Origin of the sequence: Blastochloris viridis (assembly GCF_001402875.1) — a bacterium.
Classification (GTDB): domain Bacteria; phylum Pseudomonadota; class Alphaproteobacteria; order Rhizobiales; family Xanthobacteraceae; genus Blastochloris; species Blastochloris viridis.
In genome coordinates this window covers 748739-806409 of sequence record NZ_CP012946.1, presented here as the reverse complement: position 1 = coordinate 806409, position 57671 = coordinate 748739, and the positions used below count along the sequence as shown (strand labels likewise).

General features: G+C 68.3%; 49 protein-coding genes (2 of these 49 running past the window's edge). 23 read left to right on the top strand and 26 right to left on the bottom strand.

From position 1 onward, the window contains the following. Window positions 1–567 carry the 5' end (the start) of a DUF3422 family protein gene (locus BVIR_RS03580; protein ID WP_055036467.1) on the bottom strand. Its footprint begins 735 nt before the window's first position, so only the first 567 of its 1302 coding nucleotides appear in the window; the start codon lies at window positions 565–567; its stop codon lies beyond the left edge, outside the window. A 314-nt stretch (window positions 568–881) separates the two neighbouring features. Here BVIR_RS03580 and BVIR_RS03575 point away from each other — a divergent pair, with 314 nt between their 5' ends. The 4 genes from BVIR_RS03575 to BVIR_RS03560 all read left to right on the top strand — a co-directional run bounded on the left by BVIR_RS03575 (window position 882) and on the right by BVIR_RS03560 (window position 4480). Next, a complete protein-coding gene (locus tag BVIR_RS03575) occupies window positions 882–1286 on the top strand; it encodes a PEGA domain-containing protein (protein WP_145911876.1) in 405 nt (134 codons plus the stop codon). 233 nt (window positions 1287–1519) lie between these two features. After that, on the top strand, window positions 1520–2302 hold the full coding sequence (locus BVIR_RS03570) for a (Fe-S)-binding protein (RefSeq protein ID WP_055036465.1): 783 nt from the start codon (window positions 1520–1522) through the stop codon (window positions 2300–2302). A gap of 4 nt (window positions 2303–2306) precedes the next feature. Beyond that, on the top strand, window positions 2307–3749 hold the full coding sequence (locus BVIR_RS03565; RefSeq protein ID WP_055036464.1) for a LutB/LldF family L-lactate oxidation iron-sulfur protein: 1443 nt from the start codon (window positions 2307–2309) through the stop codon (window positions 3747–3749). Then, window positions 3746–4480 carry a LutC/YkgG family protein gene (locus BVIR_RS03560; RefSeq protein ID WP_082416637.1) on the top strand — a complete coding sequence of 245 codons (735 nt, stop codon included), beginning with the start codon at window positions 3746–3748 and terminating at the stop codon, window positions 4478–4480. Before BVIR_RS03565 ends, BVIR_RS03560 begins: the two co-directional genes overlap by 4 nt. 484 nt (window positions 4481–4964) lie before the next feature. On the opposite strand, the gene BVIR_RS16630 is transcribed toward BVIR_RS03560, so the two are convergent. Together BVIR_RS16630 and BVIR_RS03555 are read right to left on the bottom strand one after the other, a co-directional pair. After that, complete coding sequence (locus BVIR_RS16630; protein ID WP_145911877.1) at window positions 4965–5768, bottom strand: hypothetical protein; 804 nt, start codon at window positions 5766–5768, stop codon at window positions 4965–4967. A gap of 218 nt (window positions 5769–5986) precedes the next feature. After that, a complete protein-coding gene (locus tag BVIR_RS03555; protein ID WP_055038652.1) occupies window positions 5987–6292 on the bottom strand; it encodes a hypothetical protein in 306 nt (101 codons plus the stop codon). 355 nt (window positions 6293–6647) lie between these two features. Here BVIR_RS03555 and BVIR_RS03550 point away from each other — a divergent pair, with 355 nt between their 5' ends. The 3 genes from BVIR_RS03550 to cowN all read left to right on the top strand — a co-directional run bounded on the left by BVIR_RS03550 (window position 6648) and on the right by cowN (window position 8608). Next, window positions 6648–7214 carry a DUF2087 domain-containing protein gene (locus tag BVIR_RS03550; protein ID WP_055036463.1) on the top strand — a complete coding sequence of 189 codons (567 nt, stop codon included), beginning with the start codon at window positions 6648–6650 and terminating at the stop codon, window positions 7212–7214. Window positions 7215–7271: 57 nt separating this feature from the next. Continuing rightward, entirely contained in the window at window positions 7272–8180 is a 909-nt protein-coding gene (locus tag BVIR_RS03545; RefSeq protein WP_055036462.1) for a DMT family transporter, read from the top strand. Window positions 8181–8332: 152 nt separating this feature from the next. Beyond that, window positions 8333–8608: a N(2)-fixation sustaining protein CowN gene (gene cowN / locus BVIR_RS03540; protein WP_417852050.1), complete on the top strand. Its 276-nt coding sequence runs from the start codon at window positions 8333–8335 to the stop codon at window positions 8606–8608. Between the two features lie 137 nt (window positions 8609–8745). On the opposite strand, the gene BVIR_RS03535 is transcribed toward cowN, so the two are convergent. Further along, window positions 8746–9156 carry a hypothetical protein gene (locus BVIR_RS03535; protein ID WP_055038651.1) on the bottom strand — a complete coding sequence of 137 codons (411 nt, stop codon included), beginning with the start codon at window positions 9154–9156 and terminating at the stop codon, window positions 8746–8748. A 177-nt stretch (window positions 9157–9333) separates the two neighbouring features. Between BVIR_RS03535 and BVIR_RS03530 the strand changes: the two genes are divergently transcribed. Next, entirely contained in the window at window positions 9334–10875 is a 1542-nt protein-coding gene (locus BVIR_RS03530; RefSeq protein ID WP_055036460.1) for a bifunctional aminoglycoside phosphotransferase/ATP-binding protein, read from the top strand. Window positions 10876–11131: 256 nt separating this feature from the next. Here BVIR_RS03530 and BVIR_RS03525 read toward each other — a convergent pair whose 3' ends face one another. The 3 genes from BVIR_RS03525 to BVIR_RS16620 form a co-directional block, all read right to left on the bottom strand. After that, window positions 11132–11515: a c-type cytochrome gene (locus BVIR_RS03525; RefSeq protein WP_055036459.1), complete on the bottom strand. Its 384-nt coding sequence runs from the start codon at window positions 11513–11515 to the stop codon at window positions 11132–11134. Between the two features lie 258 nt (window positions 11516–11773). Next, complete coding sequence (locus BVIR_RS16625; RefSeq protein WP_145911878.1) at window positions 11774–12895, bottom strand: hypothetical protein; 1122 nt, start codon at window positions 12893–12895, stop codon at window positions 11774–11776. Between the two features lie 66 nt (window positions 12896–12961). Beyond that, complete coding sequence (locus tag BVIR_RS16620) at window positions 12962–13333, bottom strand: hypothetical protein (protein ID WP_145911879.1); 372 nt, start codon at window positions 13331–13333, stop codon at window positions 12962–12964. Here BVIR_RS16620 and aceB point away from each other — a divergent pair. After that, complete coding sequence (gene aceB / locus BVIR_RS16615) at window positions 13305–14891, top strand: malate synthase A (RefSeq protein WP_055038650.1); 1587 nt, start codon at window positions 13305–13307, stop codon at window positions 14889–14891. The two genes, BVIR_RS16620 and aceB, sit on opposite strands and share 29 nt — an antisense overlap. Window positions 14892–15005: 114 nt before the next feature. Here aceB and BVIR_RS03515 read toward each other — a convergent pair whose 3' ends face one another. From BVIR_RS03515 to BVIR_RS03465, 11 genes are all read right to left on the bottom strand, one after another. Then, window positions 15006–16439 carry a homospermidine synthase gene (locus tag BVIR_RS03515; protein WP_055036458.1) on the bottom strand — a complete coding sequence of 478 codons (1434 nt, stop codon included), beginning with the start codon at window positions 16437–16439 and terminating at the stop codon, window positions 15006–15008. 89 nt (window positions 16440–16528) lie between these two features. Next, the gene (locus tag BVIR_RS03510; protein WP_236823687.1) at window positions 16529–17092 is read right to left on the bottom strand and encodes a GNAT family N-acetyltransferase; all 564 of its coding nucleotides are present in this window, start codon (window positions 17090–17092) and stop codon (window positions 16529–16531) included. 180 nt (window positions 17093–17272) lie between these two features. Beyond that, on the bottom strand, window positions 17273–18403 hold the full coding sequence (locus BVIR_RS03505; protein WP_055036456.1) for a type III PLP-dependent enzyme: 1131 nt from the start codon (window positions 18401–18403) through the stop codon (window positions 17273–17275). Window positions 18404–19319: 916 nt separating this feature from the next. After that, window positions 19320–20381 carry a ferrochelatase gene (hemH, locus tag BVIR_RS03500; RefSeq protein WP_055036455.1) on the bottom strand — a complete coding sequence of 354 codons (1062 nt, stop codon included), beginning with the start codon at window positions 20379–20381 and terminating at the stop codon, window positions 19320–19322. Between the two features lie 147 nt (window positions 20382–20528). Next, window positions 20529–21770 carry a phenylacetate--CoA ligase family protein gene (locus BVIR_RS03495; protein WP_055036454.1) on the bottom strand — a complete coding sequence of 414 codons (1242 nt, stop codon included), beginning with the start codon at window positions 21768–21770 and terminating at the stop codon, window positions 20529–20531. Window positions 21771–22011: 241 nt separating this feature from the next. After that, on the bottom strand, window positions 22012–22854 hold the full coding sequence (locus BVIR_RS03490) for an ABC transporter ATP-binding protein (RefSeq protein ID WP_055036453.1): 843 nt from the start codon (window positions 22852–22854) through the stop codon (window positions 22012–22014). A 330-nt stretch (window positions 22855–23184) separates the two neighbouring features. Continuing rightward, window positions 23185–24516, bottom strand: a complete 1332-nt coding sequence (locus tag BVIR_RS03485; RefSeq protein WP_055036452.1) for an ABC transporter substrate-binding protein — start codon at window positions 24514–24516, stop codon at window positions 23185–23187. A gap of 55 nt (window positions 24517–24571) precedes the next feature. Then, window positions 24572–25648, bottom strand: coding sequence for a branched-chain amino acid ABC transporter permease (locus tag BVIR_RS03480; RefSeq protein WP_055038649.1), 1077 nt, complete (start codon window positions 25646–25648; stop codon window positions 24572–24574). Window positions 25649–25756: 108 nt separating this feature from the next. After that, window positions 25757–26671, bottom strand: coding sequence for a branched-chain amino acid ABC transporter permease (locus BVIR_RS03475; RefSeq protein ID WP_210165876.1), 915 nt, complete (start codon window positions 26669–26671; stop codon window positions 25757–25759). 393 nt (window positions 26672–27064) lie between these two features. Beyond that, window positions 27065–27865: an ABC transporter ATP-binding protein gene (locus tag BVIR_RS03470; protein ID WP_055036451.1), complete on the bottom strand. Its 801-nt coding sequence runs from the start codon at window positions 27863–27865 to the stop codon at window positions 27065–27067. Then, a complete protein-coding gene (locus BVIR_RS03465; protein WP_055036450.1) occupies window positions 27862–29853 on the bottom strand; it encodes an AMP-binding protein in 1992 nt (663 codons plus the stop codon). The genes BVIR_RS03470 and BVIR_RS03465 overlap by 4 nt, the downstream gene beginning before the upstream one ends. A 287-nt stretch (window positions 29854–30140) precedes the next feature. Between BVIR_RS03465 and BVIR_RS03460 the strand changes: the two genes are divergently transcribed. Beyond that, the gene (locus tag BVIR_RS03460) at window positions 30141–30671 is read left to right on the top strand and encodes an isochorismatase family protein (protein WP_055036449.1); all 531 of its coding nucleotides are present in this window, start codon (window positions 30141–30143) and stop codon (window positions 30669–30671) included. 238 nt (window positions 30672–30909) lie between these two features. Here the strand turns inward: BVIR_RS03460 and BVIR_RS03455 are convergent, their stop codons facing one another. Further along, the gene (locus BVIR_RS03455; RefSeq protein WP_055036448.1) at window positions 30910–34404 is read right to left on the bottom strand and encodes an indolepyruvate ferredoxin oxidoreductase family protein; all 3495 of its coding nucleotides are present in this window, start codon (window positions 34402–34404) and stop codon (window positions 30910–30912) included. Window positions 34405–34681: 277 nt separating this feature from the next. Beyond that, window positions 34682–35626 carry a uracil-DNA glycosylase gene (locus BVIR_RS03450; protein WP_055036447.1) on the bottom strand — a complete coding sequence of 315 codons (945 nt, stop codon included), beginning with the start codon at window positions 35624–35626 and terminating at the stop codon, window positions 34682–34684. Between the two features lie 113 nt (window positions 35627–35739). On the opposite strand from BVIR_RS03450, the gene BVIR_RS03445 reads away from it, so the two are divergent. Then, window positions 35740–37407 (top strand): electron transfer flavoprotein-ubiquinone oxidoreductase, encoded by a 1668-nt coding sequence (locus BVIR_RS03445; RefSeq protein WP_236823686.1) that lies wholly within the window; start codon window positions 35740–35742, stop codon window positions 37405–37407. 302 nt (window positions 37408–37709) lie between these two features. Here the strand turns inward: BVIR_RS03445 and BVIR_RS03440 are convergent, their stop codons facing one another. Both BVIR_RS03440 and BVIR_RS03435 read right to left on the bottom strand, forming a co-directional pair. Beyond that, window positions 37710–38330, bottom strand: coding sequence for a hypothetical protein (locus tag BVIR_RS03440; protein WP_145911880.1), 621 nt, complete (start codon window positions 38328–38330; stop codon window positions 37710–37712). A gap of 194 nt (window positions 38331–38524) precedes the next feature. Further along, window positions 38525–40417, bottom strand: a complete 1893-nt coding sequence (locus BVIR_RS03435) for a polysaccharide biosynthesis protein (RefSeq protein WP_417852040.1) — start codon at window positions 40415–40417, stop codon at window positions 38525–38527. Between the two features lie 307 nt (window positions 40418–40724). Between BVIR_RS03435 and pyrC the strand changes: the two genes are divergently transcribed. The 5 genes from pyrC to modC all read left to right on the top strand — a co-directional run bounded on the left by pyrC (window position 40725) and on the right by modC (window position 45735). Further along, window positions 40725–41795 carry a dihydroorotase gene (pyrC, locus tag BVIR_RS03430; RefSeq protein ID WP_055036444.1) on the top strand — a complete coding sequence of 357 codons (1071 nt, stop codon included), beginning with the start codon at window positions 40725–40727 and terminating at the stop codon, window positions 41793–41795. 60 nt (window positions 41796–41855) lie between these two features. After that, the gene (locus BVIR_RS03425) at window positions 41856–42548 is read left to right on the top strand and encodes an orotate phosphoribosyltransferase (protein ID WP_055036443.1); all 693 of its coding nucleotides are present in this window, start codon (window positions 41856–41858) and stop codon (window positions 42546–42548) included. 423 nt (window positions 42549–42971) lie between these two features. Beyond that, a complete protein-coding gene (modA, locus tag BVIR_RS03420) occupies window positions 42972–43772 on the top strand; it encodes a molybdate ABC transporter substrate-binding protein (RefSeq protein ID WP_055036442.1) in 801 nt (266 codons plus the stop codon). A 144-nt stretch (window positions 43773–43916) separates the two neighbouring features. Continuing rightward, on the top strand, window positions 43917–44615 hold the full coding sequence (gene modB, locus BVIR_RS03415) for a molybdate ABC transporter permease subunit (protein WP_055036441.1): 699 nt from the start codon (window positions 43917–43919) through the stop codon (window positions 44613–44615). A 4-nt stretch (window positions 44616–44619) separates the two neighbouring features. Then, window positions 44620–45735, top strand: coding sequence for a molybdenum ABC transporter ATP-binding protein (gene modC, locus BVIR_RS03410; RefSeq protein WP_055036440.1), 1116 nt, complete (start codon window positions 44620–44622; stop codon window positions 45733–45735). A gap of 133 nt (window positions 45736–45868) precedes the next feature. Here the strand turns inward: modC and BVIR_RS03405 are convergent, their stop codons facing one another. Continuing rightward, window positions 45869–46267, bottom strand: coding sequence for a winged helix-turn-helix domain-containing protein (locus BVIR_RS03405; RefSeq protein WP_082416632.1), 399 nt, complete (start codon window positions 46265–46267; stop codon window positions 45869–45871). Window positions 46268–46447: 180 nt separating this feature from the next. On the opposite strand from BVIR_RS03405, the gene BVIR_RS03400 reads away from it, so the two are divergent. The 3 genes from BVIR_RS03400 (at window position 46448) to BVIR_RS03390 (ending at window position 51720) form a co-directional block, all read left to right on the top strand. Further along, window positions 46448–47566 carry a glycosyltransferase family 4 protein gene (locus BVIR_RS03400; RefSeq protein WP_060832931.1) on the top strand — a complete coding sequence of 373 codons (1119 nt, stop codon included), beginning with the start codon at window positions 46448–46450 and terminating at the stop codon, window positions 47564–47566. Next, window positions 47556–49745, top strand: a complete 2190-nt coding sequence (locus BVIR_RS03395) for an amylo-alpha-1,6-glucosidase (protein WP_055038645.1) — start codon at window positions 47556–47558, stop codon at window positions 49743–49745. The genes BVIR_RS03400 and BVIR_RS03395 overlap by 11 nt, the downstream gene beginning before the upstream one ends. Window positions 49746–49836: 91 nt before the next feature. Next, window positions 49837–51720: an ABC-F family ATP-binding cassette domain-containing protein gene (locus BVIR_RS03390; protein WP_055036438.1), complete on the top strand. Its 1884-nt coding sequence runs from the start codon at window positions 49837–49839 to the stop codon at window positions 51718–51720. 204 nt (window positions 51721–51924) lie between these two features. Here the strand turns inward: BVIR_RS03390 and BVIR_RS03385 are convergent, their stop codons facing one another. After that, window positions 51925–52383: a hypothetical protein gene (locus BVIR_RS03385; RefSeq protein ID WP_169788574.1), complete on the bottom strand. Its 459-nt coding sequence runs from the start codon at window positions 52381–52383 to the stop codon at window positions 51925–51927. A 334-nt stretch (window positions 52384–52717) separates the two neighbouring features. Between BVIR_RS03385 and BVIR_RS03380 the strand changes: the two genes are divergently transcribed. Continuing rightward, window positions 52718–53011 carry a GlsB/YeaQ/YmgE family stress response membrane protein gene (locus BVIR_RS03380; protein WP_055036436.1) on the top strand — a complete coding sequence of 98 codons (294 nt, stop codon included), beginning with the start codon at window positions 52718–52720 and terminating at the stop codon, window positions 53009–53011. A 163-nt stretch (window positions 53012–53174) separates the two neighbouring features. Continuing rightward, a complete protein-coding gene (locus tag BVIR_RS03375) occupies window positions 53175–53369 on the top strand; it encodes a hypothetical protein (protein ID WP_055036435.1) in 195 nt (64 codons plus the stop codon). 10 nt (window positions 53370–53379) lie between these two features. On the opposite strand, the gene BVIR_RS03370 is transcribed toward BVIR_RS03375, so the two are convergent. Both BVIR_RS03370 and BVIR_RS03365 read right to left on the bottom strand, forming a co-directional pair. Further along, a complete protein-coding gene (locus BVIR_RS03370) occupies window positions 53380–53838 on the bottom strand; it encodes a DNA polymerase III subunit chi (protein ID WP_055036434.1) in 459 nt (152 codons plus the stop codon). Window positions 53839–53864: 26 nt separating this feature from the next. Beyond that, window positions 53865–55373: a leucyl aminopeptidase gene (locus BVIR_RS03365; RefSeq protein WP_055036433.1), complete on the bottom strand. Its 1509-nt coding sequence runs from the start codon at window positions 55371–55373 to the stop codon at window positions 53865–53867. A 158-nt stretch (window positions 55374–55531) separates the two neighbouring features. Here BVIR_RS03365 and lptF point away from each other — a divergent pair, with 158 nt between their 5' ends. Both lptF and lptG read left to right on the top strand, forming a co-directional pair. Next, window positions 55532–56704 (top strand): LPS export ABC transporter permease LptF, encoded by a 1173-nt coding sequence (lptF, locus tag BVIR_RS03360; protein WP_055036432.1) that lies wholly within the window; start codon window positions 55532–55534, stop codon window positions 56702–56704. A gap of 10 nt (window positions 56705–56714) precedes the next feature. Further along, window positions 56715–57671, top strand: partial view of an LPS export ABC transporter permease LptG gene (gene lptG, locus BVIR_RS03355; RefSeq protein WP_055036431.1) — the 5' portion only. 138 nt of this gene lie beyond the right edge of the window; the window shows 957 of its 1095 coding nt (coding positions 1–957); it begins with the start codon at window positions 56715–56717; its stop codon lies off the right edge, out of view.

Here is a 57671-nt window from a genome sequence, read left to right as displayed (position 1 = left end):
GTCGAGCACCAGGATGCGGATGTAGCCGGCCGGGTCGATCTGGAAATCGGTCACCGCCTCGCCTGCGCCGCCATAGACCAGCGAGCGGGCGAGGCTGGCGCGGTCGAACAGCCGTTCCGGCGCGATGCCGGCGTCGGCGATCAGATGCAGGTCGACCGCCACCAGCAGCGGCCCCGGCTGCGGCACCAGCCGCATCGGGTCGGCGATGTCGGACGCCGGCGGGTGGAACGGCACCGGCACCCCGGCCAGCCCTTCCGACGGCAGGTCCCAGGTGTAGGTGGTGAATTCGGAGTGCTGCTCCCAGCGCAGCAGCGTCGCCCCGAGCGAGACGCGGTGGTACTTCGCCTCCGGCTTGGGGGCGTCGAGGCCGCGGCTCGACAGATAGCGCGCCAGCGCGACGCGGTCGGCCTGGGCGTGCTCGAGGTCGGTGAGGAACGTGAAGTGCAGGATGCGCCGCGGCGTCTCGATCAGGGTGAACGGCCGTGCATGCACCTCGTTGAGAACGGCAGTTCTGAGCGGATGCGCCGCCAGCGACCGTTCTTCGCCGATCGAAACCGCTCCTGTCACCTGTCTCTCCCTTGATCGCCCGACCCGGCCGGAGGCGGGACCGCCACCGGCATGCGCCTGCACAGATCGGGGCGCGCCGGCGCCTCGGCAAGCCTGGACAGCGCCGTCGCGCTGTCCTCATAGCGGATTCGCCCGCCCGCTTGCGCACTGCCGGCGCCGATTTTGTCCCGACCCGGCGAAGCCCCTGCGGATTCCTCGCCCTCTGGTTGAAGATGAACCGCCATTAACCATAACGATCGGTTAACACGGCAGCCGATTGACTCGTTTGGCGTTCGGGCCTCCCATGCCTTACAGGCGTGCAGCCGGGGGAAAGCATGCGGATTCATTTGATCGCCATGATGACGGTTGGCGTCGCGCTCGGGGGCTGCGCCGGCCTGGGCGGGGATCTCGACGCCGGCAACATTTTCGGCCCGTCGACGGCCGAGATTCAGGTGGCCTCCGAGCCCGAGGGCGCCCAGGCGCGGACCTCCACCGGCGAGAGCTGCCCGTCGACGCCCTGCACCATCAAGGTGCCGGCGAGCGCCGAGCAGTACGTCGTCACCGTCAGCAAGCCGGGCTTCATCGACCAGACCGCCGACGTGCACTGGACCGTCATGGGCGAGGGCAGCGAGGCGCAGCGCCAGCTTTATCCCAACCCGGTCGAAATCGTGCTGGAGCCGGCCCCGCCGCCGCCGCCCAGCAAGAAAAAGCCCAGTAAGAAGCACACCGCCGCGCTGTGAGCGCCGGCACCTCCCTCGCGAAGGCCGCGCCGCGGCTTTGAGAAACCTTCGCTCACCTCAGGATTTTTCGCCGGCCTGCGGCCGGCATCATGGCGTGATCTGCCGGAGCGCCGGCAGGCCCTGGCGGTCATGGCCGGGTCGCGCGCGCGGTCTTGCACGTGCGGGGGCGTTCGGCCACAGTCCGGCCCCGCCGCGGGCGGCGCGCCGTCGCCAGCCGGCCCGGAGACATCGACATGAGCTCGGAGACCCCGACGCCGCCGCGCGTCGGCCTGTTCGTCACCTGCCTGGTCGACCTGATGCGGCCGAAGGTGGGGTTTGCCGCCGCCAAGCTGCTGGAAGACGCCGGCTGCACCGTCGAGGTGCCGCCGCAGACCTGCTGCGGCCAGCCCGCGTTCAATTCCGGCGACCGCGCCACCGCGCGCGGCCTTGCCAAGCAGGCGATCGAGACCTTCGAGCCCTACGATTACGTGGTGGTGCCGTCCGGCTCCTGCGCCGGCATGATGAAGACCCATTACGTCGAGTTGTTCGACCACCAGCACGACCATGCCTGGCTGCCGCGGGCCAAGGCGTTCAGCGACAAGGTGTTCGAGCTGACCTCGTTCCTGGTCGACGTGCTGAAGGTCGAGCGCATCCGCGCGATATATGACGGCACCGTCACCTATCACGACGGCTGCTCGGGCCTGCGCGAGCTCGGCGTCAAGCAGCAGCCGCGCCGGCTGCTCGGCCACGTCATCGGCCTGACGGTGGCGGAGATGGCCGACGCCGAGGCCTGCTGCGGCTTCGGCGGCACGTTCTGCGTCAAGTACCCCGAGATTTCCGGCGCCATCGTCGAGCGCAAGGTTGCCGCCATCGCCGCCACCGGCGCGCCGCAGGTGCTGTCAGGCGACCTCGGCTGCCTGTTGAACATCGCCGGCCGCATCACGCGCGACGGCAAGCCGATCCAGGCCCGCCATGTCGCCGAGATGCTGGCCGGCATGGGCCACGAGCCCGGCATCGGCGAACCGGACCGGAGCTGAGGCCGTGGCGGTCCGCATCACCTCGCCCGCGTTCAAGGCCAACGCCAAGCGCGCCCTCGCCGACAAGCCGCTTCAGGCCTCGATGCGCAACTTCGAGGCCAATTTCATCGGCCGCCGCAAGGCCGCCGCCGAGCGCCTGCCGGAGTTCGATGCGCTGCGCGAGGCCGCGCGCGACATCAAGACCCACACCCTGACCTATCTCGACCTCTATCTCCGGGCGTTCGAGGACAAGGTGGTGAAGGCCGGCGGCCACGTCCACTGGGCGGCCACCGCCGAGGACGCCCGCACCATCGTGCTCGACATCTGCCAGAAGCTCGGCGCCAAGACCGCGACCAAGGGCAAGAGCATGATCTCCGAGGAGATCGGGCTCAACGAGCACCTGGAGGCCAACGGCATCGCCCCGGTCGAGACCGACCTCGGCGAATACATCATCCAGCTGCGCGGCGAGATGCCCTCGCACATCATCGCGCCGGCGGTTCACCTGACGAGATCCCAGGTCGAGGCCGATTTTCGCCGCGCCCACAGCCACCTGCCGGGCGACCGCAACCTCGACGAGGCGGCGACCATGCTGGCGGAGGCGCGCGGCATCCTGCGCGAGCGCTTCCTCGCCGCCGACGTCGGCATCACCGGCGCCAATTTCCTGATCGCCGAGACCGGCACCTCCGTCATCGTCACCAACGAGGGTAACGGCGACCTGACCCAGACGCTGCCCAAGGCCCATATCGTGCTGGCGTCGATCGAGAAGGTGGTGCCGACGCTGGAGGACGCCACCACGCTGCTCCGCGTGCTGGCGCGCTCGGCCACCGGCCAGGAACAGGCGGTCTACACCACGTTCTCGACCGGGCCGCGCCGCGCCTCCGACCCCGACGGGCCGGAGGAATACCACGTGGTGCTGCTCGACAACGGCCGCACCGCGCTGCTCGGCACGCCGCTGCAACCGGTGCTGCGCTGCATCCGCTGCGGCGCCTGCTACAACCACTGCCCGGTCTACCAGCGCATCGGCGGCCACGCCTATGGCTGGGTCTATGGCGGGCCGGTGGGCTCGGTGCTGACGCCGACCCTGATCGGCATCGATCAGGCCGGCCACCTGCCCAACGCCTCGACCTTCTGCGGCCGCTGCGAGGAGGTCTGCCCGGTGCACATCCCGCTGCCAGCGATGATGCGATACTGGCGCGAGCAGCAGTTCAACCAGAACCTCACCCCCAAGGTGGAGCGCCACGGCCTGTCGGTTTTCGCCTTCCTCGCCCAGCGCGGCTGGCTCTACCGCCCGCTCGGCCGGCTGGCGGCGGCGACCATGCGGTTCCTCGCGTTCGGCCGCGGCCGGCTCGGCTGGCTGCCGTTCGCGGGGGGCTGGACCTCGCAGCGCGATTTGCCGGCGCCGGCCGGCTCGACCTTCCAGGCGGCCTGGAAGAAGCACGTCAAGGCCCGGCGGAGGGCAGCAAGATGAGCGACAGCGATCCCGACGCACCGATTCCCGGCGAGGCCCCCGACATCCGGCCGGCCCGGCCCACCGCCCGCGACGCCATCCTCGGCGCCATGCACCGCGCCCTCGGCATCAACGGCAACGAGCCGTGGCGCACCAACGCCGTCGCCGGGCGGTTGTCCGTCCACCCGCGCGGGCCGGTGCCGGCGCGCGGCCAGCTCGACCGCAAGGGCCGGATCGCGCTGTTCCGCGACCAGGCGGTCGCCGCCGGCGCCAGCTTCGGCGAGCTCGCCCACAAGAGCGAGGTTCCCGCCGCCATCGCCGCCGTGCTGCGCAACCACAATCTGCCGCCGCGGCTGCGGCTGGGCACCGACCCGCGGCTCGCCGCGCTGCCCTGGCGCACCGTGCCGGGGCTCGACATCACGGTCGGCCCGTCGGACGGCAGCGATCTGGTCGGGGTGTCGTTCGCGCTCGCCGCGGTCGCCGAGTCCGGCACGGTGGTGCTGATGTCGGGGCCGCAGAACCCGACCACGCTGAATTTCCTGCCCGACACCCACATCGTGGTGGTGGCGGCCGAGGACGTGGTCGGCGACTACGAGACGGTGTGGGACGCGCTGCGCGCCCGGTTCGGGCCGGCGGTGATGCCGCGCGCGGTGAACTGGATCACCGGCCCGTCGCGCTCGGCCGACATCGAGCAGCGGCTGGTGTTCGGCGCCCACGGCCCGCGCCGGCTGCACATCCTGGTGGCGGGCTGAGATATAAATAGACCAACAGCACCAACAAATAAGATACCAACTCTATTTAGGAGGAAGCGGGTCTAAAGAGAAAGCAGCCCTCGTGATATCGATCAAGGTTATGATGCTGGTTATTATTATTAATATAGCAAATCCATTTAAAAATGACTGCGAGATCGGGCCCGAATCAATCAATGGCTTTGCAATAACTAGAATAATCGAAAAGCATAGCATCAACAGTAAGACGGACGCAGATTGCCTCAATCCGAATTTTGTTCTTTTAAACACAGGTATTTTTGCGATCTCTTCATACTTATTAAGTTCAATATATAAATTTGAGGCAGACGCAAGCGTTATTGTTACAATTATTCCCATAAAGCTTATAAATTCGTGATTAACAAACCCTTTTAGAAATGCGTTGTTGTCACCCAAAATCCAAGGCGCCTCCACCGAAAGGAGAATCCACAACCCAACTGAAACAATTAACGTACATACAGCGATTGTTTTATTCACGGCCAAGGATCTCTCGGATACGGTTATAGGCACGCTCAAGTAGAGATCCCGAACCAACTTCTATTGAAGGTGGAATTACAATCGATTTTGGCTTCTTCTTTGAGCTGAATTTTTTATTTCTTCTGGATCTTGCTGAAATGCTTCCGCTTCCGCTTTGCACGTATTCAACAGCCTCGACGATCTTCGGGCTATCTAATTTCAACCCGCCGCAGCTCTTAAATGTTTGCTGTATTGAATCGGATCCAATAGATTCATGGAAGCTTCTTAATTCATCTTTTAAGTCTGTTTCCGTGCTCCACATTCCATTTGGAGCAACAAACTCGAAAGTTAACGATGTTACATCGCCTTGATTTTCTGAGGCCCACTGCCAAAATTCTTTAGCATCGAATATCGGTTGGATTTCTATATGATAAATTGACTGGGAGTGCACAAAGTTAATCGCTTTTATGAGCGAGTTTGCGAGAGCTGTTGGACTTCCGACACGGTTTTGAATCGCTAACTTCTGACCGTCGGGGTGCGATGTTGGGTCCAATACTAAAGCAGCTGCGCGGTGCGTTTCATATGTAGAGTCAGCGAAGCCATCCTCTGGAGGAAGATTCTCTTCGACAATCACTCTTCGGCCTATCCTCCCGAGAACAGCGTCCTTCTTGCGGCCTCCAGAGTCAGGCACATAGTGATAAGCAATTGAATGATGTGAGAATATCCTTTCCTCGTTAAATACTTTGCGCAAATAGTCTTCTCGTGAAAGCTCTCTGTCTTCAAATAACGGTAACTGCGGGCGCGAGAGAAGGGACATACGAAATAATTCGAACCTCTCAACCATGGTCGCCCTCTAAAATAATCAAAATACTTAAGCGATTCATCGCAACCATAACGCTCTAGACCAAACCGGTCTATCTTGGGGTTTACCCGTGCCTCCTACACCGACGTACCTATCTGCAACTTTGTCCAATTGCGTTGAGATCAAGATAAGGCCTCCCGACGGGTCGACCCGCCGGGGAGCCCGTCAGTTGGTCAATTCTGCTGGCCCCGACCCATGCCGCGGCCGCCGCCGGTATTGTCGAGTGCGTTGCGGCAGTCGGCCGTCAACTTGGCACGGTTGTCTTCAAGGCAGGCGCGGGCCTCCCCGGCGCCGTGCGGAGCCTTGGCGCAGTATTTGGCGAGGTCGGCGGCGCAGGTCTGCCCGACCGGGCCGGTGCCCTGCCCGCCACCCTGGCCCATACCCTGGGCGCCGGCCGGCGCGGCCATCGCCAGCGCCGCGCCGAGCACGGCGGCCGGAGCGACGATGCGGAAAGCGATCTTCGACAGCGTGTTGGACATGGTGGTCTCCATCGATGCGGCGCGGTTGATCCGGTGCGGCGCCAGCCGGACGCGTTGCGGCCCGGCTCGCCGGCAATGGCGGTATCCGGCGACCGCAATTTGGAGAATGGCACGTCGGACCTGACGGCGCGATGAACGCCGCCGTCAGCCCGGCGTCAGGTCGGCGGGAGGCGCCACCCTTGCCGCCGGCGCCGGCGCGGCCTATATCCAGCTCCGGTCGGCAGATACCGAGGCGTCGCCGCCCCGCAAGGGGAGCTGAACCTGCCATTTGTTGGATCGACACCGCACCCCGTGCCCGTGTCGCAAGTCGGCGACCACGACGCTCCGATCCCGGACGGCACGAAGGGGATCTGCGATGTCCAGACCGATCTTTCCGTTCCATGCGGAGGATATCTCCGCGCTCGCCCGCGCGCTCAAGAGCCAGCTCGACGGCCGCGACCAGCCGCCCGGCCACGTCGAGCTGCTCAACATGCTGGCGCGCGCCGCCGGCTGGAAGAATTTCCAGCACTTCCGCGCCCGGTTCGATGGCCACCTCGATGCCCCCCTCGATGCCACCATCGCGGCGCCTCCTGCGCCGCCGCCGGTCGACCGCAGACGCATCGAACGGCTGGCGAAGCTGTTCGATGACGACGGGCGACTGACGCGCTGGCCGAAGAAGTTCAACCAGCAGCAGACCTGCCTGTGGGTGCTGTGGTCGCGCATCCCGGCCCGGCGGCGCTTCGCCGAGCGCGAGGTGAATGTGATGCTGCTCGGCCATCACGCCTTCGGCGACTACGCCCTCATACGGCGCGAGATGATCGACGCCGGCATGATGACCCGCACGCCCGACGGCGGGGTCTACCGCCGCATCGAGCAGGCGCCGCCGCCCGATGCCGTGGCGCTGATCCGCGCCCTCGCCGCCCGCTCCCTGCGGGCAGCGTGAGCTGGACGCGGCGGTCCGGGTCGTGACACGCTACCGCGAGAAAAAGCGGGGCAGCCGATGGTGGTGGGGCTGGCGGCCGGGCTCGGCGCCGGGGTGCTGTGGGGGCTGACCTTCGTCGCCCCCGCCATGGTGGCACCGTGGACGCCGACCCAGCTCACGCTGCTGCGCTTTGGCGTGTTCGGCCTGTCGGCCTGCGTGGTGCTCGCTGCCAGCCCGCGGGCGTCGTGGTGGCCGGTGCTGAGACGGCACTGGGCGCGGCTGCTGGTGCTCGGCCTCACCGGCTACACCCTCTATTACCTGCTGCTGGCCGAGGCGGTCCGGCTGGCCGGCCCGGCGCTGCCGACCTTGGTGATCGGCACCCTGCCGGTGGTGATGGCGGTGGCCGGGGGCCTGCGCCGGCCGGGCTTCCGCGTCGGCCGGTTCGTGCTGCCGGCGGCGCTGATCCTGGCCGCGCTCGCCCTTCGCCTGCAGTCCGCCGAGCCCGGCGCGGGCGGCGGGGCGCTGGCCGGGCTCGGTCTTGCCTTGCTGGCGCTGGCAAGCTGGACCTTTTACGGTCTGGCCAATGCCGAGTTCCTCGCCGCGCGTCCCGCCATCGGCGCCTCGGCGTGGACGGCGCTGACCGGGGTCGCCACTCTGGCGACGCTGCCGCCTTTGGCCCTGCTGCGGCCGGCGGACGAGGTGTTCGGCTGGCCGGCAGGCGCTGATCTGGCCGTCCTCATGGGGTGGAGCGCCGCCCTCGCGTGGCTCGCATCCTGGCTCGCCACCTGGCTGTGGAACGTGGCGAGCGGGCGCGTGCCCGGCGAGATGCTGGGCTATCTCATCGTGTCAGAGACGGTGTTCGGTCTCCTCTACGCCATGGCGGCGGCGTGGCATCTGCCCACCGGAGTCGAGCTTCTCGGCATCGCCCTTCTCATCGGGGGCGTCGTGCTCGGGCTGGCGGCCGCGCCGAAGCCGGCGAACGGATAACGGCGGCTCCCCCGTTGGAAGCGGACGCCATCGCGCGCAATGCCGGGGCACCCCCCCACCCTTGGCCCGAGCCTTGCATGCTGGCGGGAGACGCGCCGGCCTTGCGCCGCCAAGCCACGGCCAGGCCGGCGCCCTTTGGAAAGGACATGACTTTGGACCAGCAGACTGACCGTTATGTTTCATTCAAGAACATCGACTGCGACGGCAAGACCCGCGCGGTGATGGCGCGGATCGAGCAGCATGTCGCCGCAGGCGACAACCCGTTCTGGGACTATTTTCGCCAGCAGCGCGAACTCGCCCACGGCCGCGGGCTCGACGATTTGCGCGTGCTGCACAATTATCTGCCAACGCTGCGCGAGCTGCTCGACGACCTCGACGATCAAGAGACGCTCGACATGCTCGAGGAGCTTGAGCGCATCTGCATGTGAGCGCCGCCGGGTCCCGCGCCGGCCCTCGCCGCCGGCCTTGCGCTTTCCGGGCCGCGTACGCCAGACGCTCGATCGGACGCTGCCGCGACCGGTGCCAAAAATATGGGAAGGACGGCTGGCCGCTGTAACCGTTCCGTTCAGACCACCGCCTCGACCGAGACCACGATGAAGGTGTGGAGGTCGCCGTCTTCGTCGCGGATCGAGACGTATTCGCCGGGCACGAAGGCATGGGCGCCGAGGCGGTAGCCGGCCTCGTCGTCGTCGGGGTCGTTGTCGGCGTCGCGGATATCGTAGTGGAACGCCCACACCCCGCCGGCCTTGCCGCCCGGCCGATGAATCACGTGGCCGATCTCGTCGGGGTCACCGGCCCAGAACCGGCGCACCCGGCATTGCTCGCGGTTCTTCTTCCACAGCGCCGCATCGATGAAGCCGCGTTCGTCGAGCGGCGCCACGAACTCGTAGCCGTGCCGCGCTGACCCCTCCGGAAAGTCCTTGGACCGGGCGAGATTGAGGCGAATGCGTTTGAGGTCCTGCGGCGGCTTGGTCATCGTCGTCATCCTCGCAAAGAGGCCTTCGCGGTCGGGATTGGGCTGACGTTTCGACCGCGCGTGCATATTTGTGGAGCAGATTGCATGGGCACCGCAAGAGGGCGTCTGCACGGCTGTGCGATCAGCCGCTGTCGCCCATCGGCAGGCCGGCGCCGCCGGCAGGAGGAGGACCCGCACATGGACCGGACCGACCTCGACCCACAGGTCGCCGCGCTGCTGAGCGACCCGGCGACCTACGGCACCGGCGTGACGGTGACGCGCCTCGACACCCACGCCTCGGTGGTGTTCCTGGCCGGCGATCGCGCGCTCAAGGTCAAGCGCCCGGTGCGCTACTCCTATCTCGACTACAGCACTCTGGCCCGGCGCGAGGCCGCCTGTCGGGCCGAGCTTGCCGTCAACGCACCGTTCTCCGCCGCGATCTATCGCAGGGTGGTGCCGATCGTCCGCACCAGCGACGGCACGCTGAGGCTGGGCGGCAGCGGCGAGGTGGTCGAATGGGCGGTCGAGATGCACCGCTTCGACGAGAGCAAGACGCTCGACCGGCTCGCCGACGCCGGCGAATTGCCCGACGGCCTGGTCCACCAACTGGCCGAGGTGGTGGCGGCCGGCCATGCCCGGATGCCGGAGGTCGACGCCGGCGCCTGGTACGACGCGCTGGCGAGCTACGCCGACGACGACCGCGCCACGTTCAAGGCGCACCCCGAGCTGTTTGCGGCGCTTGATGCCGCCCGCCTCGCCGACGCCACCGACGCCGCGCTGGCGCGCGCGCAAGCCCTCATTCTCGACCGCGGCCGCCGCGGGCTGGTGCGCCATTGCCACGGCGATCTTCACCTCGGCAATGTCGCGCTGGTCGATGGCCGGCCGCTGCCGTTCGACGCCATCGAGTTCGACCCGCTGATCGCCAGCGGCGACGTCTTGTACGAACTCGCCTACCTGCTGATGGACCTGATCGCCCGCGGCCGCCGCCGCAGCGCCACCGAGCTTCTCAACCAGTATCTGTTCGCCACCGGCCGCGACGACGACCTCGACGCGCTCAAAGCGCTGCCGCTGTTCGTGTCGATGCGGGCGCAGATCCGCGCCAAGGTCAACGCGGCGCGGCGCGCGCTGGTGCAGGGCGACGCTGCGGCAGCGGCCGGCGCCGACGCGGTGCGCTATTTCCGCCTCGCCTGCGTCGCGATTGCGCCGCCGCCGCCGCGGCTGGTGGTGGTGGCCGGGCTGTCGGGCACCGGCAAGTCGAGCGTCGCCCGCGCCATCGCCGGCCGTCTGGCGCCGCTGCCCGGCGCGCTGGTCGAGCGCTCCGACGTCGAGCGCAAGCGGCTGTGCGGGGTGGCGCTGACCGACCGGCTGCCGGCCGCCGCCTATACCCCGGCGCTCACGGCGGAGGTCTATCGCCGCCTCGCCGCGCGGGCGGGCCGGGCGCTGCGCGCCGGTCACTCGGTGGTGGTGGACGCGGTGTTCGCGCGGGCGGAGGAGCGCGCCGACGTCGCAGCCCTGGCCGCGGCCTGCGGCGTCACCGCCAGCTGCGTCTGGCTGGAGGCGCCGCTGGAGGTGCGGCTGGCGCGGGTCGCCGGCCGGCGTTTGGACGCCTCCGACGCCGACACCGCGGTGGTGGCAATGCAGGAAAATCTGGCGACCGGGCCGATCGATTGGCCGAAAATTGGCGCCGACGGGCCGCTGGAGGCGGTGGTGGCGCGCGCCGCCGCCGCGATCGGCGTCTGATTGCGACGGCGGCGGCAGCCGGCCGTTGGTATGGCATCCACAATCGCGACCGAGCGGGAGCCACCAACAAAAAATCCGGCCCATGTGGCCGGATGTCCGCAATTCGTATTTCCAGGCCGGCGCCAAGATTCCCGGATCGAATTGGAGCGCCGATAGGCGGGGCCCGGAGTCGCGCTGCGATCTTCCGGAGCCCGCAGGCTTTGCCGCCAGACGCCGCCCGCGCACGGGGCGACGCGGGCAGCACTGCACTCGATGATTACTTCTTCGAGCCGTCGGCGTTGAACTGCTTGATGTAGGCGATCAGGTCGGAGACCTTCTGCTCGTCCTTGACGCCGGCGAAGATCATCTTCGTGCCGGGGATCTTGGCCTTCGGATCGCGGATGTACTCGCGGAACACCTCTTCGGTCCAGGTGATTCCGGAGTTCTTGTTGGCGTCCGAATACGCGAAGCCCTCGATCGTGCCGGAGTGGCGACCGAACAGACCGTTCAGCACCGGGCCAACCTTGTTCTTGGCGCCAGGGCCGATCGAGTGGCAGACGAGACACTGCTTGAACACCTGCTCGCCCGACGCCGCATCCTGCGCCGCAGCCGGCGCGACGCTTGCCGCGAGAACGAACAGTCCGAACACCAATTTCCGCATGGCATTACCCCCGAAAGCGTTGCCGGCCTCGCGCCGGCGCGAGGGAGTAATGCACCGACACGCCGCCAATCGCAATATCGTTCCAAACTAGGAATGCGCGACTTCAAGCCATCGGCGCACAAAATTCCAGCGTTCCGCGTTAACCCCGTTCCACGGTCGCCGCCAGCGCCGCAGCGCCGCCCGCCGCGGATGCTGACGCTAAGCTATTGGTCTGGAATATTTCTTTCGCGATGCGATGCCATGTCGTAGCGAGATGCGCTAACCTTCGCCCGCTACGATGGGCCGTGCGTGCGTGTTAGACCAAACGCCAACAAACGAATGTCCCGAATCGGCACGCAAATAAAACAACACGGCGGGGCTCCGAGGAGAAAACGAGATGGCGACGACGTCAGGGAAATCCAGCGGGACAGCTTCGCGCCGCAGCGCCGGCAAACCGGCGCGCCCTGGACAGACCACTGACGGCGACACCAAGGCGTCGAAAGCCAAGGCGACCAAAGCCGCCACGCGCGCCAGCGCCGCCAAATCCGCTGTGGCAAAGCCCCGCACCAATGCGGCTCCGGTCAAGCAGGCTGCCAAAGCTGCGACCAAGACGACGGCCGGCAAGTCCGCGGCGCGGTCGACGAAGACGGCCGCCAGACCCGCGGCGAAGACCGCGACGAAAAGCCCGACCAGGACCGCCGCCAAGTCCGCGGCGAAAGCCCCGGCGAAAGCGAAAGCCGCGACCGGCAAGGGCGCCGGCGCGACGAAGCGGATCGCAGCGAAACCCGGCAAGGCACCCGCAGCGAAGACGACCGCCCGCAAAGCGAGCGCGGCCAAGCCGAGCGCGCGCACAACGACCACAGCGAAGGCTGCCACCGGCAAGGCCGGCGCCGGCAAAGCTGCGACGGCCAAGACTGCAAAGGCCAAGACTGCAAAGGCCAAGGCCGCGGCGGCCAAGCGCGGCAACACCGCGACGGCCAAAGCCAAGACGACCAAGACCGCCAACACGACCAGGGCCGCAACCAAGGCGACCGCCCGCAAAACCGCGGCGGGCAAAACGGCAACCAAGGCCGCGACGCGCAAAACCGCCGCGACCAAACCTGCCACGACCAAGACTGCTGCGGCCAAGACTGCTGCGGCCAAGGCGAAGCAGGCGGCAGCCAAAAAGCCCGCCCGCGCCGCGAGCCCTGCCCGAGGCCGGGCCGCGACCGCGAAAACCGCGACCCGGACGACGACGACCGCCAAACCGGCCAAGACGGCGAAAGCCGCAACGCCGACCAAGACCAAAACCAAGCCCGCGACCAAAACCAAGGCCGCCACCCAAACCAAGCCCAAGACCAAGGCCGCAACCAAGCCTGCCGCCAAAACCAAGGCCACCACCAAGGCCAAGGCGACCACCAAGACCCCCACCAAGGCCACCGCCGCCAAGGCAGCGCCCGCCCGCGGTCGCAGTGCTTCAACTGCCGTTCAGCGTCCCGCGGCAGCGTCGAAACGGGCAGCCGCCAAGCCGACGGCGGCGAAGACAACGCCGACGAAGACCACCGCAGCAAAGACCACTGCGACGAAGCCCGCAGCGACCAAGCGTGGCGCGGCCAAACCGGCGACGCCGGCGCTGCCCGCCAGCCGGCCGGCCTCGCGCGCCAGCCGCGCCGCGACCGCCACCCGGCGCACCGCCCAGGCCGAGCGCCGCTCCGCGCCGCCGCCGACGGTGCGTCGCGGGGCCGGCCCGGCCGAGGCCAAGCGCCCAGCCACCGCTCCGTCCACACGGCCGGCCAAGCCGCGCACCACGCCGGCGCCGCGCAAGGCGGCGATGCCGGACGGCGTCAAGGTGCTGGGCAAGCTCGCGCCACGGTTCGAGGAGATCCTCACCGCCGAAGCGCTCGGCTTCATCGCCGCGCTGCACCGCCGTTTCGACGGCCGGCGGCGCGATCTCCTGAAGGCGCGCGCCGAGCGGCAGGCCCGGTTCGACGCCGGCGAGCTGCCCGATTTCCTGCCCGAGACCCGGCACATCCGCCAGCATCCCTGGAAGGTCGCGGCGATCCCGCCCGACCTCCACGACCGCCGGGTTGAGATCACCGGCCCGACCGACCGCAAGATGATCATCAACGCCCTCAATTCCGGGGCGAAGGTGTTCATGGCCGATTTCGAGGACGCCAACTCGCCAACCTGGGCCAACATGGTCGAGGGCCAGATCAACCTGAAGGACCGCTGGCACTCGGCGGTGTTCGACCACACCGACCCGGACACCGGCAAGCGCTACGAACTCGGCGACGACCCGGCGGTGCTGATGGTGCGGCCGCGCGGGCTGCATCTGGTCGAGCGCCACCTTGAGGTCGACGGCGCGCCGGTCGCCGGCAGCCTGTTCGACTTCGGCCTCTACGCCTTCCACAACGCCAAGGCGGCGCTGGCCGACGGCTCGGGGCCCTATCTCTATCTGCCCAAGCTCGAAAGCCACCTTGAGGCGCGGCTGTGGAACGAGGTGTTCCTGCACACCGAGTCGACGCTCGGCATCCACCGCGGCACCATCAAGGCCACCGTGCTGATCGAGACGCTGCCGGCGGCGTTCGAGATGCACGAGATCCTGCACGAGCTGAAAGACCACGTCGCCGGGCTCAATTGCGGACGGTGGGACTACATCTTCTCGTTCATCAAGACGCTGGCGCAGACGCCCGACTTCATCCTGCCCGACCGCGGCCAGGTGGTGATGGGCAAGGCGTTCCTGAAAGCCTACGCCCAGCTCCTGATCCAGACCTGCCACATGCGCGGCGCGTTCGCGATCGGCGGCATGGCGGCGCAGATCCCGATCAAGGATGACCCAGAGCGCAACGAAGCCGCCTTCGCCAAGGTGCGCGCCGACAAGGAGCGCGAGGCCGGCGACGGCCACGACGGCACCTGGGTCGCGCACCCCGATCTGGTGCCGGTGGCGATGGCGGTGTTCGACCGGCTGATGCCGGGCAAGAACCAGCTCGACGAGTTGCGCGAGGACGTCGATTTCGGCCAGGCCGAGCTGTTGGAGGTGCCGCAGGGCACCCGCACCGAAGCCGGCTTCCGGGAGAATATCCGGGTCGGCGTGCGCTACATCGAGGCGTGGCTGAGCGGCAAGGGCGCGGTGCCGCTCTACAATCTGATGGAGGATGCCGCCACCGCCGAGATCGCCCGCGCCCAGATCTGGCAGTGGGTCAAGTACGGCGCCAAGCTCGACGACGGCACCCAGATCACGCCCGCGCTGTTCGAGACCGTGCTGCACGAGGAGATGGCACGGCTGCGCCAGGAGATCGGCGCGGAGGCGTTCGACTACGGCCGCTTCGCCGAGGCAACCCAGCTGTTCCACAAGCTGTCGCTGGCGGCGGAGTTCGAGGCGTTCCTCACCATCCCGGCCTATGCCCTGATCGACTGAGGGCACTCAAACGATGTCGTCCCGGACGGCGCGACGCGCCGAGCCGGGACGACAGCAGACTCGCCAAACGGTCCCGGGTCGCCGCTACGCGGCGCCCGGGGCGACAGGTCGCGCTCAGTCCCGCACCAGCACATTGCGGAACTGCCACGGGTCGGAGGCGTCGATGTCCTCCGGGAACAGGCCCGGACGGCCGGCAAGCGGCGTCCAGTCGGTGTAGACGCCGACCACCGGGCCGAGATAGGGCGTCTGCACCTCCAGGCAGCGGCGATAGTCGAGATCGTCGGCCTCGACGATGCCGGCCTTTGGGTTTTCCAGCGCCCACACCATGCCCGCCAGCACGGCGGAGGACACCTGAAGTCCGGTGGCGTTCTGGTCGGGCGCGATCCGCCGCGTCTCCTCGATCGAGAGCTGCGAGCCGTACCAATAGGCGTTCTTGCCGTGGCCGTAGAGCAGCACGCCGAGTTCGTCGATGCCGTCGACGATTTCGGTCTCGTCCAGGATCAGCCAGTCCGACTGGCGCTTGCCCGAGCCGAACATCTCGTGCAGCGACAGCACCGCGTCGTTGCACGGGTGGTAGGCGTAGTGGCAGGTCGGCCGGTAGACCGCCTGGCCCGCGGCGTCGCGCACGGTGAGGAAGTCGGCGATCGAGATCGATTCGTTGTGGGTGACCAGGAAGCCGTACTGCGCCGTCGCGGTCGGCGTCCACGACCGCACGCGAGTGTTGGCGCCGGGCTGGAGCAGATAGATCCCCGCGCCGCAGCCGCTGTCGTGGCCGCGGGCGTTGTCCGGCATCCAGCGCTCAAAGGTGCCCCAGCCGAGCTCGGCCGGCTGCAGGCCCTCCGACACGAAGCCCTCGACCGACCAAGTGTTGACGAACACGTCGAACGGCTTGGGGAAGTTGGCGCGCTGGGTGTCGCGCTCGGCGATGTGGATGCCCTTGACGCCGAGATCCATCGCAAGCCGCGCCCATTCCTCGCGGGTGGTGGGCTCCTCGCGCGTCACGCCGAGGTCGGCGGCGAGGTTGACCAGCGCCTGCTTGACGAACCACGACACCATGCCGGGGTTGGCGCCGCAGCACGACACCGCAGTGGTGCCGCCCGGCTTGTTGCGGCGCGCCGCCAGCACGGTCTCGCGCAGCGCGTAGTTCGAGCGCGCCTCCGGTTTCAGGTCGGGGTCGAAATAGAAGCCGAGCCACGGCTCGACCACGGTGTCGATGTAGAGCGCGCCGTTCTCGCGGGCGAGTTCCATGATGTCGAGCGAGGAGGTGTCGACCGAGAGGTTGACGCAAAAGCCCTGCCCCGGCCCGGCGGTGAGCAGCGGCACCAGGAGGTCGCGATAGTTGTCGCGCGTCACCGCCTGCTGGATGAAGCGCACGCCGCGCGCCTCGGCCAACTTGCGGGCCTCGTCGCTGGGATCGATCACCACCAGCTTTGACCGGTCGAACGCGAAGTGACGTTCGATCAGGGGCAGCGTGCCCCGGCCAATCGAGCCGAAGCCGATCATCACGATCGGACCATCGATGCGGTGATAAACCGGCCAGTCGGTCATGGTGTTGTTCTCCTAGTGACATCGCAGACGATTGCGCCCCGCGCCGGATGCGCGGGACGATGGAACGAAATGGGGTGGACAGGCCGGCTCTATGAGGCACGGCGTGCCGGCGCCGTCAACGCGAGGCGGCGGCGGGCACGCGTGAGCGGTGCCATCGCACCGCTGGCGAGCAGGCAGCCGCGCCCGCCCGCCAGCGCGCCGGGGCGCAGTTCGCAGGCGAGGAAGCGGGCGCGGTCGACCGGCCCCGGCAGGTCGAGCGCCGCCGTCAGCGCGGGCGAGAAGCCGAAGCGGGCGTAATAGGGCGCATCCCCCACCAGGATCACCGCGCCATGGCCACGCGCGGCCGCGCGCGCCAGCGCCTGCCGCATCAGCGCGGCGCCAACGCCGCGGCCCTGCCACCACGGATCGACCGCCAGCGGCCCCAGCATCAGCGCCGGAACGCCGCCGGCCTCGACCTGCCACAGCCGCACCGAGCCGATGACGCGGCCGAGCGCGTCGCGCGCCACCAGCGCCAAGCCCTCGGCCGGCAGCCGGCCGGCACGCAGGCGCTCGCAGGTCTTCTTGAACCGCTCCGGCCCCATGGCGCGGTCGAGCAGCTTTTCGCGCGCCGCCGCGTCGGCGGGGTGTTCGATGTCGATGACGAAGTCGGCCACGGCCGGTCCTCCCACTCAAAGGAGACTGGCCCTCGCACCCGCATTGCGGGCCGTCCGGGAATGAATGAAAAGGCGCACTCCTTCGTCATGCCCGGCCTTGTGCCGGGCATCCACGTCTTCAACGCGTAAAGGCGTGGGTGGCCGGGACAAGCCCGGCCATGACGAGCGGCGGTTACGGCCTCAGATCACGTAGGACGCCAGCGGTGCGAAGCCGTTGAAGCCCACCGTCGAGTACATCGTGGTGTACGCGCCGGTTGCCTCGATCAGCACCTCGTCGCCGATGGCGAGCGACACCGGCAGCTCGTACGGGGTCTTCTCGTACAGCACGTCGACCGAGTCGCAGGTCGGCCCGGCGATCACGCACGGCGTCTTGGCGTCGCGGTCGTGCGCCGTCTTGATCGGGTAGCGGATCGCCTCGTCCATGGTCTCGGCCAGGCCGTGGAACTTGCCGATGTCGAGATAGACCCAGCGGGTCGGATCGTCGTCCGACTTCTGCGAGATCAGCACCACTTCGGCCTTGATCACGCCGGCGTTGCCGACCATGCCGCGGCCCGGCTCGATGATGGTCTCGGGCAAATGGTTGCCGAAGTGCTTGGACAGCGCCCGGAAGATGGCGTTGCCGTACGACTGCACCCGCGGCACCCGCTTGAGATACTTGGTCGGGAAGCCGCCGCCCATGTTCACCATCGACAGCGAAATGCCGCGCTCGGCCATCTCGCGGAAGATCGCGGCAGCGGTGCCCAGCGCGTGGTCCCACGCCTCGACATTGTTCTGCTGCGAGCCGACATGGAACGACACGCCATAGGCGTTGAGGCCGAGCCGGTGCGCCAGTTCGAGCACGCGCGGCGCCATCTCCGGCGCGCAGCCGAACTTCTTCGACAGCGGCCATTCGGCGCCGGCGCCGTCGCACAGGATGCGGCAGAACACCTTCGAGCCCGGCGCGGCGCGCGCAATCTTCTCGACCTCGGCCTCGCAATCGACCGCGAACAGCCGAACGCCGAGCTGATAGGCGCGCGCGATGTCGCGCTCCTTCTTGATGGTGTTGCCGTAGGAGATACGGTCGGCCGCGGCGCCGGCGGCAAGCACGCACTCGACCTCGCCCACCGAGGCGGTGTCGAACGAGGAGCCGAGTTCGGCCAGCAGCTTCAGCACTTCCGGCGCCGGATTGGCCTTGACCGCGTAATAGACGCGGGTGTCCGGCAGCGCGCGGGCGAAGGTGACATAGTTGTCGCGCACGACGTCGAGATCGAGCACGAGGCACGGCCCCTCGGGGCGTCGGGTGGCGAGGAAATCGCGGATGCGATCGGTCATGGGGTCGGTCCTCCCAAGGCCAGATGAGCCCAAGGCAACGCCAGAGGCGCAGGCCGGCGCGATGGAGACGCCGAAGCCTGCGACGTCAAGCGTCGCCCGCAAAGCTGGCCTGGAGCCAGCGTTCACCGTGAGCCGTATCCGGAGTTGAAGCGACGCTGCGAGGGACGCGGGACACGCATCCTTCGGTCGGGTTCAACGCCTTTGCGAGAGTGGGAAGACCCCATCCACGCGCCCGGCAAGAGTAGTGCCTCTTCAGTAACCCCGGCCTATGGACGGCCGGCAGAGACCAAAAAAGCCCGCTACGTCGTTGCTTCAAGCCGCGTCCCCCTGCGGAGAGCAGGAGATTGCTGGTTCGCCTCCAGCTGCCGGTCGATTGACGGGGAGGTCGAGATACCCTGGCACCGGAGAGGTGCCTCTCGTCCTTTGATCCCCGGGCGGCTGTCCGGCCTCTTGTCCGGATGCCCACCGACCGGCACGCGGCCACAGGCACGTGCGAAATTGGGCAAGTGCGAGATAGGATGAATCGCCCCCCTATTCAAGGGTCAATTTCCCGATGCCGCCAAAGACTGCAATTATGACGTTCAAGCCACGGATTCGGCGGTTCGGGAGAGGTCGTGGTCGCGCCGAGGGGCCGACCGCCCGCGATCCAGGACGGCTTGCCGTCATTCCCGTCGTCCCGGGCAAGCGGCGTCAGTCGCGCGACCCGGGACCGTCGCCCGGAAGGGATGCCTTTCTTGCCGACGATCCCGGCTCCTCGCGTCGCTCGGTCCGGGATGACAATGCCCAGGCTGTCGTCCCGGGCAAGCGGCGTCAGCCGCGCGACCCGGGACCGTTTTCCGGAAGGGGTGCCTTGTCTTGCCGACGATCCCGTCTCCTCGCGTCGCTCGGTCCGGGATGACAGCGGCGGGGCGCCGTCTCAGAGCCAGCCCTGCAGCTCGCGTTCGACCAAGTGGCGGATCACCCTGATGCCGCCCTCGCTGTCGTTGAGGCTCGGCAGGTAGGCAAACTGCTCGCCGCCGTTGTGGAGGAAGATCTCGCGATTCTCGACGTCGAGTTCCTCCAGCGTCTCCAGGCAATCGATGGCGAAGCTCGGCGCCACCACCGCGAGCCGCTTCACGCCGCGCTTGGCCAGCGCCTTCACCGTCTCGTCGGTGTAGGGCTGCAGCCATTCCTCGTTGCCGAACCGCGACTGGAAGCTGAACATCACCCGCTCGGTCTCCAGCCCCAGCGCCTCGCGGATCAGCCGCTTGGTCTTGGCGCAGTGGCAATGATAGGGGTCGCCCTTCATCAGATAGCTTTTCGGCACACCGTGGAACGAGATCAGGATGATCTCCGGCTCGAAGCTGAGCTTGGCGAGCGAGGCTTTCATGCCCTCCACCACAGCGTCGATATAGACCGCGTCGTCGTAATAGGGCGGCACCACCCGGATCGATGGCTGCCAGCGCATCTTCATCAAGGCCTCGAACGCCTTGTCGCAGGCCGAGGCGGTGGTCGCCGCCGAATACTGCGGATAGAGCGGCACCAAGAGGATGCGGTCGCAGCCGGCGTCCTTGAGCGCCGCGACTCGCTCCGGGATCGAGGGATGGCCGTAGCGCATCGCCCAGTCGACCATCACGCGGTGATCGAGCCCGCCGAGGTCGACGCCAAGCTTCTCGGCCTGGGAGCGGCTGATGGTCTTGAGCGGGCTTTCGTCGCGGGCGGTGTTCCAGATCGAGGCGTAGGCCTTGCCTTTGTCCAGCGGCCGCCGCGGCAGGATCATGGTGTTGAGCACAAACCACCAGTAGACCCGATTGACCTCGATCACCCGGCGGTCGGTGAGAAATTCCTTCAGGTACCGGCGCATGGCCCAGTAGCCGGTGCCTTCCGGGGTGCCGACATTGAGAAGGAGAACACCGATCCTGCCGAACTTCACGGAGGGATGGTCGACCGGCAGCCGGGCGGGGGCGGTCACGTCATGCCGGCTCGGTTGCATATTCATCGTCCGTATCCTTTCCCGCCCCGAAATAGGATCGACCAGGCGCGACGTCGAGCAGGGAGGCACCGCATGCCATCGAAATTGTGACAGCAATTGCGGCGAAAGCCAAAATCTGGATCGATTCGGCGCGGGCGCGATAGCGTGTTGCCGTCACACCACGGCGCGGGTGTCGACGATCACCTTGCCGTCATTGGCAAGTGTGCCCGGCGGAACCAGTTCCACCGTACCTCTCAGCTTGGACACCGCGGCAAGGGTTGCGCCCACCGCCTCCGCCAGCGCCGACTCACCGCTGGCCGCGGCTTCCGCCTTGAGCGTCATGATGTCCTGCTCGCCGGCGCGGCCGACCACCAGCTGCAGCCGGCCGAGCTCGGGGTGGCGCCGCGCCACCTCGGCGATCTGGGCCGGGGTGACGAACATGCCTTTGACCTTGGCCGACTGCTCGGCCCGGCCCATCCAGCCCTTGATGCGCATGTTGGTGCGCCCGCACGGCGAGGCGCCGGGCAGCACCGCCGACAAGTCGCCGAGCGAGAACCGCACGAGATGGCGCTGGGGATCGAGCGCGGTGATCAGCACCTCGCCGACCTCGCCATCCACCACCGGCTCGCCGGTGCCCGGCCGCACGATCTCCACCACCACGTCCTCGCTCACCACCATGCCGGCCCGCGCCGGCGTGTCATAGGCGACGCAGCCGACGTCGGCCGAAGCATAGAGCTGGAAGGCGGCAATGCCGCGCCCGGCGATCTCGGCCTGGAGCGAGGGCGGGAACGCAGCGCCCGACACCACCGCCTTGGTGAGGAACGACACCTCCACGCCGGCGGCAGCGGCGGCATCGAGCACGATCTTCAGGAAATCCGGCGTGCCGCAATAGCCCCCCGGCCGGAACGCCGCCATCACCTGCAACTGCTGCTCGGTGTTGCCGGGGCCGGCCGGAATCACCGGGCAACCCAGCGCGCGCGCCGCCTGATCGAGCATCAGCCCGCCCGGCGTCAGGTGGTAGGAGAAGGTGTTGAGCACCACGTCGCCGGCGCGGAAGCCGGCGGCGTAGAGCCCGCGCGCCATGTTGGCCGGGTCGGGACGGGCGGGCTCGGGCTCGAACACCGGCCCCGGCGAAGCGAACAGCCGGCTGAACGCCGACAGCGGCTCGCCCACCAGGCCGCCGAACGGCGGCTCCGCCGCCTGGCGCTCCGGCAGCGAGGATTTGTAGAGCACCGGCAACTTGGCCAGCGCGGCGCGGCCGGTCACGGCGCGGGGATCGACGCCGTCGAGATGCCTGGCCCAGCCCGGCGCCGTCATCGCTTTCGCGATCACCAGCGGCAGCCGGGCGGCGAGATCGGCGTCGCGCGCCTCCGGTGTGCGGGTTTCCAGCGCGTCGTAATGGTCGGCCTCGGCCATGGGTCCCTCCCCCGCGGGGCTGCTTGGCTGGAAATATAGACGTTCACGGCGGCAGTTCGGATGCGGACGAAACCGACGTCGCGGCGATCATCCAGTCTGATGTGCCGGAAACCCTGATGGTGAGGCGCCCGCGACGGGCGTCCGGAACCATGGGACCGACGCCCGCGCCGTCTGGATCATCCTTCGAGACGCGGTCCAAACGCCACGCTTCAGAAGGCGGCGCGTTTGAAAGGCGAAGGCCTCACGCCAGCCAGCGCTTGCGGCGGCGGTAATGCTTGCCCTCGCGGAACGACTTCTGCTTGCCCTGGGCGATGCCGAGGTAGAATTCCTTGACGTCCTCGTTGGAGCGTAGCGCGTCGGCGGCGCCGTCCATCACCACCCGGCCGTTCTCCAGAATGTAGCCATAGGTGGCGTATTTCAGCGCCATGAAGGTGTTCTGCTCGGCGAGCAGGAACGACACGTTCTCGTCCCTGTTGAGGATCTTCACGATCTCAAAGATCTCCTCGACCACTTGCGGCGCCAGGCCCATCGACGGCTCGTCAAGCAGGATCATGTTCGGCCGCGCCATCATCGCCCGGCCGATCGCCACCATCTGCTGCTCGCCGCCCGAGGTATAGCCGGCCTGCGAACGGCGGCGCAGCTTCAGCCGCGGGAAATAGGCGTAGACGCGCTCAAGGTCGGCCTTGATCGCCTTGTTGCCGTCGCGGCGGGTGAAGGCGCCGGTCAGCAGGTTTTCCTCCACCGTGAGATGGCCGAAGCACTGGCGGCCCTCCATCACCTGGATGCAGCCGCGCCGCACCAACAGATTGGGCGACAGCGCCTGCACTTCCTCGCCGTTGAAGGTGATGGTGCCCTTGGTGACCTCACCGCGCTCGGCGTGGAGCAGGTTGGAGATCGCCTTCAGCGTGGTGGTCTTGCCGGCGCCGTTGCCGCCGAGCAGCGCGACGATGCCGCCGCGCGGCACCTCCAGCGACACGCCCTTCAGCACCAAGATGACGTGGTCGTAGATCACCTCGATATTGGCGACGACGAGGATCCTATCGGGCGCGGAGACGGGTTGGAGGGTCGTCGCGGTGGCGGTCATGGCTGTGCTTTAGGTCCACTCTCGTCGTTACGTCTCGTCGTCGCCGTCTCGTCCCGGGCAAGGGCCGCAGGCCCGCGACCCGGGATCGTTCGCAGGAAGCGGACGTCTTCGTCCTGAAGACGATCCCGGGTCTTGCTGACGCTCGCCCGGGATGACGAAATCCGCAGTGCGTCGCGCCGTCCGGCGCGGCGGAGGCGGGTGAGGAGCAGGCCTTGGGGCGAGCCGCCCCCCACCCGTGCCGCACCGCGCCGCCATCGCCCCACGGGGACGGAAGGTGACGGGCGCTGCACAGCAGGAACCGAGCTTCCGCCCAAGCTCAGCTCACCAAGCTCAGCTCCGCCCGTCGCAGGCTTCCGCCCGCTTCGGCCAGCCGCTGTTCTTCTCGGCATAGTCCGCCGCCGCCTTCTCCAGCATCGGCCGCACCAGGTCCTTCATCGGTTCGAGGTAGTCGGAGCCGCGGGTGAAGCGGGTGCCGTCCCACTCAGCGACGAACAGGTTGTTGTGGCCGGAGTGGTCGTCGCACGAGATCGCGACCGGCGCGGCGAAGCCCTCGAAGCCGAGATCCTTCCAGCGCGCCTCGCTGATGTTCAACGCCTCGAAGCCGCGCCGGACGTCGTCGCCATTGACCACCTTCTTGCCGGTGATCGCTTGAGCGGTGCGGATGGCTTCGGCGATCAGCACCGAATTGTAGACGCCGCGGGCGTGCAGGTTCTCGCCGACCTTGGCGCGGTCGCCGCTGGCGAGGTTGCGGTCGTAGACGTGCTTCAGGATGTCCTGCATCGCCGGGTATTCAGTGCCGGCGCCGTGGAAGCTGAGCGAGCGATAGCCCTTGGCATCGGCGCCGCCGGCACGGGCGTCATCGTCGCCGCCGGCCCACCACACCCCGACCAGCTTGTTCATCGGAAAGCCGGTGCGAACCGCCTCCTTGACCGCGGTGGGGTTCATCGCGCCCCAGCCCTGATTGTAGATCCAGTCGACCCGGTCGCGCCGGATGGCGAGCCACACCGAGGCCTGGTCCTGCATCGACTGCGCCGGCACCGGATAGAGCTTGAGATTGAAGCCGTAGCGCTTGGCGAGATCCTCCATCACCGGGATCGGCTCGCGGCCGAACGGCGCGTCGAGGTGGATGAGGCCGATGGTCTTGCCCTTGAGCTTGTCGACGCCGCCCTCCTGCGCCGCGACGAACCGCACGAAGGTCGAGGCACCGTCCCAATAGGTCACCGGCGGGTTGAAGATCCACGGGAACACCCGGCCGTCCGCCGCCGCCGACAGGCCGTAGGCCATCGACAGCACCGGGATCTTGTCGACTGCCGCGCGCGGGATGAGCTGCAGCGTGAGGCCGGTCGAGTACGGGTTGTGGACCACCGGGTTCTTGCCCTTGGTCGACTCGTAGCACTCGACGCCCTTCTTGGTGTCGTAGCCGGTCTCGCACTCGTCGATGATGATCTTGACGCCGCCGATGCCGCCGTCGCGCTGGTTCAGCATCTCCAGATAGTCGCGCATGCCGTTGGCGATCGGGATGCCGGACCCGGCGAAATTGCCGGTGCGATAGGTGAGAAGCGGCACGTAGATGCCCTCCTCCGCCGCGCCGGCCGGCGGCGCCGCCGTGGCGAACGCGGCGGCGAGCGCGGTGCCGAACAGCCAGCTCGTCGTTCTCGTCATGTGGTCCTCCCAGGTTTCGGCGACGTCGACGGTCGCCGTTTTGCGTCGTGTTCTGTCAGTAGGGGAATGGCCAGACCCTGAGCTTCTGCTTGCCGATCTGCCACAGCCGCGCCAACCCGTGCGGCTCGACGATCAGGAAGGCGATGATCAGCGCGCCGATGGAGAAATGGGTGAGGTGCTCGACGGTGGCGCTGCCGAGGTGGATGCCGATCAACGGCAGGCCGAACTTCAGCACCGTCGGGAACGAGGAGATGAAGGCGGCGCCGAAGAACGAGCCGACCAGGCTGCCGAGGCCGCCGATGATCACCATGAACAGGATGTTGAACGACTGGTTGATGTTGAAGGCGTCGGCCGCCTCGCCGCCGCCGTACCACAGAAACATCATCACCGCGCCGGCGACGCCGCAGTAGAACGACGACACCGCGAACGCCAGCAGCTTGGTCTGCAGCAGCTTGATGCCGATCAGTTCGGCGGCGATGTCCATGTCGCGCACCGCCATCCATTGCCGGCCGATGCGGCCGTGCACGAGGTTGGAGGCGACCCATGTCATCGCCACCACGATGGCGAGAATGACGTAGTAGCGCACCGTCGGCGTGGCGTTGGCGCCGGTGACGGCGATGCCGAACAGGGTGCGGGTCGGCACCTCGATCGCGCCGGAGGCGTTGTCGTTGTAGAGCCAGGGAATGCGCACGAAGCACCACTGCAGGAAGAACTGCGCCGCGAGCGTGGCGACCGCGAGGTAAAACCCTTTGATGCGCAGGCTGGGCAGGCCGAAGATCGCCCCGACCGCAGCGGAGAACACGCCGGCCGACAGGATGTGGAACACGATCGGCACGTCGGGAAAGATGGTGGTGAGCTTGTAGCAGGCATACGCCCCCACCCCCATGAAGGCGCCGGTGCCGAGCGAGATCAGCCCGGTGTAGCCGGTGAGAATGTTGAGGCCGATCGCGGCCAGCGCGAATACCAGGAACGGGATCATCACCGAGCCGATGACGAACTCACTGGCCATCAACGGCAGCGTGAACGCCACGAACAGGATCAGCGCAACCCCGATGCGATCCTGCCGGATCGGGAAGATCGCCTGGTCGGCAACATAGCTGGTCTTGAACTGACCGGCCTCACGATAGAACACGCCTGCCTCCGTTCGGGCCTTGTCCATCCGGTCGGCGGATGGCGGCTCCGTGTTGGTGTCGTCTTGCGTCCGCGGGCGCCAGGTCGACCGATGCCATCGCCGCGCCGGCTAGATCCGCTCGATGATCTTCTCCCCGAACAGGCCCTGTGGCCTAAACAGCAGGAAGGCCAGCGCGATCATGTAGGCCAGCCACGCCTCGATGCCCTTGCCCACCAGCGGGCCCCAGTAGAACTCGCCGACCTTCTCGCCGATGCCGATGATCAGCCCGCCGACGATGGCGCCGGGCACCGAGGTGAAGCCGCCGAGGATCAAGACCGGCAGCGCCTTGAGCGCGATGATCTGCAGCGCGAACGACACGTCCGAGCGCGCGCCCCACATGATGCCGGTGATCAGCGCCACCACGCCGGCGGTGAACCACACGATCACCCAGATCTGCTCGAGCGAGATGCCGACCGACAGCGCCGCCTTGTGGCTGTCGGCGACGGCGCGCAGCGCCCGGCCGATGCGGGTGTATTGGAAGAACGCCGACAACAGCACGATCATCACGCACGCGATCACCGCAGCAGCGATGTCGAGCTTCTGGAAGCTGACGAAGCCGCCGAACATCTGAAGCTCGATCGAGCCCTTGGGCAGGTACAGTTCCTCGGTGATCATCACCTTGGGGTTGCCGCCGAAGATGAACTCGCCGAGTCCGACCAGCGCATAGGTGAGGCCGATGGTGGCCATGAACAGGATGATGTCGGGCTGGTTGACCAGCGGCCGCAGCACCACGCGCTCCACCGTCACCGCCAGCGCCAGCATCACCCCGAGGGTGAGAAGCAGCGCCAGCCAGACATTGAGGCCGTATTCGTGCAGCCCGACCAGGGTCAGCGCCGCGAACACCACCATGATGCCCTGGGCGAAGTTGAATACGCCCGAGGCCTTGAAGATCAGGACGAAGCCGAGCGCGATCAGCGCGTAGAGCATGCCGGCGACGAAGCCGTCCCACAGCGTCTGGACCAGCAGGTCCGGCATGTCCGCCATCTGCACGAACGGATCGACCAGCACGGCGTAGAGCAGGTCGCCGCGCGCCAGCGCGCCAGCCTGGACCGCGAGCGCCACCATGGTCGCCAGCGCGGCGAGCGCGATCAGCGTCTTGGCGCCGGCGCCGAACCGGATGGGCAGAAGACGGCCGGGCGTCGAATCGAGATGGGTCACCGCGGCGCCTCCTGAAGAAGTCCGGTCCGATCGGGCCGCACCGGGCCGGCCGCCGCTCCAGGGTGTTGATCGTTCGCGCCTTCGCTCACAACACCGCACGAGCTCGTGTCGACAACGCGCCTCAGCGTCCGCAGGCCTGGTTGTCTTGTGGTCGCTCTAGCGCTTCGGGGCATCGCGTTCTCTCTCGGAAAGCCGGCGTCCGCTCATGGGGCGAGCGCTCTAATGGGCAACGCCGAGATAGGCGTCGATCACCGCCTGATCGCTCTTGACCTCGGCCGGCGTGCCGTCGGCGATCTTGCGACCATATTCCAGCACGACCACGCGGTCCGACAGATCCATCACCACGCCGATGTCGTGCTCGATCAGGGCGATGGTGGTGCCGAACTCGTTGTTGACGTCGAGGATGAAGCGACTCATGTCCTCCTTCTCCTCGATGTTCATGCCGGCCATCGGCTCGTCCAGCAGCAACAACTCCGGCTCCATCGCCAGCGCCCGCCCGAGTTCGACGCGCTTTTGCAGGCCGTAGGGCAGCTTGCCGACCGGCGTCTTGCGGATGTGCTGGATCTGGAGAAAATCGATGATGTCCTCGACCGCCTTGCGGTGCTCGACTTCCTCGCGCATCGCCGGGCCATGGCGCAGCATCTGCCAGAAGAAGCCGCGCCGCATCTTCAGCGAACGCCCGGTCATGATGTTGTCGAGCGTGGTCATGCCCTTGAACAGCGCGACGTTCTGGAAGGTGCGGGCGACGCCGCCGCGGGCCGCCTCATAGGGGCGCATCTTGGGCCGGGTAACACCCTTGAAGGTGATGCGACCCTCGGTCGGATGATAAAAGCCGTTGATGCAGTTGAGCATCGAGGTCTTGCCGGCGCCGTTGGGGCCGATGATGGCCCGGATTTCGCCCTTGCGGATGTCGAACGTCACGTCGGTGAGCGCGCGCACGCCGCCGAACCGGAGCGACACCTGCTCCACCGCCAGCAGCGTGTCGCCGGCGACGATCTGGTCTGACGACGGCGCCCTCATGCCGCCTTCTCCATCGCCGGCGTTGCGTTGGTCGGCGCCGCCGGCGGATAGGTCTCGGCGTCGCGGGTCTTGACGCGCGCCGCGATTGCGCCCTTGCGGCCGTCCTCGAACGTCACCTCGGTGGTGATGTCGCAGACGTCGGCGCCGGCATAGAGCGCCTCGACCAGCGGCGCGTAGCGCTCGGCGATAAAGCCGCGCCGCACCTTCTGGGTCCGTGTCAGCTCGCCGTCGTCGGCGTCGAGTTCCTTGTGCAGCACCAAGAAGCGCTTGATCTGGCTCGCCGCCATCATTGGCTCAAGGCTGAGCGAGCGGTTCACGTCGTCGACGTGGCGCGCGATCATGTCGTAGATCTGCGGGTGGCCAGCCAGCTCCTGGTACGAGGCGTAGACGATGGAGTTACGTTCGGCCCAGCTCGCCACCGCCACCAGATCGATATTGACCATCACGGTGACGAAGTCGCGGCTCTGGCCGAACGCCACCGCCTCCTTGATGGTGGGATAGAACTTCAGCTTGTTCTCGATGTACTTCGGCGCAAACAGCGCCCCTGACGCCAGCTTGCCGACGTCCTTGGCGCGGTCGATGATGCGCAGGTGGCCGTTGGCGTCGACGAAGCCGGCGTCGCCCGAGTGCACCCAGCCGTCCGCCGTCTTGGTCTCGGCGGTCTTGTCCGGTTCCTTGTAGTAGCCGAGGAACACGCCGGGCGAGCGATAGAGCACCTCGCCGCTGTCGATGATCTTGATCTCGACCTCCGGCGAGGGCTTGCCCACCGTGTCGGACCTGATCTCGCCGTCGGGCTGGGTCGTGACATAGACCGCAGCCTCGGTCTGGCCGTAGAGCTGCTTCAAGTTGATGCCGAGCGAGCGGTAGAACCGGAAGATCTCCGGGCCGATCGCCTCTCCAGCGGTGTAGCCCACCTTGAGCCGCGTCATGCCGAGCCGGTTCTTCAGCGGCGCGTAGACCATGATGTCGCCGAGCCAATACAGCAGCCGCGCCGACAGCGGCACCGGCTCGCCGTTCAGCAGCTTCTCGCCCCAGCGCTGGGCGTGGGCGATGAAGGCGTCGAACATCTTGCGCTTAAGTGCGCCAGCGTCCTCCATCCGCACCATGATCATGGTGAGCAGCGTCTCGAACACCCGCGGCGGCGCGAAGAAGAAGGTCGGCGCGATCTCGCGACGGTCGTCGGTGACGGTGGCGTCCGACTCCGGGCAGTTGACGCAGAAGCCGGCGGTGAACGACTGGGCGTAGGAAAAGATGTGGTCGCCCACCCACGCCAGCGGCAGATAGGCCACCACGTTCTCGCTCTCGTCGAGCTGATCGAACGCATTGCCGTTGCGGGCGGAGCGGATGACATTGTCGAACGACAGCATCACCCCCTTGGGCCGGCCGGTGGTGCCGGAGGTGTAGAGGATGACGGCAAGGTCGCTCCCGGCACCGCGAGCGATGCCGTGCTCCCACGCCTCGGCGACGCCGGGCTGTTCGGCCACCGCGGCGCGTCCGGCCGCCTGCACCTCCTCGAACGATTTCAGCCGGGCCGGATCGTAGTCGCGCAGGCCACGCGGCTCGTCATAGACGATGAGGTCGAGCCGGCTCAGGCGGTCGCCGACCGACAGCACCTTGTCGACCTGCTCCTGATCCTGCACCACGGCAAGGCGCACCTCGGCGTGGTCGAGCACATAGGCCATCTCGTCGGCGACGGAGTCGGCGTAGACCGGCACCGGCACGGCGCCGAGCGCTTGGGCGGCGCACATCGCCCAATAGAGCCGCGGCCGGTTGCGGCCGATGATCGCGACCTTGTCGCCGGCCGCAAGGCCGAGCACCCGAAGGCCGATGGAGAAGGCGCGAACCTCCTCCATCGCATCGGCCCAGCTCCAGGTCTGCCAGATCCCGAGATCCTTGAGACGCATCGCTGGGCGGCCGCCGCGCGTCACGGCGTTCTGCAGCAACAGCTTGGGGAAAGTGTCGGCAAAACCGTTCGCAGCGGCGGCCACGTTGCGTCGTCCTCCCGAATGGCCGGCGTCGCCGGCCGTTGCTTCCTCGAATGGCTCTCTGCGGAGCCTTGTATTGACCGCCGGGTCTTTCGCCCGTTACGGCTGATACGGGTTGCTTGCGAGCCTGAGCGGGGGGCCGGACTTGCGGGCAATTCCGTAGACACAGCTTAGCGGATCGGTGGTTGGGCACAAGAGCCGTTGCATAAGCAACCATCGTCCATTCGTCTGATAGACCAAGGTTTTTCGTTGCACCGCACAACATTGCGCCACTGGAGAGACCGCCGCCGATGCCCATTCAAGCCGCTCGCTCCGCGCTGCTCCTGATCGACTTTCAGGGCAAGTTGAAGCCCGCGATCGACAGCGCCGAGGCCACCCTGCGCGAGGCGCAGCGTCTCGCCGCCGTCGCGCAGTTGATCGGCGTGCCGACCTTGGTCACCGAACAGACGCCGGACCGGCTGGGTCCGACCGTTCCCGAGCTCGCCGCCTACGCGGCGCGGCCGCTGCTCAAGAGCACGTTCGACGCCTGCGCCGGCAGCGATCTCGACCAGGCGCTCGGCGATGCGTCGCAGGCGGTGGTGGCCGGCTGGGAGGCGCACATCTGCGTGCTGCAGACCGCGCTCGGCCTGCTCGCCGGCGGCCGCCGCGTCTATGTGGTGGCGGACGCGGTGTCCTCGCGCAACCCGGCCAACAAGACGGCGGCGCTGGCGCGTCTTGCGGCGGCCGGCGCCGTCGTCGTCACCCCGGAAATGGTGATCTTCGAGTGGCTCGCCGACGCCAAGCACCCGCAGTTCCGCGACGTGCTGAAGCTGGTGAAGTGAGGCGCGATTAGTCGTTCGCGGCAGCAAGTGCATCGCAACGCGGCGTACCACATCCCTCGCCGTCATCCTCGGGCGAGGCTGGATGCGCAGCATCCGGCCGAGACCCGAGGATCCATGATCCGCGACATCCGAGATTCGCTCAGCCGCTCTGCATCACCGCAATCGACAGCGGATCATGGGTTCCGGCTCGCGCGCCTTCGGCGCTTGGCCGGAACGACGGCGGGCGAATGCCTGCCCCCTACTCCGCCGCCTGCTGCAATGTCGGCGCGCCCGACCTGAACTCGGCCAAAAGCGTTGCCTCCTCGGCCTTTGCGGCGGCGAGGTGGCGCGCCTTGACCGGGCCATAGCCGCGAATCTTGTCCGGGATCGACGCCAAGCCGACCGCGACCGAATGGGTGGCCGGCGTCAGATGCTCGACCACCTCGTCGATTAAGGCGACATAGTCCTCGATCAATGTGCGCTCGATGCGCCGCTCCGCCGTCCAGCCGAACGGATCGAACGGCGTGCCGCGCAACCCCTTCATCTTCGCCAGCAACTTGAATGCGGTCATCAGCCACGGCCCGAACGTGATCTTTCGCGGCTCGCCGCTGACGGGATCGCGCCGCGCCAGGAAGGTCGGCGCAAGGTGGAATTCGAGCTTCACCTTGCCCTCGAACGTCTCGGCCACCTCGGCGGCGAAGCGGCCATCGGCATAGAGCCGCGCCACCTCGTACTCGTCCTTGTAGGCCATCAGCTTGAAGGCATAGCGCGCCACCGCCTCGGTGAGCCGGGCCGAGCCCGGCACCCGCGCGGCCTCGGCGGCGCGCACCTTCTCGACCACGGCGCGATAGCGCGCGGCATAGGCGGCGTTCTGGTAGGCGGTGAGGAATTCGGCGCGCCGCGCGATCGTCTCGTCGAGCGAGGCCGACAGCGCGCGCGAGCCGGATTTGGCCGCCGGCGCCGTCAGCCCTGCGACCGACGCCGGATCAACCGCCGCGCGCCGGCCCCAGCGGAACGCGGCGATGTTCATCGCCACCGCCTCGCCGTTGAGCGCGATGGCGCGCTCGATCGCCTCGGCCGACAGTGGGATGGCGCCAATCTGGTATGCGACGCCGACCAGGAAGATGTTGCTGCCGACGGTGTTGCCGAACAGCGCTTCGGCGATGGCCGAAGCATCCATGAAATGCGTCGCTTCAGGCCCTGCGGCCGACACCAGCGCGCGCTTCAGCCGCTCGGTCGGCAGCGAAAAGTCGGCGTTGCGGGTGAAATCGCCCGGCAGCATCTCGAAGGTGTTGACGATGGCGCGCGTGCGGCCCGGCCGCATCGCCGCCAGCGCCTTGCGGTTGCCGGCGACGACGAGGTCGCCCGCCAGCACCAGGTCGGCGCTGCGCGCGCCGATGCGGATGGCGTGGATGTCGGCCGGCCTCTCGGCAAGGCGCAGATGGCTGAACACCGCCCCGCCTTTCTGCGCCAGCCCGGCCATGTCGATGATGCCGCAGGCCTTGCCGTCGAGATACGCCGCCATGCCCAGCACCTGGGCGATGGTGACGATGCCGGTGCCGCCGATGCCCGACACCAGCACGTTGTAGGTGCCGTGGATCGGCGGCAGCACCGGTTCGGGCAACGCCGGCAGCGCCTCGCCCGCGGTCGCCGCAGCCGGCCGCGCCTTCAAGGTGCCGCCGGAGACGGTGACGAACGACGGGCAGAATCCCTTGATGCAGGAGAAATCCTTGTTGCAGCTCGACTGGTCGATCTGGCGCTTGCGGCCGAACTCGGTCTCCAGCGGCTGGATCGAGATGCAGTTGGATTTCACGCCGCAATCGCCGCAGCCCTCGCAGACGAGGTCGTTGATGAGGACACGCGTCGCGGGATCGGGAAACTGGCCGCGCTTGCGCCGGCGCCGTTTCTCGGCGGCGCAGGTCTGGTCATAGATCAGCACGGTGACGCCGGGGATGGCGGCAAGCTCGCGCTGCACCGCGTCGAGGTCCTCGCGCGGGTGGATGGTGCAGCCGTCCGGCCACACATCGTCCGTGCCGTATTTCCACGGCTCGTTCGACACCACCCGGATTCGCGCGGCGCCCTCCGCGGCCACCTGCCGCGCGATCTTCGATGCGGTGAGCCCGCCGTCGAGGCGCTGGCCGCCCGTCATGGCGACGGCGTCGTTGAACAGGATCTTGTAGGTGACATTGACGCCAGCGGCGATGGACGCGCGAATGGCCAGCGAGCCGGAGTGGTTGTAGGTGCCATCGCCGAGATTCTGGAACACGTGGCGGCGCCTGGAGAACGGCGCCTCGCCGATCCAGTTGGCGCCCTCCCCGCCCATCGCGGTGAAGCCGAGCGTGGAGCGGTCCATCCACTGCACCATGTAGTGGCAGCCGATGCCGGCATAGGCCCGCATGCCGGCGGGCACTTTCGTCGAGGTGTTGTGCGGGCAGCCGGAGCAGAAGTGCGGCGTGCGCACCGCGATGTCGGCGGCCTGCGCCATCACCCGCTGCGCCTCCTCCAGCTGCGCCACCCGCGTCGCCAGCTGCTCGTCGGAGGCGTAGGTCAACAGGCGCTTGCCGATGGCGACCGCGATGTCGGTCGGCTCCAGCGCGCCCTTGACCGGGAACAGCCACTCGCCGCGCTCGTCCTTCTTGCCGATCACGGTGGGCTGGTGCGCGGTGCCGTAGAGTTCCTCGCGCACCTGGACCTCGACCAGCGAGCGCTTCTCCTCCACCACCATGATGAGGTCGAGGTCGCCGGCGAACTCCATCAGCTCCAGTTTCGACAGCGGCCATGGGCAGGCGATCTTGAACAGGCGAATGCCGAGGTCGTTGGCGCGCACCTCGTCGATGCCGAGTTCGTCGAGCGCAAGGCGCACGTCGAGATAGCTCTTGCCGAGCGTGGCGATGCCCATCCTCGGCGCGCGGCCGCCGGAGGTGATCCAGCGGTTGAGCCGGTTGGCGCGCACGAACGCCAGCACGGCATCGCGCTTGTATTCCTGCAGCCGCGCCTCCTGCTGCAGCGGGGTGTCGCCAAGGCGGATGTTGAGGCCGCCGTCCGGCATCCTGACGCCGTCGGGACTGACGATCGACACCCGCTCCAGCCGGCCGTCGACCACCGCGGTCGATTCCACGGTGTCCTTGACGCCCTTCATCGCCACCCAGGTGCCGGCGAACCGGCTCAGCGCCCAGCCAACCAGCCCGAGGTCGAGGATTTCCTGCACCCCGGCCGGGCTCAGGATCGGCATCATCACGTCGACGAAGTGGAAGTCGGACTGGTGCGCGGTGGTGGAGGATTCGGCAGTGTGGTCGTCGCCCATCAAGGCCAGCACGCCGCCGTGCCTGGATGTGCCGGCGAAATTGGCGTGGCGGAACACGTCGCCGCTGCGGTCGACCCCCGGCCCCTTGCCGTACCACAGCCCGAACACGCCGTCGAAGCGGCCCTCGCCGCGCAGCTCGGCCTGCTGGCTGCCCCACAGCGCGGTGGCGGCAAGGTCCTCGTTGAGGGCGGACTGGAACTTGATGTTATTGGCTTCGAGCACGCGGCTGGCGCGGAGAAACTGGGCGTCGAGCCCGCCGAGCGGGGAGCCGCGATAGCCGGTGACGAAGCCGGCGGTGTTCAGCCCGGCGCCTTGGTCGCGCGCCTTCTGCATCAAGGCGAGGCGAACCAGCGCCTGGGTGCCGGTGAGCAGCACCCGGTCCTGCGGCGCCCGCTCGGGGGACAGCTCGTATTTGTCATCGAGCGACGCCTGCGCCAGCCTGACCGACATCGAAAGCCTCCCGTAGCTCGTCGAGCTTTGAACCCAACGCCGCCGCTGCCCGGTTGGTCCGGGTCTATACGACAGCATAACTGTCTTATTGCTGGCGCTGCCGGCTTCGAGCGGACATTTGGTCGCGGTGAGGCTGGCTCTGCGGACTGCTCACGGTCTCGTCGTCCCGGCCAAGCGCCGGCAGGCGCGCGAGCCGGCACCGCGTGCAAGAAGGCGCCAATCGCCGGACGGTCCCGTCTCTCGCTTCGCTCGGCCGGGACGACGGGGAACGCGCGCCTCAGCCCGCCTTCGCGGCCTCGTCCAGCGCCCGCTTCACGGCGAGGAAGTCGCGCCATGCCAGCCGCTTCTGCAGCGGCTGGCGCAGCAGGTAGGCCGGGTGCAGCGTCGCCATGGCGCGGATGTCGCGCGTGCCGGCATGGTAGCTCAGCCAGCGGCCGCGGGTCTTGAGGATGCCCTCCTTGGCGCCGAGCAGGCTGGAGGCGGCAAAGCCGCCGAGGAACACCAGCACGGCGGGGTCGACCAGCTCGATCTGGCGGGCGATGAACGGCAGGCAGATCGCGCTTTCCTGCGGCGTCGGGGTGCGGTTGCCCGGCGGCCGCCACGGCACGATGTTGGCGATATAGACCTTGGTGCGGTCGAGCCCGATCGCCGCCAGCATGCGATCCAGCAACTGTCCGGCGCGGCCGACGAACGGCTTGCCCTGGCGGTCCTCTTCCGCCCCCGGCGCCTCGCCCACCAGCATCAGCCTGGCGTCCGGCGCACCGTCGGCGAACACCAGCCGCGACGCCGTCACCTTCAGCGCGCAGCCCTCGAACCCCTCCAGCATCGCCCGTAGCTCGCCGAGCGAGGCCGCCTCGCGCGCCGCTTGGCGGGCGGCCATCACCGCGGCGTCCGGCGCCAGCGGCACCCTGGCGGCGGCAGCGGCCGGGTCCGGCGCCTCCCCGCCGCCGCGGGCCGGCGGCACGGTGGGGAACTGGTGCGGGGCCTCGCCCGCCGCCCCCCGCCCGCCCGGCCGCGCCATCATCGCCGGAGCTGGTGCCCCGAGCGTTGCGGCCGCCAAGGCCGGCGGCCCCGGCGGAGAGGCGAGCCGCGCCGCAGCCTCCGCCGCGCTGTCAGCCAGGCGGTCGTGTGGCTCTTCGTCCAGCGCCACGTCGACGCCGGCCTCGGCGTAGAAGGCCAGGATGTCGGCGAGCACGGTGTGGAGGTCGGCGGGGGCGGTCATCGAAGCCACGTTATCAGCGCCATCGGTCACCCGCACCTTTCGTCGGCATTGTCAGCGTCGTCGAGTCATGGAATGACCATAATGAAAAAAACGTAGAACCGAGGGAACGGACCATGACTGAGGCGGAACGCCCGCCGCGCGAGCGGATGGACTTCGACGTTGTTGTCGTCGGCGCCGGCCCGGCGGGCCTTGCTGCCGCGATCCGCCTGAAGCAGATCGACCCCGATCTCGCCGTGGTGGTGGTCGAGAAGGGCTCCGAGGTCGGCGCTCACATCCTGTCCGGCGCGGTGGTCGACCCCTCCAGCCTCGACGCCCTGCTTCCCGGCTGGCGCGCGGAGGACCACCCGCTCAAGACCGCGGCCACCGACGACCGCTTCTATTACTTCACCGAGCGCGGCGCCGTGCGGCTGCCGAACTGGATGATGCCGCCGCTGATGTCCAACCACGGCTGCTTCGTGGTCTCGCTCGGCAATGTCTGCCGCTGGCTGGCGGCCAAGGCCGAGGCGCTCGGCGTCGACATCTATCCCGGCTTCGCCGCCGCCGAGGTGCTCTATGACGATAACGGCGCGGTGACCGGCATCGCCACCGGCGACATGGGCGTCGCCCGCGACGGTCATCTGAAGGACAGCTTCACCCGCGGCATGGAGCTGGCGGGCAAATACGTGCTGTTCGCCGAAGGCACCCGCGGCCAGCTCTCCCGCCAGCTTATCAACCGCTTCAAGCTAGACGCCGATCGCTCTCCGCAGAAATACGGCATCGGCCTCAAAGAGCTGTGGCAGGTGGCGCCGGAGAAATCCAAGCCCGGCCTGGTGCAGCACTCGTTCGGCTGGCCGCTCGACAACGCAACCGGCGGCGGCTCCTTCCTCTATCATCTTGAGGATAACCAGGTCGCGGTCGGCTTCGTCGTCCATCTCGACTACGAGAACCCGACGCTGTCACCGTTCGACGAGTTCCAGCGCTTCAAGCACCACCCGCTGGTCGCGGACACCTTCGCCGGCGCCAAGCGCATCGCCTATGGCGCCCGCGCCATCACCGAGGGCGGCTGGCAGTCGGTGCCGAAGCTTTCGTTCCCCGGCGGCGCCCTGATCGGCGATGGCGCCGGCTTCCTCAACGTGCCGCGCATCAAGGGCACCCACAACGCCATCACCTCCGCCATGCTGGCGGCCGAGCACGCCGCCGCCGCGATCAAAGCCGGCCGCGCCAATGACGAGCTGACCAGCTACGACGACAGTTGGCGCGCCAGCCCGATCGGGGTCGATCTCAAGCCGGTGCGCAACGTCAAGCCGCTGTGGGCGCGCTACGGCCTGATGCTGGGCGTCGCGCTCGGCGGCCTCGACATGTGGACCAACCGCTTCGGCTTCTCGCTGTTCGGCACGCTGAAGCACGACAAGCCCGACCACGCCAAGCTCAAGCGCCTCGACGAGGTCGAGCCGATCGCTTACCCGCGGCCGGACGGCAAGCTGTCGTTCGACAAGCTGTCCTCGGTGTTCTTGTCCAACACCAACCACGAGGAGGACCAGCCGGTCCATCTCACCCTCAAGGACCCGGCGGTGCCGATCGCCCACAACCTGCCGCTCTATGGCGAGCCGGCGCGGCTCTACTGCCCGGCCGGGGTCTATGAGGTGGTCTACGGCGACGAGGCGAGCCAAAGCGATCCGCGCTTCGTCATCAACGCGCAGAACTGCGTCCACTGCAAGACATGCGACATCAAGGACCCCACCCAGAACATCGTGTGGGTGGCGCCCGAAGGCGGCGGCGGGCCGAACTATCCCAACATGTGATACGGTTTCCGGCTGACCGGCTCGAACTGGCCGGTGGCCGAGGGGCGCGTCTTTTCCCTCTCCCCTTGTGGGAGAGGGTGGCGAGGATGAGCGAAGCGAAATCCGAGCCGGGTGAGGGGTATGTCAGCCTTCTGCGCGCAGGCCCCCTCACCCGCGTCGCGATCTTTACGATCGCTCGGCACCCTCTCCCGCAAGGGGAGAGGGAAGAAAGAGCCGAGCTGATCAGCCGGAAACCGTATGACGCCAACGGCCTTGCGGCTTGACCTTCCACCGACGTCGGCTCGCCTCCGCCGCGGGGCTGCTCAGCCCCGCGTGCCCTTCCGGCTCGCGCGCGGCGGCATCAGCTCGGTTCCGGCCGTGACATAGTCGAGCGGCGATTGCGGCAGCGCCGCCGGGTCGACGGTGAAGAACAGCCGCTCGACCACCAGCATCGGCGGGAAGGTGCCGGGATCGCCCGGCGCGCCGCGGGTGATAAGGTCGGCGGTCTCCATCTCCGCCACCGGCGCGCTGTCGGTCACGCCGATCGGCGGCAGGTCGAGCTGGCGCGACGGCAGCGCCACCGCGTCCGGCGGCAGACTGCCGGTGATGTCGGCGCCCTCCCCGTCCAGCCGCGCCACCGCTACCGGCGCCGCCACCGCACGCACCGTGGTCGGCGTCGACGTCAATTCCGGCCGGACCATCTGCGGGCCCGCCGCGGCGCGGGCGAGTTCGATCGCGCTTTCGCTGGTGGGCGGCAGGCGGAAGGTGTCGGGACGCAGCGTCTCCAGCGCGCCGGCGAACAGCGGCGGCAGTCCGCGCACCCCGGCGGCCGGGACCGGGTCGGCCGGCTGGCGATGGAAGGCGCGGCTCGGCACCAGCAACAGCGCCACCGCGCCGAGCACAACGGACGCGAGGATCAATCGCCGGCGACGCGAAGCGGGCAAGGCTCCGGTCCTGGGACGCGACGACAGTGCACGCATGGAACGCATGGGACGCAACATGAAACTCGGGTCGGGCCGCAACAGGGCGCAGCCGGGCCTTCGTTGTGGCCGATCAAGGTTGCCATGCCGTTAATGATGGTATTTAGGTGAGGCGACGCGGCTGTGGAAATGTCCCGCCACGCGCCGCCCCGTCGCGGTCAGCGCCCGGAGGCCGCCACGCTCACCGTCCCGGCGATCCTGGCGGACACGGCGGCATCCGGCTCGAAATCGGTGACGGCGCGGCCGACCGCGGCGAACACCGCGCCGCGGTTCTCCGCCGCCATCGCGGCCTCGACCTCCGCCACCAGCCGCTTCATCTCCGCCAGCGGCGGGAACACCGGCCGCGCCGCCACCACGCCCGGAATGCCGATGTCGGACGCCGGCTCCTCGCGTGCGAACAGGATCTCGTTCAGCCGCTCGCCGGGCCGCACGCCGGTGACGACGATGTCGATGTCCCGCCCCGGCTCCAGCCCCGACAGCCGCACCATGCGCTCGGCGAGATCGAGGATCTTCACCGGCTGGCCCATGTTCAGCACATAGACCGAGATGCGCTCCTGCTCGGAGCTGCGGTGCGGCGCGAGCGCGTGGCTGGCCGCGGTGACGACGAGGTTGCAGGCCTCGCGGATGGTCATGAAGTAGCGGACCATGTCGGGGTGGGTGATGGTGATCGGCCCGCCGGCGGCGATCTGCGCCTTGAACTTGGGCACCACCGAGCCGTTCGAGCCCAGCACGTTGCCGAACCGGACCGCGATCAGCCGGGTCGGCCCGGACGCCAGCTCGGCGTCGAGCGCCTGGCAGTACATCTCGGCGAAGCGCTTGGTGGCGCCGAGCACCGACACCGGCTCGATCGCCTTGTCGGTCGAGATCATCACCATCGCCTTGGCGCCGCACGCCACCGCCGCCTCGGCCACGTTGATCGAGCCCAGGATGTTGGTCTTCACCCCCTCGATCCAGTCGGTCTCCAGATAGGGCACGTGCTTGAGCGCCGCGGCGTGGAACACCAGGTCCGGCTTGAACTCGGCCATCAGCCGGTCGATCCGCGCCCGCTCCCGGACGTCGCCGATGCGGCCCTCGACGCAGGTGTCCGGGTCGAGCGTCTCCAGCCGCTGCAGCACCGCATAGAGCGCCGGCTCGGCATTCTCGACCACCATCAGGTGGGAGGCGCGGTGGGTGACGACCCGCTCGCAGATCTCCGCGCCGATCGAGCCGCCGCCGCCGGTCACCAGCACGCGGCAGCCGCCGACGGCCGCCTCCAGCCGGCGATAGTCGATCGCCACCGACGGCCGGAGCAGCAAATCCTCGACGTCGATCGGCGCCAGCCGGAACGCCCCGCCCTCATCCAGGGTCTGCATCCGCGAGATCGGCAGGCCGAGCCGGCGCGCCCGCGCCAGCAGCGTGTCCGGCGCGGCCTCCGGCGCCAGCGCCGACGGCGTGACGATCAGGCGGCCGACGCGCAGCCCGCGCTCCTCAAGGTCGGCGACCACCGCCTCGAGCTGGTCGAAATCGCCCAGCACCGGCACCCCGCGCAGCGACTGGTCGAGGTCGGAGGCGTTGGGCGACAGGATCGCCACCGGGCGCAGCTTCTTCAGCGCGCCGGATTCGAAGGCGCGCACCACGACCTCGGCATCATGGGCACGGCCCAGCACCAGCGCCGGCACGGCGTGCTCCATCTCGGCGCCGTGGCGGGTCCTCAGGTAGCGGTAGTAGCGATAGATGATCCTCGGACCTCCCAGAAGAAACATCTGGAAGACCCAGTAGAGAAAGATGGTGATCTTGCCGAAATAGAACTGGTTGTAGAAGGCCGAGGAGGCCACAACATAGTCCAGGACAAGCAGGCTGATAGCCAGAACGCTGACCGCGCGGAATATGTTGAACAGGTCCGGCAGTGAGGCGAAACGCCACTTCGCGCGGTATAGCGACAAGAACGAATAAACAATTGTCGCGTAGAACGCGAACAACGGCAGGAAAACGACCAGCATCGGCCAGCGCTGGTCGAGCCCCTCGCCTTCGAATCGAACGTAAAAGCTCGCCAGAACAGCGAGGCACGTCATGACAGCGTCGTGGCCGATCACGGTCAGCTGTCGTATGTTACGGAAAGGCCCCAACAGCTTCATCGTCCCTTCGAACCCCGACGCCCGTGTCTAGCCGCTCTCCCGCCCGAGCGCCACTGCGCCGTGCCCCGGCCGCCGGCGCCACCGCCGGGTGCGCGGCCGCCGATCGTTGATTTTCAAGGCGGAATTTGCAACCGCGGCGGGGCAGTCGCGCGATTTCATCCACCGCGGTGTCCGGCCCGCGCAGGCGCACCCTGCCAGTAACCTTCCTGTCGCGGAGCGCGCACGGATGGTTTAGACACAGCCCATGGCCACGTTCTCATCGCTCACCATCCGCCGACCGGACGACTGGCACGTGCATTTGCGCGACGGCGCCATGCTGGCCACCGTTCTGCCCTTTACCGCGAGCCATTTCGGCCGCGCCGTGATCATGCCCAATCTGGTGCCGCCGGTGCGCCGCGCCGCCGAGGCCGCCGCCTACCGCTCGCGCGTCATGGCGGCGCTGCCGCATGGGCTCGACTTCCACCCGCTGATGACCTGTTACCTGACCGACGAGACCGACCCGGACGATCTGGTCGAGGGCCACCGCAGCGGCGCGTTTTTCGCGGCCAAGCTCTATCCGGCCAACGCCACCACCAATTCCCAGTTCGGCGTCACCGACCTTGAGCGGCTGAACCGGGTGCTGGAGGCGATGGAGTTCGCCGGCATGCCGCTGCTGATCCATGGCGAGGTGACCGACCCTGCCGTCGACATCTTCGACCGCGAGGCGGTGTTCATCGACCGGGTGCTGGCCCCGATTCGCCGCCGGTTCGACAGGTTGCGCATCACCCTCGAGCACATCACCACCGAAGACGGCGCGGCGTTCGTCACCGCCGCCGGCGACGCCACCGGCGCCACCGTGACGCCGCACCACCTCAGCTTCAGCCGCAACGCCATGTTCCACAGCGGGTTTCGCCCGCACTTCTACTGCCTGCCGGTGGCCAAGCGCGAAAAGCACCGCCTTGCCCTGCGCGCCGCCGTCACCTCCGGCCATCCCCGCTTCTTCCTCGGCACCGACAGCGCGCCGCACCTGCGCAGCGCCAAGGAGAGCGCGTGCGGCTGTGCCGGCCTGTTCTGCGCGCCAACCGCGCTCGCGGCCTACGCCCGGGTTTTCGCCGAGGAGAACGCCCTCGACAAGTTCGAGGCGTTCGCGTCCGAGAACGGCGCGCGCTTCTATGGCCTGCCGCTCAACGCCGACCGCATCACGCTGATCGCCGAGGACACCGAGGTGGCCGAAGACGTGCCGGTGCCGGGCCTCGGCACGCTCCACCCCTTCCTGGGCGGCACCCGGATCCCCTGGCGCGTCGACGGCCGCCGGGTTCCCGCCGGCCGGGCCTGATCGGGGAGCGGCGCGCCGCCGGTCCCGCCCGCGACCAGAATTCCCTGCGACGAGGATTCGATGACTGAGACGTTCCACGGCAAGCGCACCATCGCCCGCGAAACCGCCCGCATGTTGCTGGAGGTGCGCGCGGTGCTGTTCAACGCGAACGAGCCGTTCCGCTTCACCTCCGGCCGCATGAGCCCGGTCTACATCGACGGCCGTAAGCTGATTTCTTTCCCCAGGTTGCGCCGCCGCCTGATGGAGTTCGCCACCACCACCATGGAGCGCGAGGTCGGCTACGAGGCGTTCGACGCCGTGGCGGGCGGCGAGACCGCCGGCATCCCCTACGCTGCCTGGATGGCCGACCGGCTCGACCTGCCCATGCTCTACGTGCGCAAGAAGCCCAAGGGCTTTGGCCGCAACGCCCAGATCGAGGGCGACCTGAAGGACGGCCAGCGCGTGCTGCTGGTGGAGGATCTCGCTACCGATGCCGGCTCCAAGGTCAATTTCGTCAGCGGGCTTCGCAACGGCGGCGCCGTGGTCGAGCACGCCTTCGTGGTGTTTTTCTACGGCATTTTCCCGCTGGCCGAGACCAAGCTGGCCGAACTCGGCATCAAGCTCCACTACCTCGCCACCTGGTGGGACGTGCTGCAGGTCGCAAAGGACGGCGCCTATTTCGACGGCCACACCCTCAGCGAGGTCGAGGCGTTCCTGAGCGCCCCGGAGCAATGGTCGCTGGCCCACGGCGGCACCCCGGTCGAAGCAGCATAATCGACGCCATCGCCGAGGCGGCTTCCTTGAGACGCCTCGGCCGTTGCCGTGCTGACGGCCGCGGCGGCGACGCCCGGCTGCAGAACAGCCATTGCCGCTGCGGAATTCGGCCAATGCCCAAGATTTCGGCCGCCTCCGACGTCGGAGCGCCAAGTCGCGTTCCGTCCCGGCCAAGGCCACCGGCCACCTTGCCGCGCCGAACATCGTCAATTGCTGAAATTTTGATCAATTGAAGACCGAATATTCGGCTCAGCCCCACGCCAGCCGGCGCGAAAACCATTCAATTCCTTCTGATTTTGCAGGATCGGCTGGCGGTATCCGCCCCACTGCCCCACGTAATCCTGCTGAGCTTGAAACTTGGGCGCCGGTGTGCTGCGTTACGCTATATAAATCAAAAAATAGCGCCTCACGAAAGGACTTCGCATGCCCTGGACCACCACCCGTCGCCGCCTCGCCGCGCTGGCGTTCGCCGGCCTTGCCGCCGTTGCCATCGCGCCGCGTCCTGCCGCCGCTGAGGACCAAAAGCCGGTTCTGGTGTTCGCCGCCGCCAGCCTGACCACCGCCTTCAATGCCATCGGCGCCGCCTGGGAAAAGGAAACCGGCAAGAAGGTGTCGTTCTCCTACGCCGCCTCCTCCGCCCTCGCCCGCCAGATGGAATCCGGCGCCCCGGCCGACCTGTTCGTCTCCGCCGATCTGCGCTGGATGAACTGGGCATCCGAGAAAAAGCTGATCAAGGAAGACACCCGCGAGACCCTGCTCGGCAACGCGCTGGTGCTGATCGCCCCGCTCGACGCCACCACCGATCTCAAGATCGCCAAGGGCTTCCCGCTCGCCAAGGCGATCGGCGATTCGCGCCTCGCCACCGGCGCCATTCCCGCCGTGCCGGTCGGCAACTACGCCAAGCAGGCCCTGACCAATCTCGGGGTGTGGGCCGACATCGAGCCCCGGATTGCCGGCGCCGAGAGCGTGCGCGCCGCGCTCGCTCTGGTCGCCCGCGGCGAGGCGCAGTTCGGCATCGTCTATTCGACCGACGCCAAGTCCGAGCCCAAGGTGAAGGTGGTCGACACCTTCCCGGCAGACAGCCACGACCCGGTGCTGTACCCGATCGCCATCACCGCCAACTCGGCCAACCCGGACGCCGCCGAGTTCCTGGCCTATCTGCGCTCGCCCACCGCCGAGACGATCCTGACCGGCCAGGGCTTCACCATCGTGCCGAAGACGTGACACTGTGCGCGCTGCGGCGTTCGCGCCCGCGCCTCGACGAATGATCCGATATTCGCCGCAACCCTCATGCCGAGGAGGCAGCCAAGCTGCCGTCTCGAAGCATGAGCGTTGCGGCGGGCATTGATGGAAGGACGCCCCCGCCCGATGGGGACACTGACACCGGACGAATGGGTCGCGATCCTGCTCAGCCTCAAGATCGCGGGTGTGGCGACGTTGTGCAGCCTGCCGCTCGGCATCCTGACGGCGCTGGTGCTGGCCCGCGGCCACTTTCCCGGCAAGACCATTCTCGATGGCCTCGTTCACCTGCCGCTGGTGCTGCCGCCGGTGGTCACCGGCTATGCGCTGCTGCTCACCTTCGGCCGCAGAGCCCCGGTCGGCCAATTCCTGGACCAGACCTTCGGCATCGTGTTCTCGTTCCGCTGGACCGGCGCCGCGCTGGCATGCGCGGTGATGGGCTTTCCGCTGATGGTGCGCGCCATCCGCCTCACCATCGAGGCAACCGACACCCGGCTGGAGCAGGCCGCCTCGACCCTCGGCGCCTCGCCGATCTGGGTGTTCGCCACCGTCACCTTGCCGCTGGCGCTGCCCGGCATCATCGCCGGCGCGGTGCTGTGCTTTGCCAAGGCGCTGGGCGAGTTCGGCGCTACCATTACGTTCGTGTCGAACATTCCCGGCGAAACCCAGACCATTCCGTCGGCGATCTACAGCTACACCCAGGTGCCGGGCGCGGAGACCAGCGCGTTGCGCCTGTCGCTGGTGGCGGTCGTCATCTCGCTCGCCGCCTTGGTGGTGTCCGAGCTGCTGGCCCGCCGCAGCGACCGCCGCGGCATGCGGATCGAGTGAGCCGATGATCCGGTTCGACTGCAGCCACGGCCAGGGCGATTTCTCCCTCAACGTCGCGTTCGAGGCCGAGAGCGGCGTCACCGCGCTGTTCGGCCCGTCGGGGTCGGGCAAATCGACGGTGATCCGCCTGCTCGCCGGCCTCGCCCGGCCCCAGCGCGGACATATCGAGGTCGACGGCACCGTGCTGCTCGACACCACGGCCGGCATCAACTTGAAGCCGCACCGGCGCCGGCTCGGCCTGGTGTTCCAGGACGCCCAGTTGTTTCCGCATCTGAAGGTGAGGACCAATCTCGGCTATGGCCGGTTCTTCACCTGCGCCGCCGACCGCGTGGTGAGTTTCGAGCCGGTGGTGGAGGTGCTCGGCATCGCTCATCTGCTCGACCGCTATCCGGCGACGCTGTCGGGCGGCGAGCGCCAGCGCGTCGCCATTGGCCGCGCCCTGTTGACCAGCCCGCGCCTGCTGCTGATGGACGAACCGCTGGCCTCGCTCGACGCCGACCGCAAGCTTGAGGTGCTACCGTTCATCGAGCGGCTGCGCGATGAGTTCGCTATTCCCATCGTCTACGTCTCGCACGCGGTGGAGGAGGTGGCGCGGCTGGCCGCCCGCGTGGTCAAGATCGTCGGCGGCAAGGTCGCCACCGTCGGCACCCCGTCCGAGGTGCTGGCGCCGAACCTGCTCGCCAGCGCCTCCGAACGCTTCGACGCGGTGTCGGTGATTTCAGGTCACGTCGTCCGTTACGACCCCGACTTCGCCGTCACCATCGTCCGCCACCCGGCCGGCGAGATCGTGGTGCCAGGACGTATCGACAACGGCCATGCCCCGGTGCGGATCACCATCCGCTCGACCAACGTCACGCTGGCGGTCGGCCGGCCCGGCCAGGTCAGCGTGCGCACCATACTGTTCGGCACGGTCGAGCGAGTGGAGACCGACGGCGGCCCGTTCGCGCTGGTGGTGATCGCGCTAGTCGGTGGCGACAGGCTCTACGCGTTCGCCACCCGGCTCGCCCTCGACAGCTTGGGGCTCGACGCCGGCGACGAGGTCCACGCGCTGATCAAGAGCGTGTCGATCGACGAACGCGCCGTGCCGCGGCTGGTGCATTCGCAGCCACCGACAACGTAAGGCAGTTGTCTTGTGCCTCGTCGTCCCGGGCGAGGCGCAGCCGAGACCCGGGGTCGTCTTCAGAAAATCCTGCAAACGATCCCGGCTCGCGCGGCGGATGCTACGCATCCCGCCGCTTGGCCGGGATGACGAATTATGAGTCCACGATGTCGCCCGCGAACGGCGCGAATTCCTCGGCAATGGCGGCGCGGGTGCGCGCCTCCACCCGCCGGTAGGCCTCGACCACCGCACGGCCGAACGCGGTGAGTTGGGCGCCGCCGCCATGGGCGCCGCCGGCCGAGGCCCGCACCACCGGCTGGGCGAACAGCTTGTTGACGTCGTCGACCAACAGCCACGCCCGCCGGTACGACATGCCGAGTTCGCGCCCCGCAGCCGAGATCGAGCCGGTGCGGCCGATCGCCTCCAGCAGGTCCATCTTGCCCGGGCCGATCCGCATGTCGGGGCCGAACACGATGCGGATGCGCGGCACCGCGTTCGCCACCGGGCCCGCCAGGGCGCGCGCCTTCGGATTCGCCACCGCCCGAACCGGCATGCCCGCCTCCGCTCCTATGCCCACCCCGCCAGACCGACCGGCCAAGCTACGCGCCACTTTTCGGCGCCCCGCGCCAGCGCCCGCGCGCGGAACCGGCCGAGTTCGAGAACGTTTGATGATCATGAACAATTGTCAACCCGATGCCCGACCGCGTCGTTGCATCGGGCAGCTGAGGATGCCATGAGGATCGCCCAGATCGCGCCTTTGATGGAAAGCGTGCCGCCCCGCTACTACGGCGGCACCGAGCGCGTCGTTCACTTCCTGACCGACGCGCTGTTGGACCTCGGCAACGACGTCACGCTGTTCGCCAGCGGCGACTCGGTGACCCGCGCCGAGCTGGTGCCCGTCGTGCGCACCGCACTGTGGCTCGATCCGGCGGTGGTCGATCCCATCCCCTATTACATGCTGATGCTCGACAAGGTGCGCGCGCGCGCCCACGAGTTCGACATCCTGCACTTCCACATTGATGCCCTGCACTTTCCGCTGTTCCACCGCTCGCCCCACCGCACGGTGACGACGCTGCACGGGCGGCAGGATTTGCCCGATCTGCCGGCGCTTTACCGCGGCTTTGCCGATATGCCGTTGGTCTCGATCTCGGACGCCCAGCGCACGCCGATCGCCGATGCAAATTTCATCGCCACCATCCATCATGGCCTGCCGAAGGATCTGCTGCACCCGACCTTCAACCCGCGCGGCGGCTACCTCGCCTTTCTCGGACGGATCTCTCCGGAGAAGGGCCCGGTTGAGGCGATCCGGCTGGCGCGCGCGCTCGGCCTGCCGCTGCGCATCGCGGCGAAGGTCGATCGGGTCGACGAATGCTATTTCCGCGAAATGGTACGGCCCGAGATCGCCTTCGGCGACGACGTCGAGTTCATCGGCGAGATCGGCGACCGCGACAAAGCGGCCTTTCTTGGCGAGGCGCGCGCGCTGCTGTTCCCGATCGACTGGCCCGAGCCGTTCGGCCTGGTGATGATCGAGGCAATGGCGTGCGGCACGCCGGTGCTCGCCTTCCGCGCCGGCTCGGTGCCCGAGGTGATCGAGGACCGCGTCACCGGCCGCATCGTCGAGGACTTCGACGAAGCGCTGCTGGCGCTGCCGGAGGTGCTCTCGCTCGACCGTCGGCGCATCCGCGCCGAATTCGAGAGCCGCTTCACCGCCGAGCGGATGGCGCGCGACTATCTCGGCGTCTATCGCACGCTGACGCGCCCGATTCACACGTCGCCGATGCGGCAACGCGCGACGCCATGGCCGTCAACTCCCGCAGCGCCGTTGCTGCAGAGTGGGGCTCATGCCGGCTAAGTCCTCGGCCGCTCCCGGCCTGATCGATACTGTCGGCGAGTCGCCGTTCTACATCGCCGCGACCGGACCCTCGGCCCGGCCGCGGCGAACATTGAAGCATGGCGACTGCTTCGCGGTGCTGGATTCCTATGGCGACATCGGCGCATCCCAGGGCGGCCCCGACGGGCTGTTCTTCGCCGATACCCGCTATCTGTCGCGGCTGGAGCTGATGATCAACGGCACGCTGCCGCTGCTGCTCGGCTCCACCGTGCGCGACGACAACCTGGCGCTGGCGGCCGACCTCACCAACCCCGACATCTATTTCGACGGCCGGGTTCTGCTGCCCAAGGACACCATCCACATCGTGCGGTCGGTGGTATTGTGGGACGGCGTCGCCCACGTCCGGCTCGGCCTGCGCAACCACGGCGAACAGCCGGTGCGGCTCGGCCTCGCCATCACCTTCGCCGCCGACTTCGCCGACCTGTTCGAGGTGCGCGGCGCCCGGCGCGAGCGCCACGGCCAGATCCGAACCGAGGTGGTGTCGGCCACGGAAGTCCGCATCGCCTGCGCCGGGCTGGACGGGCGCACCCGCACCACCGCGATTCGCTTCGACCCGGCGCCGGAAACGCTCGCCGCCAGCGCCGCCACCTGGCGGGTGACCTTGGCGGCCGACCAGCCGTGCTCGGTGTTCATCAGCATCGCCTGCGATCCGCCAGACCGCCCGCCGCTCGGCTTCGGCGCGGCGCTGCTGGCGGTTGACCGCGCCCGCCGCGCGCTGGCGCACGACATCGCCAGCATCGAAACCAGCCACCAGGTCCTGAACGAGGTGCTGCGGCGCTCGATGGCCGATCTGGCGATGCTGACGACCACAACGCCGCAGGGGCCGTTTCCCTACGCCGGCATCCCCTGGTACTCGACCACGTTCGGCCGCGACGGCATCATCACTGCAATCGAGATGTTGTGGCTGGCGCCGGCCATCGCCCGCGGCGTGCTGTTCCGCCTCGCCACGCTGCAGGCGGGCGTCACCGACGCCGCCGCCGACGCCCAGCCCGGCAAGATCCTGCACGAGATGCGCGGCGGCGAGATGGCCGCGCTCGGCGAGGTGCCGTTCGCGCGCTACTACGGCAGCGTCGACTCGACGCCGCTATTCCTCATTCTGCTCGGCCTCTACGTCGAGCGCACCAACGACACCGAGGCGCTGACCGCGCTGTGGCCCGCCGCCACCGCGGCGCTGGGCTGGATCGACCGCTGCGGCGACGCCGATGGCGACGGTTTCGTCGAATATTCCCGCGCCAGCGCCAACGGCCTCGCCAACCAGGGCTGGAAGGACAGCCACGACGCGGTGTTCCACGCCGACGGCCGGCTGGCGGAGGGGCCGATCGCGCTGGTCGAGGTCCAGGCCTATGTCTACCTCGCCAAGACGCTGATGGCGCGGCTGGCGCGGCGGCTCGGCCACCTTGCCGCCGGCGCCCGGCTGGAGGAGGAGGCGATACAGCTTGCAGACCGGGTCGAGCAGACGTTCTGGTCGGAGGCGATCGGCAGCTATGCGCTCGCGCTCGACGGCGACAAGCGCCGCTGCGAGGTGCGCACCTCCAATGCCGGCCATGTGCTGTGGGCCGGGCTGGCGACACCGGACCGTGCGGCGCGGGTGGCGGGCGGCCTGATGGAGCGGGACTTCTTCTCCGGCTGGGGCATCCGCACCGTGGCCGAGGGCGAGGTGCGCTACAACCCGATGTCCTACCACAACGGCTCGGTGTGGCCGCACGACAACGCCCTGATCGCCAGCGGCCTGGCTCGCTACGGCGCCTGCGAGGCGGTGCAGCGGGTGTTCGCCGCCATCCTGGATGCCGCCGCCTACATGGATTTTCGCCGGCTGCCCGAACTTTATTGCGGCTTTCGCCGCCGCACCGGCCGCGGCCCCACCCTCTATCCGGTGGCCTGCTCACCGCAGGCGTGGGCGTCGGCGACGCCGTTCTCGCTGGTGCAATCCTGCCTCGGCCTGGAGCTCAAGCCGGAAACCGGCGAAATCCGCCTCAACAACCCCGTGCTGCCGCTCCGGCTCGACTGGGTGCGGCTGCGGGGGCTGAAGGTGGGCTCGGCCTGCGCCGACCTGCTGGTGCGCCAGCTCGGCGGCGGGGTGTCGGTCGACCTCGAACACGCCACCGGCGACGCCCGCATAACCGTGCAGGTGACGCGGTAACCAGTGCCGCGATCGGCCGAGCGCTCGAAGCCGGTCGCTCGACGGCGTCATCCGCCTTGCATTCTCCGCCGGCTTGGGCGACGCAAGCGCCATGCTCACGATCGACTCCATCACGGTCCGCATCGCCGGCCGGGTGCTGCTGGAAAACGCCTCGGCCCAGATCCCGACCGGCGGCCACGTCGGGCTGGTCGGCCGCAACGGCGCCGGCAAGACCACGCTGTTCCGCGCCATCTGCGGCGAGCACCCGACCGACGCCGGCCGCATCAGCCTGCCGCCCCGCGCCCGCATCGGCCGGGTGGCGCAGGAAGCACCCTCCGGCCCCGAGGCACTGATCGACGTCGTGCTCGCGGCCGACACCGAGCGCGCCGCGCTGATCACGGAGAGCGCCACCGCCACCGACCCCCACCGCATCGCCGAGATCGAAACCCGGCTGGCCGACATCGGCGCCCACTCGGCGCCGGCGCGGGCGGCGCGCATCCTCGCCGGCCTCGGCTTCGACGAGGCGGCGCAGCAGCGGCCGTGCTCGGACTTCTCCGGCGGCTGGCGCATGCGCGTCGCCCTCGCCGCCGTGCTGTTCGCCGAGCCCGACCTGCTGCTGCTCGACGAGCCGACCAACTATCTCGACCTCGAAGGCACGCTGTGGCTGCAGGACTATCTCGGCCGCTATCCCCACACCGTGCTGATCATCAGCCACGACCGCGATTTGCTCGACCAGGCGGTCGACTGGACGCTGCACCTCGGCGAGGGCCGGCTGACGCTGTGGCGCGGCGGCTATTCGGCGTTCGAGCGCCTGCGCGCCGAAAAGCAGATGCTCGACGCCAGGCTGCGCAAGCGCCAGGACACCGAGAGGAAGCACCTCCAGGCCTTCGTCGACCGCTTCCGCTACAAGGCGACCAAGGCCCGGCAGGCCCAATCGCGGATGAAAATGCTCGAGAAGCTGGTGCCGCTGCCGGCGCTGGTGGCCGAGGACACCGTGCCGATCGTCATTCCGGCGCCGGCGCGGCTGCCCTCCCCGCCGATCATCGCGCTCGACGGCGTCTCGGTCGGCTACGCGCCGGACCGGCCGGTGCTGCGCGGCCTCGATCTGCGCATCGACACCGAGGACCGCATCGCCCTGCTCGGCTCCAACGGCAACGGCAAGTCGACGCTGGCGAAGCTGATCACCGGCCGCCTCGCCCCGCTCGCCGGCCGCATGACGGTGGCCGACAAGCTGGAGATCGCCTATTTCGCCCAGCACCAGCTCGACGAGCTTCGGCCCAAAGAGAGCCCGTGCGAGCACGTCCGCGCCCTGATGCGCACCGCGGGGGAGGCGGAGGTGCGGGCCAAGACCGCCCAGATCGGCTTTCCCGGCGAGCGCGCCGACACGCCGGTCGAGAAGCTGTCGGGCGGCGAGAAGGCGCGCCTGCTGCTCGGGCTCGCCACGTTCCGCGGCCCGCACCTTCTCGTCCTCGACGAGCCGACCAACCATCTCGACGTCGACGCCCGCGACGCGCTGGCCTCGGCGATCAACGACTTTCCCGGCGCGGTGATCCTGATCTCGCACGACCGCCACCTGATCGCTGCGACCGTCGACCAGCTGTGGCTGGTGGGCGGCGGCACGGTGACCTCGTTCGACGGCGACCTCGACGACTACCGCAAGCTGGTGCTGGCGCGCGCTTCCGGCGACAGCGCGCCGCGGCAGCAGGCCGACAGCCGACCCTCCCGCGCCGAGGAGCGTCGCTCCGCCGCCGAGCGCCGCACTGCGGCAGCGCCGATCAAGAAGCGCGTCACCGCGGCGGAGAAGGAGATCGCGGCCCGCGAGACCGAAATCGCCGAGATCGACGCCACGCTGGCGAACGGCGACATCTACACCCGCGATCCGGCGAAAGCGACGCGCCTCGCCAAGCAGCGGGCCGACGCTGCGACCAAGCTTGCCGCCGCAGAGGAGGCTTGGTTGGAGGCCACCGCCGAATATGAGGCGGCAACCGCGGGGTAACGGTCGGGCGAAACGTCGTCGTCACGGGCGATCGTCAGCGGGACCTGGAACCGATCTTCGCGCCCCGTCATCCCGGACGGCGCGCAGCGCCGAGCCGGGATCGTCTTTAGAACAAGACACCCTTTCTGAACACGGTCCCGGGTCACGCGGCTTCGCCGCTTGCCCGGGACGACAACCCGCCATGACCGGAACGACCCTGCCCGCTCAATGCCGCGCCGCGGGCTTGCCTTTCTTCTTCTCCGGCTCGGGCATGGCTTCCAGCGATTTCAGCCGGCCGGCTTCGAAGCGATAGACGCCGGGGCGGGCGCCGGCGAACGACGTCATCGTCACCACCCGCACCCCGTGGGTATCGCCGACCTCGACCCGGTCGACCGGGCCGACCAGCCGCAGCACGTCGCACTCGGTGAGGCCGAAATCGAGCTTGGCCGGCGCCGCGGCGCCTTCGGGCGCGTCCGCGCAGGTGCCCTCGGCGCTGACCAGGGCGCTCGGCGGCACCGGCTGCGCCCCGACCGCCTCCGAAGCGAGCGGCGAGGGCCCGCCGCACCCCGCCACGACGAGCACCGCGGCAAGACCAACACCGATGCCCATGGTGCGGTGTCGGGCCGACGAACTCGTTTCCGGAATCGCGAGGTGATCGCCCGCAGGCCGAATGATCTCAGACATGGCGCAAACCCGGCACGTTGAATGATGCGAACCGGAGCCTCACAGCCGGAGCTGGAGCTTCGGTGTTGGCCGGCACGTTTGCGCCAAACGCGCAGCAATGCAATTGCAACCGGCGCGATGTCCACCATGTGAGCGCCCGGCCCGCACATCAATCCGACGGCCGAAGCGGCCAAGGTTCAGCTCAGCACGCCGGCCGGGGTGGATGGCATCTTGGAGGGATGATCCGTTCGTCGCTGCGGCATCCGCCACGAGCAAGCCGGACAGGAACTTCTCCGCTCGATTGCTATTGTCTCTCGGAAACGTCCTGGAGACTGATCACAAGGGGGACACTGGCGTGTCGGGCATTATCTGGATCATCGTCATCGGATTTGTCGCCGGCATCATCGCGCGGCTCATTTCGCCGATGCCGAACGAGCCGAAGGGCTTCATTCTGACCACAGCGCTCGGCATTGCCGGCGCCTTCATCATGACCTTCATCGGCCAGAGCATCGGCTGGTATCGCTTCGACCAGGGCGCCGGCCTGATCGGCGCGACCTTTGGCGCGTTCATCGTGCTGTTCATCTGGAACCGGTTTGCCGGGCGCGGCGCCGCGCCGCCCTCGGAGCCCGGCGGACGGCGCTGGCTCTAGTGCATGCCGGCGGCGTCGGAAATTCCGACCAAACGCAGCAACGTGCTTTGGCACCCCATCCGACCCAATCGGATGGGGCGATACTTCAACACCGGCGGCCGGATTTCGCAAGATCCGACGTCACCGGTGACGTGACGCGGGAACGCGTTTTCAGGAGGCGAACATGGGCTTGTCAGACATCGTCCGCGGCATGCGCAACGGACCGCGCGGCGAACGGACCCGCGGCAGCGGCAGTGGCTGGGGCTCGAAGCTGATGGCGGTGGCGCTGGGCCTCTTCGCCTACAAGATGTTCAAAGGCCGCGACCAGCAGCCCGAACGCGAGCCGGACGAGCCGCCGCCGCGGCGCCGCTGGCTTTGATAGGCCAGCCTCACCCCTTGCGCTCCCAGCGCCCGGCTTCGCTCTGACGCCAGTAGGCGACCTCGAAGCCGGCCGCCTTCAGCATCGTCCAGCGTACCCGGGCGGCAGCGACGGCGTCTTCGTCGTGGCCGTCGAACAGGAACACCGCCCGCACGTAGGGCGCATAGGCGGCGGCCTCGCCGAGATCGGCACCGTCGACCAGGAAGCGTACCGCCGCCCCGTTGGGGTTGGCCGCAGACGTGGTCAGCAAGATCGGCTGGTCGGCGGCGTCGCGCTCACCGGCGGGGCCGTGCGGCAGGAAGCTCTCCTCGTCAAAGGTCCACAGGTGGGCATCGAGCGCGGCGACGCGCTCCTCGGATGTCGCCTGCACCGCCACCCGCCAGCCCCGCTCCAGGCACTTCGCCAACAGCGGCGGCAGCGCCTGCTCCAGCGTGCGGCTCAGCATGTGGTAGAAAAGAACCTCGGTCATCACCGCGACCCCGGCCGGAGGACCGCTCAGCGGTCCTCGTAATTGTCGGCGATCAGGCGGTCGAGCAGCCGCACGCCCCAGCCCGCGCCCCAGCTCTTGTTGATGTCGCTGGCCGGCGCGCCCATGCCGGTGCCGGCGATGTCGAGGTGGGCCCACGGCGTGCCGTCGACGAAGCGCTGCAGGAACTGCGCGGCGGTGATCGAGCCGGCGAAGCGGCCGCCGGTGTTCTTCATGTCGGCGACCTTGGAATCGATCAGCTTGTCGTAGTCGCCGGTCAGCGGCAGCCGCCACAGCTTCTCGCCGGTGGCCTGGCCGGCGGCGGTGAGCTTGTCGGCCAGTTCGTCATTGTTGCCGAACAGGCCGGCGTGCTCGTGGCCGAGCGCAACCAGGATGGCGCCGGTGAGGGTGGCGAGATCGACCATCGCCTGCGGCTTGAAGCGGTTCTTGACGTACCACAGCACGTCCGCCAGCACGAGCCGGCCCTCGGCGTCGGTGTTGATGATCTCGACGGTCTGTCCCGACAGCGAGGCGACGATGTCGCCGGGGCGCTGGGCCTCGCCGTCCGGCATGTTCTCGACCAGCCCGACCACGCCGACGACGTCGACCTTGGCCTTGCGCGCGGCCAGCGCGTGCATCAGGCCGACCACGGCGGCGGCGCCGGCCATGTCGCCCTTCATGTCCTCCATGCTGGCGGCCGGCTTGATCGAGATGCCGCCCGAATCGAAGGTAACGCCCTTGCCGATGAAAGCGATCGGCTTGCCCTCGCCGCCGGCGCCCTTCCAGCGCATCACCACCACCCGCGGCTCGTTGCGCGAGCCCTGGGCGACGCCGAGCAGCGCGCTCATGCCGATCTTCTTCAGTGCCTTGGGGTCGAGCACCTCGACGTCGACGTCGAGCTTCGACAACGCCTCGGCGCGGCGGGCAAACTCCTCCGGCGTGAGCACGTTCGGCGGCTCGTTGATGAGGTCGCGGGCGAGCACCACGCCGGCGGCCACCGGCTCGCGGCCGCGCCAAGCCTTCTTGGCGGCGCTGTCGTCGGCCGTGACCAGGGTGATGCGGGCGCGGCTCGGCTCGTCCTCCTCGCCGTCGTCCTTCTTCTTGGTCTTGTAGCGGTCGAACGCATAGGCCCGCAGCGTCAGCCCGAGCACGAACTCGGCGATCTCGCCGGGCGACAGCTCCCCGCTCGGCCGCTCGACCACGACCGTCGCTTCCTTCGCCGCGCTCGGCAGCTTGCCCATCACGATGCCGCCCAGCTTGAGCAGGTCGGCGGGCTTGAGTTCGGCCGACGCGCCCAGCCCGACCACCAGCAACCGCTCCGCGCCGAGCCCGCTTGGAGCCAGCAGGTCGAGCGTTGCCCCCAGCTTGCCCTTGAAGCGGTCCGCCGCCGCGGCGCGCTCGATCAGCCCGGCGGCGGGCTCCAGCGCAGCGCGGGTGGCGGGCCCGGCCTGCAGCCGGTCATCGACGAAAACGACGAGGACGCCGGCATCGGCGGCCACCGGCGGCTTGGCGAACGAAATTTTCGGCAGGTGCGACATGGGGCGGGGTACTCCGGAAGGGATTAACAGGAATACGGCGGGGTGTGCCGTAATGGCAACAGCTTCGGAAAACTGACAGGGCGGCCGAAATCGACGCCCCCCTGATGCCCCAAACAGGGTCTAATCGAGCGGTGGGCATTTGACGGGAAGGTATTGGGTTGGGGCTGCACCGCATCGAGCTTTATGTCCTGCGGATGGCGACGTCGGGGTTTGCGATGGTTCTCATCACGCTCACCGGCGTGATCTGGGTCACGCAGGCGTTGCGCGAGTTCGACCTGCTGACGTCGAAGGGGCAGACCATCCTGGTCTTTTTTGTCGTGACCGGCCTGTCGCTGCCGCTGTTGTTCCTCGTCATTGCCCCGATCGCGCTGTTCCTGGCGGTCATCTTTACCTACTACCGGCTGGGATCGGACTCCGAACTGATCGTGATGACGTCGGCCGGCATGTCGCCCGGCCACGTGGTGCGGCCGATCGTGCTGCTGACCTTGGTGGTTTCGCTGGTCGTCGGCGCCACCAGCGTCTATTTCGCGCCGGCATCGATGCGGCTGCTGCGCCAGGAAATCACCAAGATCCGGGCGGACGTGGTTGCCAACATCGTGCAGCCTGGGCGGTTCACCTCGGTCGAGAAGGGCTTGACCTTCCACATCCGCGATCGCCAGCCGAACGGCGAGCTGAACGGCCTGGTGGTGGCCGACCGCCGCGATCCGGCCCAAGAGATGATCTACCTCGCCGAAAAGGGCCAGATCATCGACTCCGACAGCGGCATGTTCCTCGTTCTTCAGGACGGCAGCCTGCAACGGCGTACTGCGCGCGAACAGGATACCTCGATCGTGTTTTTCGAGCGCTACGCGTTCGACCTGTCGCAGTTTTCCGGCGAGCGCCCGGAAATCTATTATAAACCACGCGAGCGTACCTTTATCGAGCTTCTGTACCCGGATCCGGCCGATCCTTATCTGCGGATGCAGCCCGGCCGCTACCGCGCCGAGATCCACGAGCGGCTGGTGACGCCGCTCTACCCGTTGGCGTTCGTGATGTGTGCGTTCGCGTTTCTTGGTCAGGCCCGGTCGACCCGCGAGGGCCGCAGCGCCGCGGCGACCGCGGCGGTGGCCGCGGCCGGCGTGCTGAGGCTGCTCGGCTTCGCCGCCAGCGGCCTCATCGTGCGCTCGCCGGCGTTCGTGCCGCTGGCCTATCTGCTGCCGATCGTCGCCATCGTGCTCGGCTATCTGGTGGGCTCGGGTCGCCTCAATCTGGCCGGGGCGACGGCACTCGATCGCGCCGGCAACGCCGTGTCCGGCCAGCTCGCTCGCCTGATCCGTCCGCTGAAAGCCTGAAGGAGCGCGAATGATCGGCCGTACCCTGGGAACATATTTCGCCCGGCGCTTCCTGGAAGCGCTGGTGATCGTGTTTCTGGGATCGGCCATGCTGATCGCCGTGGTCGATTTCGTCGAGATGCTGCGCCGCACCGGCGACACCCCGAACGCCACGGTCGGCCTGCTCGCCCAGATCACGCTGTCGCGGGTGCCGGCGATGGCCGAGCAGATGATGCCGTTCGCCATCCTGTTCGCGGCGATCGGCAGCTACCTCAATTTGTCGCGGCGGCTGGAACTGGTGGTGACGCGCGCCGCCGGGGTGTCGGTGTGGCAGTTCATCTTCCCCGCCGTGGCCTGCAGCCTCGCGGTCGGCCTGTTCGCCACCACCGTCTACAACCCGGTGTCGTCGGCGCTGAAGGAGCACGCCAACGTCCTGGAGGCCGAGATTTTCGGCAGCCGATCGGTGTTCTTCCAGGGCGGCGAGAATGGCGACGTCTGGCTCAGGCAGTCGAGCGAGAGCGGGCCTGCCATCATCAACGCCAAGGCCGCCGCCGACAGCGGCCGCCGGCTCACCGGCGTGATCGTGCTGACGCTCAACAATGCCGGCCAGCTGGTGGAGCGAATCGAAGCCGCCACCGCGCGGCTGGAGGACCACGCCTGGGTTTTGGAGACGGTGCGAATCTTCTCCGCCGCAAACCAGCCACGCTCCTTCGAATCCTACCGCCTCGCCACCACCCTGACCTCCGACCAAGTGCGCGATTCGCTGTCCAAGGCCGACTCGGTGTCGTTCTGGGATCTGCCGGACGCCATCGTCGCCGCCCGCGAGGCCGGGTTATCCCCAGCGCGTTTCCAGCTTCAGTATCAGAGCCTTATTGCGCGCCCTCTGCTGTTCCTCGCCATGGTGATGATCGCGGCGGCGGTCAGTCTCAGGTTCTTCCGGGTCGGCGGCGTCGCCCCCATGATTCTGGGTGGCGTGGTCGCCGGGTTT

Excerpts from the sequence above, each read along its gene's own strand:
- BVIR_RS03470 (WP_055036451.1), bottom strand. The coding sequence starts at position 27,865 with ATGAGGGCGCCGTCGTCAGACCAGATCGTCGCCGGCGACACGCTGCTG.
- BVIR_RS03475 (WP_210165876.1), bottom strand. The coding sequence starts at position 26,671 with ATGGCGGACATGCCGGACCTGCTGGTCCAGACGCTGTGGGACGGCTTC.
- BVIR_RS03560 (WP_082416637.1), top strand. The coding sequence starts at position 3,746 with ATGAGCGACAGCGATCCCGACGCACCGATTCCCGGCGAGGCCCCCGAC.
- BVIR_RS03390 (WP_055036438.1), top strand. The coding sequence starts at position 49,837 with ATGCTCACGATCGACTCCATCACGGTCCGCATCGCCGGCCGGGTGCTG.
- hemH (WP_055036455.1), bottom strand. The coding sequence starts at position 20,381 with ATGAATATGCAACCGAGCCGGCATGACGTGACCGCCCCCGCCCGGCTG.
- modC (WP_055036440.1), top strand. The coding sequence starts at position 44,620 with ATGATCCGGTTCGACTGCAGCCACGGCCAGGGCGATTTCTCCCTCAAC.
- BVIR_RS03385 (WP_169788574.1), bottom strand. The coding sequence starts at position 52,383 with ATGTCTGAGATCATTCGGCCTGCGGGCGATCACCTCGCGATTCCGGAA.
- BVIR_RS03370 (WP_055036434.1), bottom strand. The coding sequence starts at position 53,838 with ATGACCGAGGTTCTTTTCTACCACATGCTGAGCCGCACGCTGGAGCAG.
- BVIR_RS03515 (WP_055036458.1), bottom strand. The coding sequence starts at position 16,439 with ATGACCGACTGGCCGGTTTATCACCGCATCGATGGTCCGATCGTGATG.
- BVIR_RS03525 (WP_055036459.1), bottom strand. The coding sequence starts at position 11,515 with ATGCGGAAATTGGTGTTCGGACTGTTCGTTCTCGCGGCAAGCGTCGCG.
- BVIR_RS03375 (WP_055036435.1), top strand. The coding sequence starts at position 53,175 with ATGGGCTTGTCAGACATCGTCCGCGGCATGCGCAACGGACCGCGCGGC.
- BVIR_RS03570 (WP_055036465.1), top strand. The coding sequence starts at position 1,520 with ATGAGCTCGGAGACCCCGACGCCGCCGCGCGTCGGCCTGTTCGTCACC.
- BVIR_RS03405 (WP_082416632.1), bottom strand. The coding sequence starts at position 46,267 with ATGCCGGTTCGGGCGGTGGCGAATCCGAAGGCGCGCGCCCTGGCGGGC.
- BVIR_RS03400 (WP_060832931.1), top strand. The coding sequence starts at position 46,448 with ATGAGGATCGCCCAGATCGCGCCTTTGATGGAAAGCGTGCCGCCCCGC.
- BVIR_RS03435 (WP_417852040.1), bottom strand. The coding sequence starts at position 40,417 with ATGACGTGCCTCGCTGTTCTGGCGAGCTTTTACGTTCGATTCGAAGGC.
- BVIR_RS03505 (WP_055036456.1), bottom strand. The coding sequence starts at position 18,403 with ATGACCGATCGCATCCGCGATTTCCTCGCCACCCGACGCCCCGAGGGG.
- BVIR_RS03490 (WP_055036453.1), bottom strand. The coding sequence starts at position 22,854 with ATGACCGCCACCGCGACGACCCTCCAACCCGTCTCCGCGCCCGATAGG.
- BVIR_RS03460 (WP_055036449.1), top strand. The coding sequence starts at position 30,141 with ATGCCCATTCAAGCCGCTCGCTCCGCGCTGCTCCTGATCGACTTTCAG.
- BVIR_RS03395 (WP_055038645.1), top strand. The coding sequence starts at position 47,556 with ATGCCGGCTAAGTCCTCGGCCGCTCCCGGCCTGATCGATACTGTCGGC.
- BVIR_RS03495 (WP_055036454.1), bottom strand. The coding sequence starts at position 21,770 with ATGGCCGAGGCCGACCATTACGACGCGCTGGAAACCCGCACACCGGAG.
- BVIR_RS03575 (WP_145911876.1), top strand. The coding sequence starts at position 882 with ATGCGGATTCATTTGATCGCCATGATGACGGTTGGCGTCGCGCTCGGG.
- BVIR_RS03555 (WP_055038652.1), bottom strand. The coding sequence starts at position 6,292 with ATGTCCAACACGCTGTCGAAGATCGCTTTCCGCATCGTCGCTCCGGCC.
- BVIR_RS03530 (WP_055036460.1), top strand. The coding sequence starts at position 9,334 with ATGGACCGGACCGACCTCGACCCACAGGTCGCCGCGCTGCTGAGCGAC.
- BVIR_RS03445 (WP_236823686.1), top strand. The coding sequence starts at position 35,740 with ATGACTGAGGCGGAACGCCCGCCGCGCGAGCGGATGGACTTCGACGTT.
- BVIR_RS03550 (WP_055036463.1), top strand. The coding sequence starts at position 6,648 with ATGTCCAGACCGATCTTTCCGTTCCATGCGGAGGATATCTCCGCGCTC.
- modA (WP_055036442.1), top strand. The coding sequence starts at position 42,972 with ATGCCCTGGACCACCACCCGTCGCCGCCTCGCCGCGCTGGCGTTCGCC.
- BVIR_RS03450 (WP_055036447.1), bottom strand. The coding sequence starts at position 35,626 with ATGACCGCCCCCGCCGACCTCCACACCGTGCTCGCCGACATCCTGGCC.
- BVIR_RS03545 (WP_055036462.1), top strand. The coding sequence starts at position 7,272 with ATGGTGGTGGGGCTGGCGGCCGGGCTCGGCGCCGGGGTGCTGTGGGGG.
- BVIR_RS03535 (WP_055038651.1), bottom strand. The coding sequence starts at position 9,156 with ATGACCAAGCCGCCGCAGGACCTCAAACGCATTCGCCTCAATCTCGCC.
- BVIR_RS03485 (WP_055036452.1), bottom strand. The coding sequence starts at position 24,516 with ATGACGAGAACGACGAGCTGGCTGTTCGGCACCGCGCTCGCCGCCGCG.
- pyrC (WP_055036444.1), top strand. The coding sequence starts at position 40,725 with ATGGCCACGTTCTCATCGCTCACCATCCGCCGACCGGACGACTGGCAC.
- BVIR_RS03425 (WP_055036443.1), top strand. The coding sequence starts at position 41,856 with ATGACTGAGACGTTCCACGGCAAGCGCACCATCGCCCGCGAAACCGCC.
- BVIR_RS03455 (WP_055036448.1), bottom strand. The coding sequence starts at position 34,404 with ATGTCGGTCAGGCTGGCGCAGGCGTCGCTCGATGACAAATACGAGCTG.
- BVIR_RS03365 (WP_055036433.1), bottom strand. The coding sequence starts at position 55,373 with ATGTCGCACCTGCCGAAAATTTCGTTCGCCAAGCCGCCGGTGGCCGCC.
- BVIR_RS16630 (WP_145911877.1), bottom strand. The coding sequence starts at position 5,768 with ATGTCCCTTCTCTCGCGCCCGCAGTTACCGTTATTTGAAGACAGAGAG.
- modB (WP_055036441.1), top strand. The coding sequence starts at position 43,917 with ATGGGGACACTGACACCGGACGAATGGGTCGCGATCCTGCTCAGCCTC.
- aceB (WP_055038650.1), top strand. The coding sequence starts at position 13,305 with ATGCCGGACGGCGTCAAGGTGCTGGGCAAGCTCGCGCCACGGTTCGAG.